General features: G+C 45.7%; 29 protein-coding genes (2 of these 29 cut by a window edge). 24 read left to right on the top strand and 5 right to left on the bottom strand.

All coding sequences use genetic code 11. The features are described from left to right. A protein-coding gene (gene pntB, locus ABLA76_RS00975; RefSeq protein ID WP_348986548.1) for a Re/Si-specific NAD(P)(+) transhydrogenase subunit beta crosses the window boundary here: on the top strand, positions 1 to 439 show its final stretch. 950 nt of this gene lie to the left of the window's left edge; only the last 439 of its 1,389 coding nucleotides appear in the window; its start codon lies beyond the left edge, outside the window; its stop codon occupies positions 437 to 439. Between the two features lie 520 nt (positions 440 to 959). Here pntB and ABLA76_RS00970 read toward each other — a convergent pair. Then, complete coding sequence (locus tag ABLA76_RS00970; protein ID WP_348986522.1) at positions 960 to 1,229, bottom strand: LCI fold-containing protein; 270 nt, start codon at positions 1,227 to 1,229, stop codon at positions 960 to 962. A gap of 306 nt (positions 1,230 to 1,535) precedes the next feature. Here ABLA76_RS00970 and ABLA76_RS00965 point away from each other — a divergent pair, with 306 nt between their 5' ends. The 4 genes from ABLA76_RS00965 to ABLA76_RS00950 are packed head-to-tail and all read left to right on the top strand — an operon-like array spanning position 1,536 to position 6,119. Beyond that, positions 1,536 to 2,276, top strand: a complete 741-nt coding sequence (locus tag ABLA76_RS00965) for an ABC transporter ATP-binding protein (RefSeq protein WP_348986521.1) — start codon at positions 1,536 to 1,538, stop codon at positions 2,274 to 2,276. Then, the gene (locus tag ABLA76_RS00960; protein ID WP_348986520.1) at positions 2,266 to 3,462 is read left to right on the top strand and encodes an ABC transporter permease; all 1,197 of its coding nucleotides are present in this window, start codon (positions 2,266 to 2,268) and stop codon (positions 3,460 to 3,462) included. The genes ABLA76_RS00965 and ABLA76_RS00960 overlap by 11 nt, the downstream gene beginning before the upstream one ends. Beyond that, entirely contained in the window at positions 3,455 to 4,891 is a 1,437-nt protein-coding gene (locus tag ABLA76_RS00955) for a TolC family protein (protein WP_348986519.1), read from the top strand. Before ABLA76_RS00960 ends, ABLA76_RS00955 begins: the two co-directional genes overlap by 8 nt. After that, positions 4,884 to 6,119, top strand: a complete 1,236-nt coding sequence (locus ABLA76_RS00950) for an HlyD family efflux transporter periplasmic adaptor subunit (protein ID WP_348986518.1) — start codon at positions 4,884 to 4,886, stop codon at positions 6,117 to 6,119. Before ABLA76_RS00955 ends, ABLA76_RS00950 begins: the two co-directional genes overlap by 8 nt. Positions 6,120 to 6,129: 10 nt before the next feature. Here ABLA76_RS00950 and ABLA76_RS00945 read toward each other — a convergent pair whose 3' ends face one another. Next, positions 6,130 to 7,794, bottom strand: coding sequence for a cyclic peptide export ABC transporter (locus tag ABLA76_RS00945; RefSeq protein ID WP_285810797.1), 1,665 nt, complete (start codon positions 7,792 to 7,794; stop codon positions 6,130 to 6,132). 557 nt (positions 7,795 to 8,351) lie between these two features. Here ABLA76_RS00945 and ABLA76_RS00940 point away from each other — a divergent pair. The 5 genes from ABLA76_RS00940 (at position 8,352) to ABLA76_RS00920 (ending at position 13,463) form a co-directional block, all read left to right on the top strand. Then, positions 8,352 to 9,269 carry a tyrosine-type recombinase/integrase gene (locus tag ABLA76_RS00940; protein ID WP_348986547.1) on the top strand — a complete coding sequence of 306 codons (918 nt, stop codon included), beginning with the start codon at positions 8,352 to 8,354 and terminating at the stop codon, positions 9,267 to 9,269. 92 nt (positions 9,270 to 9,361) lie between these two features. Then, the gene (locus tag ABLA76_RS00935) at positions 9,362 to 10,243 is read left to right on the top strand and encodes a DMT family transporter (RefSeq protein ID WP_047770101.1); all 882 of its coding nucleotides are present in this window, start codon (positions 9,362 to 9,364) and stop codon (positions 10,241 to 10,243) included. Positions 10,244 to 10,393: 150 nt separating this feature from the next. Then, positions 10,394 to 11,485: an amidinotransferase gene (locus tag ABLA76_RS00930; RefSeq protein WP_348986517.1), complete on the top strand. Its 1,092-nt coding sequence runs from the start codon at positions 10,394 to 10,396 to the stop codon at positions 11,483 to 11,485. A 112-nt stretch (positions 11,486 to 11,597) separates the two neighbouring features. Next, complete coding sequence (locus ABLA76_RS00925) at positions 11,598 to 12,557, top strand: fatty acid desaturase (protein WP_348986516.1); 960 nt, start codon at positions 11,598 to 11,600, stop codon at positions 12,555 to 12,557. A gap of 39 nt (positions 12,558 to 12,596) precedes the next feature. After that, entirely contained in the window at positions 12,597 to 13,463 is an 867-nt protein-coding gene (locus ABLA76_RS00920; RefSeq protein WP_047770107.1) for a hypothetical protein, read from the top strand. A gap of 79 nt (positions 13,464 to 13,542) precedes the next feature. Here ABLA76_RS00920 and uspE read toward each other — a convergent pair whose 3' ends face one another. Continuing rightward, positions 13,543 to 14,487: a universal stress protein UspE gene (gene uspE, locus ABLA76_RS00915; RefSeq protein ID WP_047770109.1), complete on the bottom strand. Its 945-nt coding sequence runs from the start codon at positions 14,485 to 14,487 to the stop codon at positions 13,543 to 13,545. A gap of 127 nt (positions 14,488 to 14,614) precedes the next feature. Then, positions 14,615 to 15,370 carry an FNR family transcription factor gene (locus tag ABLA76_RS00910; protein WP_348986515.1) on the bottom strand — a complete coding sequence of 252 codons (756 nt, stop codon included), beginning with the start codon at positions 15,368 to 15,370 and terminating at the stop codon, positions 14,615 to 14,617. Positions 15,371 to 15,634: 264 nt separating this feature from the next. On the opposite strand from ABLA76_RS00910, the gene ABLA76_RS00905 reads away from it, so the two are divergent. Together ABLA76_RS00905 and ABLA76_RS00900 are read left to right on the top strand one after the other, a co-directional pair. After that, entirely contained in the window at positions 15,635 to 16,522 is an 888-nt protein-coding gene (locus ABLA76_RS00905; protein WP_348986514.1) for a DmsC/YnfH family molybdoenzyme membrane anchor subunit, read from the top strand. Between the two features lie 468 nt (positions 16,523 to 16,990). Beyond that, on the top strand, positions 16,991 to 18,934 hold the full coding sequence (locus tag ABLA76_RS00900) for a pyridoxal-dependent decarboxylase (protein WP_348986513.1): 1,944 nt from the start codon (positions 16,991 to 16,993) through the stop codon (positions 18,932 to 18,934). Between the two features lie 156 nt (positions 18,935 to 19,090). Here ABLA76_RS00900 and ABLA76_RS00895 read toward each other — a convergent pair whose 3' ends face one another. After that, the gene (locus ABLA76_RS00895) at positions 19,091 to 19,870 is read right to left on the bottom strand and encodes a class I SAM-dependent methyltransferase (protein WP_348986512.1); all 780 of its coding nucleotides are present in this window, start codon (positions 19,868 to 19,870) and stop codon (positions 19,091 to 19,093) included. 302 nt (positions 19,871 to 20,172) lie between these two features. Between ABLA76_RS00895 and ABLA76_RS00890 the strand changes: the two genes are divergently transcribed. The 12 genes from ABLA76_RS00890 to ABLA76_RS00835 all read left to right on the top strand — a co-directional run. Next, on the top strand, positions 20,173 to 20,994 hold the full coding sequence (locus ABLA76_RS00890) for an intradiol ring-cleavage dioxygenase (RefSeq protein WP_348986511.1): 822 nt from the start codon (positions 20,173 to 20,175) through the stop codon (positions 20,992 to 20,994). A gap of 343 nt (positions 20,995 to 21,337) precedes the next feature. Then, positions 21,338 to 21,589 (top strand): phosphopantetheine-binding protein, encoded by a 252-nt coding sequence (locus ABLA76_RS00885; RefSeq protein WP_053014242.1) that lies wholly within the window; start codon positions 21,338 to 21,340, stop codon positions 21,587 to 21,589. Beyond that, positions 21,582 to 22,736, top strand: coding sequence for an acyl-CoA dehydrogenase family protein (locus ABLA76_RS00880; protein WP_285810782.1), 1,155 nt, complete (start codon positions 21,582 to 21,584; stop codon positions 22,734 to 22,736). Before ABLA76_RS00885 ends, ABLA76_RS00880 begins: the two co-directional genes overlap by 8 nt. A gap of 85 nt (positions 22,737 to 22,821) precedes the next feature. Then, on the top strand, positions 22,822 to 24,444 hold the full coding sequence (locus tag ABLA76_RS00875) for an amino acid adenylation domain-containing protein (RefSeq protein WP_348986510.1): 1,623 nt from the start codon (positions 22,822 to 22,824) through the stop codon (positions 24,442 to 24,444). Beyond that, positions 24,437 to 29,110: an AMP-binding protein gene (locus ABLA76_RS00870; RefSeq protein ID WP_348986509.1), complete on the top strand. Its 4,674-nt coding sequence runs from the start codon at positions 24,437 to 24,439 to the stop codon at positions 29,108 to 29,110. The genes ABLA76_RS00875 and ABLA76_RS00870 overlap by 8 nt, the downstream gene beginning before the upstream one ends. Next, positions 29,107 to 30,345 carry an ACP S-malonyltransferase gene (locus tag ABLA76_RS00865; protein WP_348986508.1) on the top strand — a complete coding sequence of 413 codons (1,239 nt, stop codon included), beginning with the start codon at positions 29,107 to 29,109 and terminating at the stop codon, positions 30,343 to 30,345. Before ABLA76_RS00870 ends, ABLA76_RS00865 begins: the two co-directional genes overlap by 4 nt. Positions 30,346 to 30,347: 2 nt before the next feature. Then, positions 30,348 to 33,719: an AMP-binding protein gene (locus ABLA76_RS00860; RefSeq protein WP_348986507.1), complete on the top strand. Its 3,372-nt coding sequence runs from the start codon at positions 30,348 to 30,350 to the stop codon at positions 33,717 to 33,719. Beyond that, entirely contained in the window at positions 33,716 to 40,306 is a 6,591-nt protein-coding gene (locus ABLA76_RS00855; RefSeq protein WP_348986506.1) for a type I polyketide synthase, read from the top strand. The genes ABLA76_RS00860 and ABLA76_RS00855 overlap by 4 nt, the downstream gene beginning before the upstream one ends. After that, on the top strand, positions 40,299 to 41,765 hold the full coding sequence (locus tag ABLA76_RS00850) for a serine hydrolase domain-containing protein (protein WP_348986505.1): 1,467 nt from the start codon (positions 40,299 to 40,301) through the stop codon (positions 41,763 to 41,765). Before ABLA76_RS00855 ends, ABLA76_RS00850 begins: the two co-directional genes overlap by 8 nt. Before the next feature lie 53 nt (positions 41,766 to 41,818). Then, on the top strand, positions 41,819 to 48,343 hold the full coding sequence (locus ABLA76_RS00845; RefSeq protein ID WP_348986504.1) for an amino acid adenylation domain-containing protein: 6,525 nt from the start codon (positions 41,819 to 41,821) through the stop codon (positions 48,341 to 48,343). Between the two features lie 11 nt (positions 48,344 to 48,354). Beyond that, positions 48,355 to 54,879 (top strand): AMP-binding protein, encoded by a 6,525-nt coding sequence (locus ABLA76_RS00840; RefSeq protein ID WP_348986503.1) that lies wholly within the window; start codon positions 48,355 to 48,357, stop codon positions 54,877 to 54,879. Positions 54,880 to 55,006: 127 nt separating this feature from the next. Next, positions 55,007 to 57,671, top strand: partial view of a beta-ketoacyl synthase N-terminal-like domain-containing protein gene (locus ABLA76_RS00835; RefSeq protein WP_348986502.1) — the 5' portion only. Its footprint extends 2,354 nt past the window's final position; 2,665 of the gene's 5,019 nt are visible here — the first part of the coding sequence; it begins with the start codon at positions 55,007 to 55,009; the stop codon falls past the right edge of the window.

Genomic DNA, 57,671 nt, shown 5'->3' with positions numbered 1-57,671 from the left:
GGCCGTGGCTCAAGCACAATATCCTGTGCATGACATTACAGCGAAATTACGTGAGAAGGGCATCAATGTTCGCTTTGGCATTCATCCGGTTGCGGGGCGGTTGCCAGGCCATATGAACGTACTACTTGCCGAAGCGAAAGTTCCTTACGATATTGTTTTGGAAATGGATGAAATTAATGACGATTTTTCTGAAACAGATACGGTTTTAGTTATAGGCGCCAATGACACCGTAAACCCTGCCGCCCAGGAAGATCCTTCAAGCCCTATTGCTGGCATGCCGGTGTTGGAAGTCTGGAAAGCACAAAATGTCATCGTATTTAAACGTTCGATGAATACGGGATATGCCGGAGTACAAAATCCATTATTCTTTAAAGACAATACACAAATGTTGTTTGGTGATGCCAAAGAGAGTGTAGGTGCCATCCTTCAGGCTTTATAACTGCAAGGTAATCAAGCGACTTCAAGATCCTAAGAGCTTCGAGTTATAACCGAAGCTCTTTTATGATTTGATGGTACTCACTATGCTATAGACTTATGTGCATAGATGAGGTATCAGATAAAAATTCACGCGTCAAAACATTAACGCCAGTGATTGAGATTAAAGGTCATCGGTATGTCGTTATTACAAAATCAGTGACAACGGTAGCGAAGAGCAAGTTAAAAGCTGCGGATATCGTTTGTATTATGCCTAGTATTCACTCCGATATCGTGGCAGCTTTAGATACTATCGTTTCGGGGGTTTAGTTGGGTAAGATCTCCTTGGGCTAATCGACTAAATCGAAAATTAGGATTACCAACACTGGTATTTGATTATCTGATTTCCAGTACAAAGAATGAGAGTTACCTTTTATTTTTTGATTATGGATTTAGTGCCGTTAATCAAAGTAGGTAACTCTCTTTTATATATAAAACCAATTAATGCATTTAAGAAATTTTTAATGAAATTTTATTTTTCTATGTTAATATCTTCTACCTTCATAGTGACCATAGAATAATCCATTACTACAACTTCCAGAAGATTTAAGATACCATGTAATTCCATTCTCAGTGAATGCATTAGAAAAACGATCCATAGAATGAACAATATATCTACTATATAGATTACCACCAAGATGCTCTATAGCCTGTGGTCGACAATCTTCAGACGGAGATGCCGATGCAGTACCAATTCCTCCAGTTAATGCAATACCTGCTGCTAACGCCCCAATTGTTAATAGTTTCTTAAACATAAACATTCTCCTGTAATAGTTTTAGAATTTAAAACTTAAATACACTACTTATAAATTTCTATTTGATAACGCACGCTAAATCTAAATCAACACCTGCCGATGTTGCAATTTTAAAATTTAGAAAATGACTGTATTTTTATATTCTGGATTAGAAATGCAACCTCTATTATCATAATTTATGAACAACAATGATTTGGCTATTATTCACAGAGGGAAAATAATATATTTATAATTACAACGCAATTCACCATAACAATATTGGTTTAAGATTGGTAGATATTAAAGAGAGAGGATATTATAAAAATAATGGATACTATAAATTCGATTCATCCCACAATACCAATATCACCTGTTATCAATATGCAACGGTTAACCCATATTTATCAACAGGGTGAAAAGAATCAAATAGCCGTTCTAAAAAACATTACTGCACAAATTTATGCCGGTCAGAGCTGTGCTATTGTCGGAACATCGGGTTCAGGTAAAAGTACATTATTAAATATCCTTGGCTTGCTGGATAAACCCACCTCCGGTGAGTATTTTCTTTGCGGCGTCGATATGTCAACCGCCGATGCTGACCTCCGAGCCAGAATGCGCAATAAAGAAATTGGCTTTGTTTTTCAAAATTTCCATTTGTTAGCCGGAATAACAGCCACAGAAAACGTTGCTTTGCCGCTACTTTACCGCGGTATTTCTGCTTCGCAGGCCCATAAAATTGCCAGAGAAAAACTGCATTTGGTTGGTCTCTCACATCGTGCTGCTCACTATCCGGCAGACTTATCCGGCGGGCAGCGACAACGGGTAGCGCTCGCCCGGGCATTGGCCGGAGAACCCTCGTTACTGCTGGCTGATGAACCTACCGGCAATTTGGATCGCCAAACCGCAGAAGAAATTTTATTGCTACTTTCTTCTCTTCATACAGACAAAGCGATGACGCTGGTCGTAATAACCCACGATGCTATGGTTGCGAACCATATGCAGCGTGAATTACGTATCGTTGACGGTCAGTTGCATGAAACCAGAGGGATGACAATACATGCAAGATAGCAACTATGGCATGTCGGTATTAATGATCTGGCGAGAAGCCTGGCGGAACTTAATGGCAACAGGGAGAAGCACTCTGTTGGCTTTATCGGGTATCGCTATTGGTTGCGCATCTGTTGTGGCATTTGTTAATACCGGACATAACGCTACACTGGCTGCGTTGAAGATGTTCAGCGGGCTTGATATCAACGTCATTACAGCAAGTCTGAATTCCTATAATCATGGGATTGATAGTCAGTCAATTACCATGGCCGATCTGACAACCGCTATTCCGGGTTTATCTTCCGCCGCCCCCTGGATCTATTATCCTTCGCCCGGGCGCTATAACGGGAAAACAGAAACCTTTACCATGATAGGCTCCTCTGCTGAACTAGAGGAAGTCATGCAATTGCGGCTTCGTTATGGCCGTTTTATCTCTGATTATGATCAACACTCGCCTTATGTGGTCATTGGCAATGAAGTTGCTGTTACCCTTGGTGAAGAGAAGCCATCCCGTCTACTTGGTAAGCAGATTCAGCTTGGTAACTATTTATACACCGTGATTGGTATTTTCGCTATAAAAGGGCAAAACCCTATCTTTCCTTTTTCGCTGGATTCGGTGGTGATTGTGCCTATCAATGCCATGCGAAAAATCTCACCCAATACCGATTTGAATGGCATCATCGCTCGCACCATAACAACCGCAACCACAGAAACCGATGCGAAGGAGTTATTGGCGTTGCTAAAGCGCAAGTTTCCGGCGGTTGATATTGACGTTCGGGTAGCCCAGCAACTACTGAAAGGGCAGACAGAACAAAGCAAAACCTTTTCGTTTATGTTGATCGGGTTGGCGGGCATTTCACTGCTTACCGGCGGTATTGCCATTTCAAATGTGATGCTGATGAACGTTTCCGCCCGCCGAAAAGAGATCGGGTTACGTATGGCGTTAGGTGCAAGAACGCAGGATATCCGGCGTCTTTTTTTGTATGAAGCGGCGGCACTGACTTTAGCCGGCGCCATTCTTGGTACACTGACAGGGGTTATCGTCTCCTTTCTTTTTGTCCGTTATTCTGGCTGGTCATTTTCTTTAGCCCCTTTATCTATTCCTTTAGGGATAGGTAGTTCTGTCATGGCGGGACTTATCTCCGGTTTTTATCCCGCACATAAAGCCTCTCAAATGGAACCCGTACAGGCATTACGTGATGATTAAAAAATATTTCCTTTATGGCTCTCTGAGCTTGTTTTTCCTTTTTCCCCAAACAGAGCTTTCTGCATCTGAACAGGATTACAATCTGCGTCGGGAAGCCTCAGAAGAGGCTATCGGCTTGTCATTGAGTGATGCGATATCGCTTGGTTTAAGGAATAACTACGCAATCCGTAGTGTTTATCTGGATCGTATTGCCCAGAAATTTGACTTACGGGTGGCAGAAGATCGATTTACACCAAAACTACAGCTAAGTGGGCGTTACATTGCGGGTAAAAATCAGGATGAAAACTTCAGGAAAACCAACCTTTCTCCGAATGCCACACTGCTCACTCCGTTGGGAACGCGTTTCACTCTTTCCTGGACGCGCGAGAACACGAGAGCCGGGGTAAACAATTTTCATAATGATGGCGCAAGTATTACTGTAGTACAGCCTCTCTTACGGGGAGCAGGAACCGATGTTAACAATGCCCCAATTTTACTGGCTAAACTCCAGGAACAAACCAATCGGTTGAATTTAAAAGCGACGATTTCCGATTCAATCACGCAAATAATTTTCGCATACCATGCATTACTCCGTGCGCAGGAGCAACAATCATTATCAGTTGCTTCCCTGAAGCGGATGCGGAAATTAGTCGGAATTAACAAAGAGTTGATTGATGCAGGCAGAATGGCCCAGACCGATATCATACAAACACAGGCTGATTTGGCGATGCAGGAGCTTTCGGCCAAAGAGGCGGAAAACAATGTGCATTCCACAAGGCTGGCATTACTTAAGTTACTTGCCCTAAACCATAAAACTCCCATCTATGCGACAGATACGCTAAAAGGAACACAGATCAGTCTGCATATTGAACAATCAATTGCCAGGGCACAAGCCCAGCAGCCTGATTACCTTATTCAATTACTTTCTGCAAAAACCGCCGATATTCAATTATTGCAGGCCCGAAATAACCGGCTCTGGGATTTATCACTGGTAGGCGGTGCATCTCAGGATCGTTCAACTTCTGAAACTCGGAACTGGGAAAATTTTGTAGGTATAAAATTGGATATTCCAATTGGTGATATGACTCAGAAACAAGCAGAAGTTCAGGCGAAAGTCAATGTCCAGAAGCAAGCCTTACGCCTGGAGGAGGAAAAAGCACATTTGGAACAAAAAGTCATTAATGCAATCCGTGATACAGAATCACGCTGGCAGGAATATCAACTGGCAATAAAAGCCAGTTCACTTTCTCAAAAGAAACTCAACATTGAACAGGAAAAGTTACAGGCTGGCCGATCCAGCAACTTTCAGGTTCTGAGTTTTGAAACCGACCTAAGAAATGCCGAAAATGCACGCCTGAATACGCTGATTCACTATCTCAATGCTCAGGCTGAACTGGATCAAATTCTTGGTACTACACTGGAAAGCTGGGAGATAACACTCAATGATTAAACGTTATCGATGGGTCATCGCTGGCATATTTATTGTGGTGGCTTGTTTTTTTACCTTTTTATCCTTAAAGCAATCGCCAGCTCAGGAGTCAGTACAATGGATTGAGGTAAAACAAACTGTTATAGAAAAACGGCTTGGCCTGGTCGGCCATCTACAATCTGCACGTCTTGAAACTATACCCGCGCCATTTGATGCCATTATCAAACACGTTTTGGCCAAAGAAGGACAGTGGGTGAAAGCAGGTCAGACATTAGTTATGCTTGATACCCGAAAGATTGATATTGATCTTCGGCAAGCGCAAGTTGAGATGATCAAAGCCTCATCAGTCGTTAACCAATTGCATGACTGGGAGAATAGTCAAGAAGTTATCCGAGCCAGAAGAAACGTCGAAAATGCAAACCATATGGTTATGGAACTGAAAAATAATCTCGCCAAAACCCAGGCTCTGTTTTCACGGGGTATCGTGCCAAAAATGGAAGTGGAAACTCTCCAGCAGCAACTTCGCCGACAACTCACGGAACTTGCTTCAGTACAGGACGATCTTGCATCCATTCGACAAAAAGGAAATATTGACAACGTCCGTGTTGCAGAAATGGAGCTGAAAAATGCAACAAGCCGCTATCAGGCGCTACAAGAACAATATCTACATAAAGAAATCAAATCTCCATTTTCGGGTGTTGTGCTTAGGGCAACACAGGGAGAAAGTAAGAAGCTCTTAACGATTCAGACAGGCGTTCGGATGACAGAAGGAATGCCTTTACTGGAAATTATGGACACAACCCAATATCAGGTACTGGCGCAGGTCGAAGAAACCGATCTCGCCAAACTCAAAGAAGGGCAGGCAGTAAAAATTAGTGGGGAGGGATTTTCTGAGCACCCTCTGGATGGCGAAATTGAAACCATTGCGATGCAAAGCGTGAGTACGGATAAATCAGGTTCAGCGATTTATTATGATGTTGTGATTAAAGTGACTTCATCCCTGAATCAGGGCTATCCCATCAGGCCCGGAATGAGTGCCAAAGTCAATATTGTTATTTATCGCAATGAACAGGGAATGGTGATACCAGAAGCAGCACTAATTCGAGCCAGTAATGAACAATTAACCGTAAACTGGCGTCCGGATTTAAACAGTCAGGCTATATCCCGCCAGGTCACTGTTGGTGAGGCTATGCCGGAAGGGATAGAAGTTCATGGGCTGGAAGAGGGATTTATCGCATTGCCACGCTGATTATCCAGCCTTACAGTACGGTCTCATCTTTGACAAGAAGTCGGCCATTTTCCAGCTTGATACAATGATCAGCCAAGTGGAAAAAACGATCGTCGTGTGTAATCGCCAGCACGGCTTTACCACGTGCGGCTAATTCGGGCAATAATTCCTGATAGAATACCGTCTTAAACAGTGGATCTTGATCAGCCGCCCATTCATCAAACAAGTAAAATGGCCGGTCTTCCAAATAAGCAACCACTAAGGCAAGACGTTTCCGTTGTCCCAGTGACAAATCACGGGTCGAGAAACAACCGTGCTCAATCTTTACCTTGTGATCTAAATGTAGTTTAGCGAGTAACGCGTTAGCACGCGCATCCAGCGTTGAATCTGAGTCACTCAGACCGACCAAAGTTTCGAAAAGGTGGAAATCAGAAAAAATCGCTGAGAATAATTGTCGGTAGTTTGCTCTGTTGCTGTCAGTAATGACATGTCCATCAACGGTAATGACGCCACTTTCAGGTGCATAGAGGCCGACTAAAAGCTTGGCGAGTGTCGTCTTACCACTGCCATTACCACCGATCAGAAAAGTAATTTCTCCTCTTTTAAGTTCCATATCAATGGGACCGAGTTGGAATACTTCATCCTCTCTCTCCCGATAATAGTTGTGGGTAAGGCCAGACAGGTGTAGTGAGTGAACTTCACCAAATTCGTTAGCAGAGATTTGCTGACCAAAGTGATCTTGCTCATTCAATTCAGCAAGTACATTTCCAATGCGGTGCAGCGACACACGAGCGACATTCAGTGTTGGAATACTGTTTAACAGCCCATCCAGGGGCATCAGCATAAACAGAAAAACAATCAAATAGCCAGCCAAAGTCGTTGTTCCAAGAGATGGCATCACAGTCGGGGCGAATATCACTACGCCTAAGAACACATAAAATAAGAAGAGGATCCAGCCAGAGCCAAAGGCATAAACACTAAAAGCACGAGTACGATGCTGGCGTACCGCATCAATTTCACTGCTAAGTGAGCGGGTAAAAAAAGACTGGGCGCGTGAGAAATGCAACTTCAACTCTTTTGCTCCAGAAAATAAGGCGTTGAAGTGATTGAAAAGACGATCTTGTGCCTTGCCTGCTGCTTTGAATGAAGAGATCGCTCTGGCGCCGCCAAGACTATAACCGAGTGAACCAATGATGACTACAGCCAATGCTAAAGAGAATACAGGCCAGGATAACCAGGCCAGATAACCGAGGCAGCCTAGTACGATCGCTCCCTGCATTATGATATTGGGTAAGGTGAAGAATAATATTGATACATTAGTTGTATCATCAGTAATAATGGACTGCCCCCGAGAAGTACCAAGTAGCTCAATCTGACGAAAGGGGGCACGAACAACGCGCTCTGAAATAAGTTGGCGCATCTTCGCTATTGTGTTCTGGCTTAATTTAGCGAAAATCACGCCACTCAAAATGCGGCAGGTAATAGCCAGCACAGCCAGGATACCGAAAGACCAAGCGAATGAAGAGTAATTTTCGCTGGGGATTGTCACTGCTCTATTAATTAATGTAATCAAAGAAACACTGGAAATGCCATTGGCGATACTGGCAAGGACAGCAATGGTAAGTGCCCAGCGTGAACGGAACAAAAGTGAGAATAAAATTTGATGGGCAGGTTGTTTTATTGTCGATATGTTCATTTATGGGTCCATAAATTATGTAGGTTACTAGCCAAAGTATTTATCCTTTCTGGCGAAGGCGCTTGTCCCATAAGGCTGGCTAGGATAACGGCATTGTATCACTCTGTTTCATGACGTATCCTCAACGCACCTTAAATACATTATAATTATTAACATAAACCAAATTTCCCTAAAACGTATCAGATAAAATAAGTGATAACGTCATAAAGCAAGACAGTCGAAACCCTTTCCAGGGTCATTACTAATCATTAAAAATAAATTTTCAATAAATTCAAAGCATTATGATACTGCATGTTTAGCGTATTTTTATCGCCATTCATCTACTTATTAAAATATACATTTGAAAAAGTAAGACTTATTGAATAAGATGACGTGGGTGATAAGCCATAATTTTTACAGAGCGTAACGACCAAGGCGCAGCTAAGCTGCACAAAAAACAAACCACCAGGAATAGGAATAGGGAAATGGAAATGTCAGTTCCGTTCGATCATGAAAATAACAGTGATAAACAATCATTGATTGTGCCGAACGATCATCAACAAGAACAGGGTATGCTGATGTCGCTATCAGCAACGGGAAGACAGATATATGACAATCCCGCCATTGCTTATCTTGTCAGTCTTGGATCAAAACGCAGTCGCCAAACCATGAAATCTTTTCTGGATATCGTGGCAAAAATGTTGGGATATCAAAATGTGCAGGATTGTACCTGGCATGCACTTCGTCGCCATCATGTTCAAGCCATTATGGAAATGCTTTCAGATTCGGGTAAAGCCCCTGCAACAATTAATACTTATCTCGCCGCCTTGAAAGGAGTTGCATTGGAAGCATGGACAATGAAACAACTCGACACAGACAATTTTCAACATATAAAACAGGTGCGATCTGTCAGAGGAAATCGACTACCGAAAGGCAGAGCACTTGAGCGTTATGAAATAAAAACTTTATTCTTTACCTGCGAAAATGATATCAGCACAAAAGGGTTACGTGACGCAGCTATCATTGGTGTGCTTGTGGGGTGCGGGCTTCGTCGTTCAGAAATTGTTTCACTCGATATGAAGCACATTATTCGTCGCGAGCAGGCATTAAGAGTGATGGGAAAAGGTAATAAAGAGCGGTTGTCCTATATGCCGGAAGGAACATGGGAACGTTTAAATCGTTGGGTGGATGAAGTGCGTGGAGATCACTCCGGCCCGCTTTTTACCCGAATTCGTCGTCATGATGATGTCACTGATAATCGTTTATCAGATCAAGCCATCTATCACATCCTTGAGACACGCAGAATAGAAAGCGGATTGGAAAAATTTGCCCCGCATGATCTGCGCAGAACTTTTGCGTCAGCCATGCTGGATAATGGTGAAGATATCGTGACTGTCAAAGATGCAATGGGGCATTCAAGCATCACTACAACCCAAAAGTATGATCGCCGTGGAGATGAACGTCTAAGAAACGCCGCCAGAAATCTGAATTTTTGACAGGAAAGGGCCGCTATCTTGCTCTATTTTTGCGATCAAATATTATTCGACATATTTTACCTTTCTTAAATAACAATGACAGGTGTATTTGTATGACCTCAAAAACAACACTTTGGAGTGCTTACGGTTCAACTTCCCTTTTCGTTTTATTATGGAGTAGTGGCGCAATCTTTTCTCGTTGGGGACTGGATCATAGTTCTTCTTTTGCTATTTTGACGGTGCGTTTTGCGATTGCATTTCTATTTTTGTTAGCACTCTGCATGTTCAAAAAACATTTCCTTCCAGCTTCTGGAAGCAGGAATAAAATTGCTGCGGTTGGGTTACTAATCATTGGAGGATATTCGATTTTTTATTTTCTGGCGTTAGAAAATGGAATAACCCCCGGCATCTTGGCTACGGTAATGGGAATTCAGCCGATTATTACACTTTGGGTGATGGAAAGAAATTTCACAGCTCGCCGTTTAATAGGATTATCTCTGTCGTTCATCGGATTAATGCTTGTTGTATTTCAAGGGTTGGTTTTGACAAAGTTTTCCTTTTCAGGAACTTTTTTTGCTTTAGCGGCTCTGGCTTGTATGAGCATCGGAGCCATCTTTCAGAAACAAATCCAGCAAGCTCCCTCTGAAGTATTACCATTACAATATGGTGTCAGTTTATTGCTTTGCCTGTTATTTATACCTTTCAAACCTTTCCATATTGAACCTGTCATCGGTTTTATTGTACCTGCATTATGGCTTGGCTTAGTGATTTCTGTAGTAGCTCAATTATTACTTTATAGACTTATAAGAGCTGGTAATTTAGTTAATGTCACTAGTTTGTTTTACCTTGTTCCGGGAGTAACAGCAATAATGGATTACTTATTTTTAGGTAATGCGTTATCTATTTTAAGTATCGTTGGTATGTTCGCGATAATAGCCGGTTTGGCTATGGTTTTTCGTGAAAAAAAGATAAATAAAATTAATAAATTCAAATAGCTAAAATACTTGTGATTTATATGGATTATTATTTTGTAGTCTGACAATAATAAAATAACTAAAGATCACCAGAGTTGCTAATTTTTAAAATCTGATTAATCTCAACAGGCGAGGATAATGAATAACATTAAATAACAAAATGGGGGCAACATGAAAAAATTATCTCATTTAGAATCACCTAAGTCACCCGTCAATGCATTTACCGAGTGGGATCCACTTGAAGAAGTGATTGTTGGTCTTGTTGATGGTGCCAGATTTCCTACATGGCATATGGCACTGGAACCTGTATTACCAGATGATCAGGTCATTAATTTCCAACGGAATGCGGGACGTTCTTTTCCTAAAGAACGTATTGAAGCAGCTTCTAGAGAGTTAGAGGAATTTGTTAATATTCTTACAAATGAAGGAGTCAAAGTTCGTCGTCCCGATACCCAAGATCAATCACAAGTATTCGGTGCACCAGGATGGGCAAGTACAGGATTATATTGTGCCATGCCTAGAGATATACTTTTTGTTATTGGTGATAATATTATCGAATGCCCGCTGGCATGGCGTTCTCGTTATTTTGAAACGTCAGCCTATAAATCTTTGATGAAAGAATATTTTAAGGCTGGAGCTAAATGGAGCGCTGCCCCTAAACCGCAATTGACTGATGAACAATATAATTTTAATTGGGAGAAAGAGAGTATAGAACAACAGAAAGTTGTTCTTGCAGTAACAGAGTTTGAACCCACTTTTGACGCGGCTGATTTTTATCGTTGTGGCAGAGATATAATTGCTCAGAAAAGTCATGTAACAAATGATTTTGGAATTGAATGGCTAAGAAGACATATTGGAGATGAATATCGTATACATGTTTTTGAATTTGATGATCCAAACCCAATGCATATTGACGCAACTTTTGTTCCTATTGCACCAGGGAAGTTACTGATTAATCCTGATAAGGTATCGGAAATTCCAGATTTATTTAAAGGCTGGGATGTATTGCATGCACCAAAACCGATTATTCCAGATTCCCATCCTTTATATATGACCAGTAAATGGATTAATATGAATATACTAATGTTGGATGAAAATCGAGTGATCGTAGAAAAGCAAGATGAACCCATGATAGCCGCAATGAAACGTTGGGGGTTCACACCTATTCCATGTAATTTCAGGAATTTCAACAGCTTCGGTGGGTCTTTCCATTGTGCAACATTAGATGTCAGACGCCGAGGAAGTTTGCAATCTTATTTTTAATAAAAAATCATTAATAGTGAATATCTGGCAAAGTTAATCATTATATTATTACATAATGAAAATATTAACTTTAAAGTATATTTACTATTGCAATTTTAAAAATGAGGTAAATATGAAAATATGGAAATATTCCACTAAAGATTCCATCATGTTTATTTTTAGCTTGTTAAATATTATTATAAGTATAGTGCTATCGTCATATTGGAGTGGTTTTTCAATTTCAAATTGGCTATTTAATATGGCTATTCTTTCATTTATAGCCACATACAATATTATAGTCATTTCACATTTCTTTAGTCATACTCCATGGTTTATATCGCCAACTATGAATGGTTTCGTTTCTATGCTCAACTCTATCAATATAGGGCAATCAATCCAAGCTTATCAATTTACACATGTCAGAAATCACCATAAATATCATAATGATAATGGTGATCCTATTAAGGATGGTTCGTCAACATTTTGGGGCGGTAAAGATGGGAAACATAATACATTATTGAATTATGCTATTTTAGGCGGACTAAATACCCTTTATAAAATCATCCCTCATACGTTATGGGCAATATTTTCATGGAGAAAACCTTTCAGTCAATATGATCATGGATTTGAAAAATTAATTTCAAAAATTGAGGCTAATAAGAAGAAAGAACTTATCCAACTGCGTTTGGATCGGCTTGCTATGTTTGTTGGACTGGTTTTTTTCTTTACCTTATCTTGGCAATGGACATTGCTTTGTTATTTGCCGTCATTATTAGTCTCTTTTATTTTGGTTAATATTCAAAACTATTATGAACATTATGGAGCAAATCCAGAAAATCAATTCTCCAATTCAGTCAGTTATTATGGTAAATTGTACAATTTATTAACTTTTAATGATGGTCACCATCAAGAACACCATATTTCAGGTAGCACACACTGGAGTTTTCTGCCTAAATTGCGGGAAAGATATGATTCTAAATTTAAAGAACAGGAGAGAATAGTAAGTCCCGTTCCTGCAATTGTAGGCTTTTTGCATAGGAAACGAAAAATGTTATATAAAACTCAAGATATAAAAGAAAGAATCCAAAAATAAATTAAACGAAATATGATTCAATATATTGAAGGAATAGTCATGACGCACAAAAATTTATCACTTACAGGAGTGAAGCTGGAAGAATCAGAATTTGTTATACATGAAACTGAAGGCCGCATAGAAAAAAGGGCTGTTGATGCTCTTCTGGATGGTCATCTTGCAGCATGTCGAATCCGTGATTTCTTATCGTGGGAACAACGACAAAAAATCATTGATAATTTTTGGTCATCTACAGCAAGAAAACCCCGATATGGTGACGGGATAGATGGTATAGAAGGGTATTTCCTTGGTGCTTCTCACATAGAAAAAACAACGCTTGCGTATTTCAAAGAGGTTGAATATTTTCGTCCAGCAATTACTCAACTTTTTCAGGGGACGCTTAATCCTCAAGCATATTTTATAGCGCAATTAAATGATTCGCAGTCAGAAAACTTATTACAGGTTCGTCCAGCCATGTATCAAGGAATGCCGGCTGGTGATGTCAAAGCAGTCTATTGGAATAATTCAGGGGAGTTTTTATTATTACCTCACGATGATTTAGCTCAACTTGGCGATCCTCGACAAAATGATTTTGAGATTCAGAGTATCAAGCGTGTCATGGCAGTCAATTTTTATGCGGAAGTTCCACAAGGGGGCGGGCAATTGAAAGTGTGGAATATTGACCCTGATATGGAATCACGTTCTGCTCTTGGACTCACCCACAGTGGTTTTCCTTATCCTACAGATCTACTCGAAGAACATGAGAGTATGGTCATTGATATAGCACCAGGGGATTTGATCCTACTCAATGGCAATTTGATACATGCAGTTTTAACTGGAAATGCCAATCAATTGCAGGAAAAGCGGCTACTCATTACATGCTTTATGGGACGTCACGAAGATGGTGATATTATTTGGTGGACATAAGTTCTGAAAAATATTGTTGATGATAAAACGTGAGATTGCCCGAAATGAAAGTCGGGCAATCTATCAACGACTAAGCACGTTACTCTACATCTATTTTGATTGGGCAAACAAAACCATCAGGTTTTATAGCTAGCAAATCACATCTTAGTCGATCGACGACATGTTCGGCAGTATTGCCAAGAAACGCGGCTGATAACCCCGTTCGACCAAGAATACCTAAAACAACCACACCCGCATTAAGTTCATCACATATTTCGGGGATGACTTTTTCCGGTATACCCTCATGAACGTGAGTTTGCTGCTCATCAATATAGAATTTTTGTCTTAGCTCTTTCATGGCGATTAAATGTTGGCCACGTAATGCCTGGTTATACACATTAGGATCAAAGTCAGGCAATTCAGTTGCAATATTTAAAGGTGCTACTGGATAAGCGCTAACCAGATGGATCAGAGGGTCTTTTACAATTCGATTGGCAAGTTCTTGTGTCTCACGCACCAATTTAAGATTCAATTCATTATGGTAAGGTTCTTCATTGGATAAATTGACAGCAACAACAGCAGAACCATTTTCTGGCCATACTTGATCTTTTACCATCCAGACTGGGCAAGGGCACTTACGTAATAGATGCCAGTCAAGTGGGGTAAAAATCATCGATTCCAGTCGGGAATGTTGATGTGCCATTTTCAATAATAAGTCGTGATTTCCAGTAATAACTTCTTGGATGATGGCTTCATAAGGACGATTATGCCAAACCACTTTGATCTCAATATCAATGCCTGATTCAAGGTAGTAATGGGCTTGCTGTTTTATCCAGGCGACTCGTTGGCCTATGACACCTTTTCGCATAGCATTTCTTTCTTCCGGAGAAAGTAAAGTGGTCATTTCATATGAAAAGTCATAAATAGGTAAAAACGCTTTAATCTGCCCACCACTGCGTTGCACGATATAGACTGCACGCCTTAATGCGGGCTGATCATCCTGATTAGGGTCAATTGCAACCAAGAGGTTTTGGTAGTTTGCCATATTGAGTTCCTCGCAGAGTCTGAATGCCTCTTTCGTACAGAAAATAAACCAATATAAACAACTATAACAGGATAAGAGTAAGCCAGATCAGAAAAATACAGTGATCTGGCCTAAATTTTAACTAACGTCAGGATGCATTAGCTGGGGACTTGCCAGCCAACACAGTCAATTTATTCATATCTTCAATCGCAATATACTTACCTTTGACCGCTAAAATTCCATTTTTCTGGAAGCGGCCAAGTAGGCGACTAATTGTCTCAACAGTCAGCCCTAAGTAATTACCAATGTCACCGCGTGTCATGGTAAGGCGGAATTCACGCGGTGAGAAGCCGCGTTGTGAAAAGCGGTGTGACAGGTTGTAAATAAAAGCAGCCAATCTCTCTTCTGCGTTCTTTTTGGAAAGCAGCAGGATCATTTCCTGGTCACCTTTGATTTCTCCACTCATCAAACGCATCATTTGCTGGCGGAGATTAGGCATTTTTCCAGAAAGGTCATCCAGCGTTTCAAATGGGATTTCACATACCATTGACGTTTCCAAAGCTTGGGCAAAGCTTGGATGTTCAGTATTAATGATGGCGTCAAATCCAACTAAATCACCAGCAAGGTGGAAACCTGTAATTTGTTCATCGCCTTCTTCGGTAATGGTATAGCTTTTGATGGTCCCAGAGCGGATGGCGTAGAGTGATTTTAATGCATCACCGGCCTTAAATAACGTTTGCCCTTTCTGGATAGGTTTCTTACGCTCAATAATGTTATCAAGCTGATCAAGTTCATGTTCATTTAAGGTGAAAGGAATACAAAGCTGGCTAATGCTACAATCCTGACAGTGGATTGCACAACCACCAGATTGAATCCGACGAATAATACGTTTTTCCGGGATCATAGGAAATGCTCATTAGAAGTGATTGATATGTGTAAATTTAACACATTTAGGTTGCTCTGATAAGGGCAAGATACTGCCATTAATCGTAGTATTTATCATCACTAGTGGAAAAATAAATTTTTTTTGTATTAACGTTTAACTTGTGTAAAATTTTAGCCACTCAAGATAATATCTTGATAAAACTGAAATTTAATTAATTATATATGGATATAATACGCGTTGATGATGTTATTTGGTTACAGATAGATAGAATAGGGTTGTGGCATGAGTGAATGGTCATTAATTGCATTTACAATGATAGTACAGAGTTCAGTGGGGCTTGTATTGATGAGCGGGCTTTATACTTACTGGATTAGGCATGAGTTAAACACATGGCAACATTCAGTGACTATTTTAGTGCAAAAAATATTACTAAGAACATTACTAGTCAGTAGCGCATTGGCTGGGATAGGGTTAGTTGCTTCTTTGAACATTATAGAATACCCATTTAGTGTTTATCACACATTGCAAAACATAATACATGAATGGGTAAACATAGAAATATTTTTTGCTGTCATCTATTTTGGTTTGCTGGTCTTATATACACTTTTTTTTGTGATTACAAAACGCGCATATGTTTATATTATGCTGGCAATTGGGGTTATTGGTTTAATTGACCTTTATTATATGGCAATTATTTATGCTAATAGCGCCATGATTACTTGGGCAAACATTAACACCTATTTTTTATTCTATAGTGCAGTATTTACATTAGGGCCTGCATTGGCGCTGTTATTTATTTACTATCCATTAGGAAAATATCTTCGAGGAATATTGCCGATCAAATTAGTGATGGCCGCTTTGCTGGTTGTTTTCATTAGCGTTACCATACGACTGATTGAGCAACCCGCCTATATGGAGTGGCTATCGGAAATCACAATCGTTAATGATAATGTTATTTTTCCACATCAAGCTGAATTCAATATCAAAAGCGCCTTCGGATTAAGAATGCTTTCATGGTGTTTGTATATTATTGCGATGGTAATCTGGACTTACTCCCTATGGAAAGCAAAGGATAACCTATTGATTAATAATAACTATTACATTATCATTGGAGCAGCCATCATGTTTATTGCTGAAGTAATCAATCAATATACATTTTTTATTATGTGAAACGTATGATAGATAATTCATACTATTTCAATTTATTATCCTAACTCTTTTCACTCTCCTTTCGACAAAATGCAAACTGTGACAACGTCACGGTTTGCATTTTGCATTAAAGTGACTTAATTTATAATTTCAATAGAAATATTTTCGGTGAAATACTAAATGGGATTATTTTCATTTCTTTGTGGTAGCGCACAAATTTAAAGTCAATTATTAACTTATAATTAATATTATAAGGATTATGTTTTATATCCATATAAAATAGATTTATTCGATATAATATTGCAGAATGCTTTTTATGCAATTGTGGTGATCGAAAATCAAGCAATTATTTTCAGTTAGTTATTGTGGGGGTTTTATAACCTCCGCAAGACATTTGTCATTAAAATAGAAAATAAAAAATCCATTAATAATTTTATGAATATTTGATTTAAGACAAGACAAAAAAATCAATTAAAAGGTTACATGATCATGACTAAACCATTTCATCCTAATTTAAATGTAGATGCATTGTTTTTGGGACCAAAATCAGAAAACGCTGTTTTTTTTAGAGAGATGATGGATTATGCAGTGAGTGAACATTTACATTGGCGTTCAGGTTTTCATCCCGAAGATTCAACGTCAGTCACATCCGTTGCTCGCTATGAGCATAACTATAGAGAAACGCTTTACCGTACAGAAGGGATCTTAAATCAGCTGTCAGCAAAACTGAAAAACACATCTATTCCTTTCTTTTCCCCTCGTTACCTTGGTCATATCAGTAGTGATACCTTAATGGTTTCTAATCTTGCCTACGTTATGGCCATGATGTATAACCCGAATAACTGTAGTTATGAAGCATCCCCGACAACAACAGAATTAGAGCTTGACTCAGGATTAGATCTCTGTCGCATGTTTGGTTATGACCCGCAGAAATCCTGGGGGCATATTACTTCTGGTGGCACAGTAGCTAATTATGAAGGTCTATGGGTAGCCAGGAATTTAAAAACATTGTCTTATGCGATATCTCAACATCCTAAAGCAAAAGATCTCATCGAACATAAAACGTCCCGGCAATTGAAAAATATACCCACCGCTGAACTTTTGGATCTTATTACCGAACTGCAAAAACGTGGACTGTTTGAAGAAATTCGCGATATGACATGTCGTGGTACAGGAGTTAAGGCGGAAATTCTAGGCAAATTACTGGTCCCACAATCCAAGCACTATTCTTGGATGAAAGCTGCAGATATTTTTGGTATTGGTCAAGAAAACATTATTCCATTACCTGTAAATGAGAACTATCAAACTGACATTGCCCAAATGCGGAAAATCACCTTTGAATTAATTGAACAAGGTGAACCAATCCTGGCAATGATTGCGGTGGTGGGAACAACTGAAGTGGGGGCCATTGATCGGATTGATGAAATCATTACGTTGAGGAAAGAGTGTGAGGAACGTTATGGTGAGTCATTCTATATTCACGTTGATGCTGCTTACGCAGGATATGCGTGTTCCATGCTCCTGAATGAGCGGGGAGAATTTGTAGAATATGATGAACTGGCCAGTTACCACCGTTCGGTGGGGATCATGCCAGAAAATATCAGTTGGCCAAAACCGGAAGTTTACCAAAGTTTCAAGGCATTGAAAGAAGTAGACTCAATTACTGTGGATCCGCATAAAGTTGGCTTCATTCAATATGCAGCGGGCGCTGTCTGCATGAAAGACAAGCGTATTCTCGAATTGATCTCTTCACATGCAGCATATGTGTTTGAAGACCATGATGATAAAACAAATACCATCAATCGGGGAATTCTTGGTTCATCCATCATGGAAGGTTCAAAATCAGGAGCAACAGCCGCGGCACTTTGGGCTGCTCATCGTCTGTTACCTTTGAATATTAATGGATATGGAAAAATAATTGCTGCTGGTATCGTCACAGCACAAAGGTTGTTGAATAAACTGGCAAACTTACCGCCAATAGAAATTGGTAAACATCGATTTGAAGTACATATCTTTCCATCCCCTGATTTCCATATGATCAACTTTACGTTCAAAGAAATTGGTAGCGAAAGTCTGAGCAATCACAATGCGCTTAACAAGCGTCTATACGAGCTTTGTTCATACTCCACAGGGCGTGCTTATGCCAATGATTTTCTCACATCATCAACCATATTAGATTATAAAGAATATGGTGATACACCGTGGCACTATGCAGAGAAATGTGGTTTTAGCCGTAGTGAATGGGAGAAAGTTCGCAATATCTATGTACTACGAGCTGCGGTAATGACTTATTGCTTACGCAATGAAGAACACTTTGAAGAGTTTTGGCAGCAACTTCAAGCTATCTTTGTTAAGAAATTGAACCAGATTCTTGATGAAGAAGAGAAAAAATCTCGGTTAAGATTAGAACCAAGTGTACCATTTATTGGTTAATAAACCTGGATGTTCATCGGAATTATTTAACTAATTGAAAAAAGAGCTTATATTTACCTAAGCTCTTTTTTATTTCAAAATTCATATTTCTCCGCTATTCGTAATTTATAAATTCATATTTTTCAAAATGTTAATGATTTTATCTCCGCTTATCCTTTATTTTACTCCTATCCATACAGTCCAAAAATCTTCCTCAACGATATCCGTATCATTACCCAGCGATTTTTCAATATGCTTGATTAGATAAGCTATCTCTTCATCACTTAATTCATGCAATATAGAGCGTCCTTTACGCGCCAGAAGCTCTGAGGCTAATTGTGAAAAATTCTTATAGACAGTATATTTTTCCAAAAGAGAAAATGCTTTAACTTGTTTAAAACCAACTGATTGTAAGCCATCAATCACTTCAACCTTGTCTGGTCTGCGTTGATTTTCAAAATTTCGCAGGTGAGGATAAACGTCGAAGAGATAGCCACGAATATGTTCGGGTGATCCAGGAAGTTGGATATCTTGCATAGTTCTGTCCTGCAAGATATATACTCCGCCAGAACGCAATAAGCGATAAGCTTCGGCAAAACAAGTGTTTCTATTTTCTTGATTAATATGGTGAATAAGTGCTCTTTCAAAGATAACATCTTGACTACTATCAGGTAAACCAGTGCAAAGAGCATCACCCTGTTTGATAACGATATTTGGCAAACCTTGGGTATTTTCCGCTGCATCAGACAGCATCTGCGGGGAAAAATCAACGCAAGTAACTTTTTTAGCTCCCATTTTTTGCCATGCCAGAGAATAAATACCTCCACCACAACCAATATCCGCGATTTCCTTATCGCATGGATCCACCAGCTTCTGCATTAAATCGAACCATTCTTGTTGAGCTTCACGACCAAGATAACTATGTCTATTTTCTGGAGAATTAAAGTTGATTGGCATAATAGTTAACCTCTATGATTGTGTTTTTGTAACTTATCAATTGATAATAGGGCTTACACCTAAAGAAACACCTAATCCCATTAAAATGATACCAATGATACATTTGGGTTACTGACATTGACAATTGATAGACTTCAACAAACTTTACAATTAACACAATTGGTTGTTTTATGTGAACCCATTATCATTTAATATCAATGTGATACATAATTTAGTTCTGTTTAAAAAAGAGGAATTTATATATATTCAGACATCGTCTTGCTATATAGACAATAATTAAATGGCCTATAAGGAGCCACTTTATGAAAAATGAAAGAAGACTTTTTCTGAAACAGGCAAGTATTACTGGTGCAGCATTCTCATTATTGCCTCTGGTTCCAGCAGGAGTTTTTGCCTCTTCACATAATCAATCAAAGAAAGAGGATAGTATTGATATCGGCGTTTGCGAAATGACTCCAGAGGAAATGTCAGGGCCATATTTTATAAATAACAAATTACTGAGAAGGAATATAACAGAGGATGAACCAGGAATACCTCTTTTATTGACAATGAAAATCATTGATTCTGTAACCTGTAAACCTCTACATGATATCCTTATTGATATATGGCATTGTAATGCAATGGGAAAGTATTCAGGTTGGAAATACATCAATCCAGACCTTGAGGCTCCATCTAGTGATATAGGAACAATTTCGAGAACTGATGAAAGCACATTTCTTCGTGGGTCACAAAGGACAGACAAAGAAGGCATAGTCAGATTCACCACAATTTTCCCCGGTTTTTATGCTGGAAGAGCTATACATATTCATTTATCAGCAAGGAATGCGAATGTACAAAAAAGACAGGAAGATAAATTCTATTTTGTAGGCCAACTATATTTCCCCGAGGATATATCTAAAGAAGTCATGAGTGATGATATGTATTCTCCAAGGGATGTTAATAGGCTTAAAAATGAAGATGATTCCATATTTTCTGGCGTTAAACATAGGGCTGCAATTTTGACAATAAAAAAAATAGGTGATAATCCTTTGGATGGATTACATGGAAAGGTAGTTTTATCTATTAATAAAGACAATGTGTCTAAAAAAATAACCCCTAAAGACTTGGCTAAATACACGGTGTAGGTGAATCTAATTTAGGAAAAAGCTTCCTTAACCAGAATACGTTTGGGGCCACGTCTAAACGTGTTATCGCACACGTTTTGATTTTTATTGTGTCGTTATCTTTTTTATTATATAAAAAAGATGTTAATGTAAGTTAAATTTATGTCTGATTGAATGTGTAATTTTGTTATTTTTATTTGGGTGATTACACGCCTTTGCGGTAGCTATGTTTATTGGTTATAAAATCCCAATAAATAAATATGGGGACAAACAAGATTAATAGGGAAATTATTACGTTTATATTTAATTTAATTAATAAAAATTATCTTGATAAGGTAAATGAAAATTGATAAGGGAAGTCGTTATGAATATATCTGAACGTAAAAATCAGGTATCTGAATATTTCTGCAAACTTTCGGGTAAGCAGGATTTAGGTGATACTGTTAATATTTTCGATACCGGTCTAGTTAACTCTCTTGCTGTTATCCAGTTAATTGCTTTTCTGGAAAAAAACTTCAGGATTAAAGTAGAAATTGATGATCTTGATAATGCCAATTTTTCCAGTATTGAAGCAGTTTGTCATTTTCTGGATAAAAAGGTGGCAGCAAATGTTTAACCGTTTTCTATCATCTGCACAGCAAGAATGGTTACAGATATTTGAGCAGTTTTCAGCATCAAATATTGCCCCTTATGCCGATGAATGGGATCTTTCTGAAACCATGCCTGACAGTGTAATAGAGCAATTGGCACATAACGGTTGGTTAGGCGGATTAGCGAAAACAGAACATGGCGGTCTGGGATTTGATGCGACGACCTTCGGGTTGCTGAATATGGCGATTGGTGCCGGAAGCGGCTCACTTACCGGCCTGCTCAATGTCCATTCGATGATGTTAAAAACCATTGAGGATTGGGGCACTCAGGAGCAGCAACAACGCTTTTTAACGCCGTTGGTCAAAGGTGAAATTATCGGTGCTTTTGCCCAGACGGAGGTTTCCGCTGGCGGGGATTCAAAAAACCTGACCACCCAGTTTGAAGATTGCAGCGATGAGCTAAGTATTCACGGGCAGAAAAGCTGGATTACGTTTGCTCAATCCGCAGATCTGTTTCTGGTCTTCGGCAAATATCAGGGATTAGATACGGCGGTTTTGCTTCCCGCAAATACACCGGGGTTAACCGTCACAGCTAAGAAAAACATGCTGGGGTTCAGGAGTGCTCATCTGGCAATGTTAGATTTCAATGACTGCCGGGTTCCGAAAACTAATATCATCGGGAAACCCGGTTTCGGACAAAATCTCATTTCTAACAGTGCGCTGGATTACGGACGCATCAGTGTGGCCTGGGCTGCGGTAGGTATACAGCAGGCGGCCCTATCTGCGTCAGTACATAGAGCCAGTTCCCGCTCTACTTTTGGTTCATTCCTTGCAGATCAGGGCATTATCCGAGGCTATTTAGCGGAAATGTCCGGTAGTCTGCTTGCCTCCCAACTTATCTGCCTGTCAGCGACAAAAACCAAAGAAGCCAAAGATGAAGATGCGCTTGAGCAGATCCTTCAAGCCAAACTTTTTGCATCCCATGAAGCGGGTGTGAGTGCGGCAAAAGCGGTTCAAATCCACGGTGGTCACGGTTGCGATGAAATCAACGGTATCAGCCGCCTTTATCGGGATGCCAAGATCCTGCAAATCGTCGAAGGCAGCAATGAATTGCAAAAGATGCTGATCGGCAAACAGCTCTGTACCCGATACAGCCACCACGCTCATTCATAAGCCGCTCTCCAATAACGTCTATTCCACATCACAGAATATTTTATCTGATATCCGCCCGTGGCATTGATCAGAGGATTCCTGCGTCATGAAAACAGGTCGATTTATAACTGATTATTTCGCAAGTACAGCGAGAGATAACCCAAACTCTGCGATACGCTGGGGAAAAGGCAACACCTTATCCTGGGAGGCTCTATATCTGAGAGCAAAACGGCTGGCGCATCATCTCATATATGAGTGGGAGCTTCGTCGGGGAGAATGTGTCGCCATTGGCCTTGAACGCAGCCCGGAATTTTTGGTTGCGGCCTATGCGGTGTTATTAGCCGGCGGAGTTTATTTTCCGGTCGATGCGAAAACTCCAGTGGCTCGTCTGTCATCTATGTTTGCAACGGCTCGCTGCCGTCTTGCTTTCTGTGCGACCGATAAGGTCAGTTTATTCAGTCATATAGACGATAAACTGGTATTGATTCAGCGTGATCAGTTGGAAGAGATAACCACACAACTGAGTTCAGATTCCCCGCTGAATTTGCCTCAGTTACAGGCGACTGATCCGGCGTATTTAATTTTTACTTCTGGTACGACGGGTACGCCTAAAGGAGTATTAGTCAATCATGGTGCGTTTATCAATCGGCTAGAATGGCATCAGCGACACAGTGAACTAGTGGATACCGATATCATCCTGCAAAGAACGGCACTGATGTTTGATGTATCGCTGTGGGAACTTTTTTTGCCTGCCCTGAGTGGGGCAAGCCACTATTTACTCCAGCCGGGGCTGGAATCTTACCCCATAGCCATTGTAGCGGCGTTGGCTGGCGAAAATATTACGGTGGTTCACTTTGTTCCCAGTCTGCTCAAGCCGGTTTTGCAGGAACTTAAGAACAGTGATATGCCGGATGGTCTGGAATCTGACCCGCCATTAGCCGATTTGCGCCAAGTCTATGTGAGTGGGGAATCTCTGCCCGCCAGTCTGGTAACACAGTTTTATGAGATGTTCAGTTCCCGCTGTCGTCTGACCAATTTATATGGCCCGACGGAAGCCGCCATTGACGTCAGTTTTTATGACTGTGAAGCAATTCCGTCAAATATTATCCCGATTGGCCAACCGCTTACCGGATGTCAACTTTACATCGTAGACCCGGATACGCGGGAACTAAAGGCAGAATCAGAAACCGGTGAAATTGCCATTGGCGGTGAGTGTCTGGCTGAAGGTTACTGCAACCGTCAGGATTTGACCGATAAGGTTTTTGTTTTTCATCCTGAACTTCAGCAGAGAATTTATCTGACCGGCGATCTTGGATGGTATGAACAGGAACGCGGGTTTTTCTGTCAAGGCCGGAAAGATACACAGGTAAAACTGCGTGGATTGCGGATTGAACTGGGCGAGATAGAACATCACTTACTCAATTATCCCGCCATTACTGAAGCCGTTGCCTGTGTCGTTGAAGATAATGGACAAGAGCTGTGGCTGGTGGCTGCTATTGTCGCGGGGCAGAAAGAACTGGAACCACAGGCGATCAGGCAATTTCTTGCCGCACAGATGCCTGCCTATATGTTACCCGCCCGCTATTGGCAAACCGGGCAGTTACCACGCTCCAGTTCCGGCAAGCTGGATAGGAAAGTGATCGCGCAGACTATACGGGAACGTTTTTTCACGCCGTCGGGTTGTACACAAAAAGAGGGTACACAAAATGGCGGCGCTCACCATGAATAATCAGTCCATTTTTGAATTAACCCGCTCACAGCAGGCCATTTTCCAGATGGGGCTGTTCAACCTTGCCGGAAGCCAGTTTTATTTTGGGGGTATCGCCCGTTTTAAAGGGGATATTGCGCTGGAACAGCTTGTCCGTGTTGCCGACATTATCCGTAATACATTGGATGTGTTTCGTATTGGTTTTATGAATAAACCGCAGGTGGAAACCGGAATTGTCGGCGTTGAGTGGTGCGGTATCCGGCATGACGGCCCGCAATCAGAAGTGGGGAGAGTGGATTTCAGCCACTTTCCCGACCCCAAAAAAGCATTTGAACATTGGGCACAACGTCAGTTACGGATGGAAGAAGATTTATCCCTCACACCAATCCGGATCTTTGCGGTGCGCTTTCAGACTGATCAGTCAGGGTGGTTTGTTAAAATTCATCATGCGGCGCTGGATGGCATGGGTTCGGCGTTATTGCAGCATCAACTGATCAAAGTGCTGGAGCAGGAGAGTGCAAGTTCAGCAACGGAACAACATGACTCTTTTTTATTTACGATTCTTGCTGAAGAAGAACAGAATTACGAGCGTTCCCGGCGGATTAATAAGGATAAAGCCTATTGGCAACATCTTTTTGCTGAAAATTCATCAGCAGATGCACGAAAAATATTCAGCCGTTATCCGATCGGTGATTATCGTGGATTAGAAATGAGTTCAATGCGGATAAAAGCCACAATAACGCCCTATAAGAATGAAATATTGTGCCGGTTTAAAGACCGTGGTGAGTCCATTTTCAGGCTGTTTTTCACCGCAGTGGCCTGGATTCAGATGGTGGTCGAAGACGGTAACTGTGCATTATTGCAGGCACCTGTTGTCAATCGCTGGAGCGAAGAGGCAAAAAAAGCAGTCTCAATGGCTGTCGCACCGGTTCTGCTACCGGTGTTTCGTCAGACCGGGCAGACTGCGGTCGATTGTTATCAACAGCTGAAAAAACATCTGCAAAAAGCCATTACCCATTCACGTTATGCGCCGGCAACTCGCTGGGGAGAACTGGCCTCAGCAGACTGGAAACGGGTGATTCCGGCATTCGGGGTTTCCTATCAGACAGGAGAATTCCAACAAGAGGCGATGGGTGCTGAGGTATTGCTTGAGCACATGCAGGCGGTTGAATCGCTGTTCGCCTCGATTCACATTCATGATCGTTTTGAAAAGGGTTACTACAGGCTTGAAGCGGATTTTCGCAGAATATGGTCGCCTGAGCAGTGCCACGCATTCCTGCAAACCGTACTTGACTGTGCAACCGATATTGCACTTGAAATCACGGAGCAGCAGAGCCTGACAGATGAGAATGATGAGCAACGTATCCATCAATCTGTTACCACGCCAATAGGTGTCCACTTACTTAACGCATTTGAATGGCACGCAGACAGCACTTTATTTAAGAGTGAAACCACATTTAAAACCGAAACAGCATCCCAAGCGTTCACCTATCGTCATGGGTTACAGTGGATTCACCGGTTTAGTGAGCAGTTACATGCTATGCAGCCTGAACATCAACCAGTGTTAATTCTGGGCAGGCGTACCCCGGAAATCGTTCTGTCTTACCTGACCTGCCTGATTAAAAATATCACTGTCGTTCCTGTCTGCCCCACAACAACCCCGTCGGAAAGGTTATCAACGATTATCCGCAATTCGGGGGCTTCCCTGTGTATTTATACCGAGGCTGATCGGGAGCTGGCTGAAACGCTGAATTTGCCTTCGTTACGGGTTTCTCTGCAACAACAGAACGCTGTGCAGGCACAAACAGAAACGGCATGGCGTGCTGAGGTTCAGTCACAACCGCCATCCGGTCACCCGGCGTATATTCTGTATACCTCCGGCTCGACAGGAGAGCCGAAAGGCGTTGCTATTTCTGCCATTGCGTTGGCTAATTATGCACTGGCTGCGAAAACTGCATATGCAGATGAAACATCGTTTAATGCACCGTTGTTTACCTCTTTTGGCTTTGATCTGACGCAAACTGCCATCTTAGTGCCGGTTCTGTCCGGTGGATTTATCCAGACGCACGAACAGGATATCCGCGATAATCCTGAACTGTTGCTCACGCTTCTCGCTGACAAATCCCTGACAGGGGTGAAATGTACGCCATCCCATCTTGCTTTGCTGATTGAGCAGGGCATTGAAACTGACGGGCGATCTCCGCTGACGTTTATTGTCGGCGGGGAGAATCTACCTGTTTCGCTGGTGAACAATGCTCTGAACTGCCTGCCATCAGGCAGCCGGATTATCAATGAATATGGGCCAACGGAAGCAACAGTCGGCTGCTGTACTTATGCGTTAAGTGATAACGCAGGCGATCTTGAAAACAGCCAAAACACAGCGGTGGCTGTTATGCCGATTGGTACAGCGCTGGGTAAAGCGGAACTGTCGCTCAGGGACAGTTGGGGGCAAAAGATACCCCGTGGTTTTCAGGGGGAAATCTGGATCAGCGGGCCGATACTGGCAGAAGGTTATCTGAATGATCCATCTCAGACAGCTGAGAAATTTGTCTCTGGTGCAGATGAACAGCAGCGCTGGTATCGCACGGGAGATCTGGGCGTACAGGACGCACGGGGCATATTTCACTGCATTGGCCGTATTGATGATGAATTTAAGGTGCGCGGTCATCGGATTCATCCATTGGAAATCGAGAAAGCGGTCACAGACGTGTTGATTCAGTCCGGTCAGTCAGAGGATCACAACTGGCAGCTCAAGGTGCTGAAACTGGTGATCAACACGTCGCAGGGTCTGGCTGAAACGGCAAGTACCGTTAAAACGGAAAGTATCGTCTTATGCAGCAATTATCCGCTTCCTTATGATTCGCCTGAATTTCAGCATAAATTAAAAGAAAAAATAGCCGAATCCTGGTTGCCGAACCTGTATTGCACGGTGCAACCCTGGCCGATGAATGCTAACGGTAAGGTGGATATCGGGCGATTAACCCGCGCCGCTGAAATCAGCTATCAGTCATTGACTGAGTTACCCAATAAAGATTCAGTCGATAAAAAAGCGCATCAGGAAACAGAGAATTATCCTCTTCCTGATTGGCTGGATGAGGAATTTCTCAGACCTATCTGGCCTCAGTCTGTGGATTTGACCGCTTCATTTTTTGAGCTGGGGGGTGATTCAATCAAAGCCATTCGTCTGGTCGCATTATTGGCGAAAAAAGGGGTTAAGCTCGGTATGAACTCCTTGCTGACTTCAACAGCATTGGGTCTGGTGCTGGCAAATGCCTGCGCTGAATCATCCGTACAGACAGAAATATTACAACAAGAAGACGCGCCGGAGCAACCGGATGCCAACTGGCTGCGTTATTTACCCGCTGTGCGCTGGTATCAGCAGCAATGCTTTAAATATGGTGAGCAGCTACAGCAGGGCGTTGTGCTTGAAATCACCTCTGTCTTATCTGCCGAACAGATCAATGCCGCAATGATGGCGGTGAAATCCAGACATAAGATTTTCTCTCTCAGGGCTAATCAGGATCTTAGTGAACTCTATTTTTCACCTTCGGTGCAGACCGCAGGGAATATCGGAAACTACTGCAGGGTATTGGCATCAGATGAGTCTCTTGAAGATCGGCGCAAACAATTGCAGGGTGAAATTTGTCTGGCGAGCCGACCCAGCGTGCATGAGGTCGTATATGACCCACGAGTTAACAAGCACTTTCTGATTTTGCTTTGTCACCACCTGATTTGCGATGTGCATTCGTGGATTTTCTTATTGGATGAGTTAGATCAGGCACTCAACCCTCCAATGGCGGAAACGGACACTTTTGCAGAAATAGAGTCGGAACAGGGGGCATTTCTGTGGGGTAAGTGGCTGGCAGATAAGCTGTCTGTAGAAAACATCACGGATATGTCCGGCTTATCTCAGGGCAATTCTGCCGTTCAGCCCGCTATCACATCGATTACGCTGCCTTTATCCATTTCTGGGGCTGACTTCCGGTTACTGGAACAGCGCAAAAAAGCTGAACGTTCGCAGCTGATTGCCGCAATATTACTGGAAATACTCGCAGAAGGCGGCCTGTTACCTTATAAAGTCAACGTGTTATTTGAAAATCACGGGCGTTTATTTACCGAAGCCGGAATGCCCGCAGGCTGGAATCTGGCAATGGCAAATGCGGTGGGCTGGTTTACCGGTTTCCAGTTGCTGCGTTTTAATGTGAATTCAAATCAGTCACTGAGCTTTTTACAGCGGCTGAAATCCCAACAATATAAAGATAAAGCGGACTGGAAGAAACAACTGGGGCTGAGTAGCACGGCAGAAAGGGCGCTGATCAGTATTAATGATATTGGTTCTGGCCTGAGTGATAATGACAGCAAAGAATGGCAGCACATTAATTTAATTCAATCCCTTTCCGGTGGTTTTCTTCATCCTGACGAAAAGAGCGTGGCGGATTTTGACATCCTGATCCATGACCGACCGGCAACCGGTTCTGTTCTGCTCGAACTGCGGCTGGGCATTCCTGAGGCCAATACCGAGGATGCCCGCAATTACCTGACACAAATTAATGATCGATTATCAGAATGGTGCCGTTCTGAAGAGGCATGTGCTGGTCAGGTTCGTTCACTTATCCCTGCAGATTTTCCTTTCAGCCAGCTCTCACAATCGGAACTCGATTTCATTATTCATGGAGCCTCAGAATGAGAATATCCCTCGATTCTGCCAAAACCGTATTTCTGTTTCCCGGAGTGGGCGCGCAGCAACCGGATATGTTTGCAGAATTCAATACCTATCCCGAATACCGTGCATGTCTGGAAGAAGTTTCAGAACTGTCGCAGGTTGATCTGTTTGATGTGATTCATGGCAATCGTCGTGACACACTGAAACAGGTGCGGGTGGCGCAGTTAGCACTGACAGCAACCACTGTGGCGATTGCCGGTATTCTGCGCAGGCATTGCGGGCTGGTGCCTGAATTTATGATGGGGCACAGTCTGGGGCAATATCCGGCACTGTGTGCGGCAGGTTATCTAGATTTAGCAACATTAACAAAACTGGTGAATTTTCGTTCCGAAGTGGTGGCAGCCTGCGCGCGTCATTATCAGCAGGGCGATATGTGTTGGGTTTTGCATATTCCTGCCGAGGTTGTTGTACAAGAGGTGAATAAAGCGCGCTTGGATGAGGGTATTGCTATCTACGTATCTGCCACTGATGCGTTTGATCAAGTTACTCTCTCCGGCGAGATGGCAGATATCCGGCGTTTCGCCCCACGGATGGAGACATTGGGCGGGTTACTGTTTCCACTGAAAATCGGCGGGCCTTTTCATTCTCCATTAATGGCTGAAGCGAAGGAAAAACTGGATATGTTGCTTGATTTTCTGCCATCATCAAACCAGCAACACAGGTTATTTTCCCGTGTCGTCTGTAATGTCAGCGGTGTGGAATTAGCCACAGAGGATCTGAAAACGTCCATTCTGCAACACCTTATTTCGCCGGTGCAGTGGCTGCCGGGGCTGCAATATGTTGCACAAAACGGAGTGACCCGTTATCTGGAAATTTCCCCTAAAAATGTGCTGGGTTACCTTACCGAACGTTCGGCATTACCCATGCGTCCGCTATGGACGTCTGATGAGATGTTCACCGCTGTTCAGGCATTGAATTGCAAAGAGAGCAGGCTGGAACAGTTTGTCAGATACTGCTGTTTCCACCTTTACAGCACGAAGCTGCCTGCCATAACCGCTCCAGCGGTGATAGAACAGCTATCCCGTATCCGGCTGGAGGCCAGACAAACAATTAAAAATGCCAACATAAATATGGAAGAATGCCATTCCCTCTGTCAGTCCACACAGCAATGGCTGGAACTTATAGAGGCAAGCAGTAACCGTTCCGCTGATACGGAAAAAACAAAGTTGCAGGCGCTCTTTGATGCGGTCAGGAGTTGACTATGACCAAATCGTGTTCAGTTCCGGAAAAGTTGGTTGAAGAGTTACTGCAAGTGACACCACAGGCAAATGGGCTGCTGTTTCATGCGCTGAAAGACGGCAACAGCGCTTACCATATTGGTGTGATATTCAGACTACAGGCGGATGTTGAAAAAGAAGATATTTTCGCGACATGGCAGCAAATCCAGCAATCACAACCTGCTTTACGCTCGGTATTTCTCTGGCAGCAACTACGGGTTCCACACCAAGTTATCTACGCGTTGCCACGTATTCCACTGGAATATGTCCGTATTGATCATTCATCGTCCGTCAGACAGCTCTGCCTTGACTGGCTGGCGAAATCGAAAGCAACCCCTTTCACGCTGAATACAGAAGTGTTCCGCATCGCGGTTTTTCACGATACAGAGTCTGCGGCAGTAAATATTGCCTTCTCCTTTCATCATATTTTGATGGATGGCTGGAGCAGTTCGCTGCTGATCTCTCTATGGTTACAGGGATTGCGGCGGCAAAAAATTATTCCTTTACCCGCGCGCCTGTATGCCCAGCAGCTTTGGCGGGGATTAAGTGCGGAAGAGCAGATAGCCTGCCGTCAATACTGGCAAAGCGTATTGCAGCAATTACCGGATGGTGAGGCATCAGCAACAACTCAATTATTAGCAGAACCTCTGTTCCGCAGGGCGGATGATCAGACCGCCAAACATGACACCAAGATAAAAATTGCGGCAAACAGTGTATGGAGCGCCGAGTGTAAGGCAACAGTAGAAGCGTTGTGCCGCCGTATCGGGGTCACACCAGCCAGTTTTATCTACCTGTGCTGGGCGCTGACATTATCTAAAATGACCTTCCAGAAAACCGTTGCCTTTGGCTGTACATTCTCTGGCCGGGGCGCAGCATTGACGCAGGACGGTGAATATCCGTCGCTGGGGTTATTTACCAATACTGTGCCGCTCATTTTACCGCTGGAGGGGCAATGGAGTCTGGAAGTGGCGTTACGTGCGGTTTTTCAGACATTACAGCAGGTTCAGCAATATGAAAAAACTCCGCCGTTAATCATCCGGGAAGCGGCGGGAATACGGGATGATCTTTATGATTCTATTGTTGTTTTCGATAACTATCCCATTGATACCAGTTTACAGGACAGCCGTACCGATATCTTTCTGACCGAGCTACACAGCGAAGAAACAACCCATTTTGGTCTGACATTAACGGTTTCAGGGATCGAACACTGGCAAGTTGAGCTAAGTGCCGGAGAAAATTATCAGGGCGATCCCGCTGCGGTTACAATGGTGTTTAACGCGTTTGAATCGCTGGCAGCAGATTTACTCAGGCATCCGGTAAACAGTCCGATTGAAGAGCGGTTTTTCACGCTGAGTTCACACGATTTAGAAGAAAATTCAGATAACACTTTATTCGTTACAGGCGAATTAAAAGAGCAGATTCCTAATATTAATGAATGTCTGTCCGGCATTTATCGACGGCTCAGTGCGTTTCCGCAGGATATCAGCCTAATTGATAATCAGAACCGCATCAGTAACCATCAGCTGTTGCAGGGAGTGGGATATATACAGAAACATATGCATGAAGCGGGCTTTGTGCCAGGGGATCGCGTGGCGGTTCATCTGGAAAAAGGGCTGTTATCCACGCAGGCAATACTCGCCATTCTGTTCAGTGGCGGAAGTTACTTTTATCTCAACCCGAAAGATCCGCCACAACGTAAAAAGACCCTGTTGGCGCTGGCGGATTGCCACCTCATTTTATCTAGTTCGATGCTGAACAGGGAATTTAACCATGATAACGGGTGCTATCTGCTGCTGGATATTGAACCGTCAAATGCCATTTTGCCCGAAACGTCAGCAGCGTCTGAGCTGTATCGTCATCGGCAGTCGGAAGATGAGTTTTACTTTATTTTCACCTCCGGAACGACCGGTACACCAAAAGGGATCGCGATCCGCAATGAATCCGTCGCGAACCTGCTGGACTGGTTTATACAGGAAACCTCACTGACCTCTGCCGATCGGGTGCTTGGCTTAACTGACCTGAATTTTGACCCCAGCGTGGAAGATTTGTTCGCCAGTCTGCTGGTGGGCGCGACGCTGGTTTATCCGGCGCCTCACGTTTTACTGGAGAGGCGGGCGTTTGTCGAATTGGTGCAGCATGAATCCATCACGTTAATCGACTTTATTCCCGGCGCGATTGCGCAGCTTATTCAGGATGCTCCTTTCTTTCCATCCATGCGGTTATGGATATTTGGCGGTGAAGAGCTACCGAAACGCCTCAAAGATCACCTGTTGCAGCAGGGCTACGATGTCAGAAATCATTATGGTCCCAGTGAAACAACGGTGGATTGCCTGACAGCCAGACAATCCCTGACGGCGGATATCTCCATTGGCTGGCCAATCCAGAATGTGATTGCCTATTGTGCGGATGTTTTCGGCAAGCCGCTGCCCGCAGGCATTCGCGGCGAACTCTGGGTGGGCGGGCGAGCGGTTGCACATGGCTACGCCACAAATCCGGCTGAATCTGCCAGATATTTTATTCATGCCAGCGGTATGACGGAATCTCTGAACCTGACCGGATACACCGATCTGACACCGTATTTCTACCGAACAGGAGATGCGGTTATTTTTTCCCGTCAGTCCGGTTTTCAGTATCTGGGGCGAATCGATGATCAGGTCAAAATAAATGGCATCCGGATTGAACCACGGGAACTGGAACGGACTGTCGAAAAATTGGAGCAGGTCATCAGCTGTTATCTGTTACCGGCGATGCAGACCGGCAAACGCCAGTGGCATTTGTTTGTTGATAGTGCTGAACCACCGGCAACGCTGATTCCCCGTATCAGAGAGCATATCCGCCACGACTTACCTGAGTCGTGGAATCCGGCTCTGATTGTGGTGGTGAATGGTTTTGAGCGCATTATAACCGGCAAAGTTGATCGTAAACGGCTTCAGTCGCTGGCGGTGGAATGGCAACAAAAACAGGTCGCTGAACATCATGCACCGTTAACCGACCCGATTGAAACTCAGGTGCAGGCAGTCTGGAATGAAGTGCTGGAAAGCCAAATTGTGGCTACTGATGTGAATTTTTTTGATGCAGGCGGCGATTCCCTCAAGATCATCGCGTTGCAATCCCGTATGCAGCAGGTTTTCGGGCTGGAAATTGGCATCGCTATCTTATTTGAGTATCCCACCATCGCCTCGTTTGCCGGTTGGATAAAACAGCGCCAGTTACCCGCCGGATATACAGAAAATGCCGCAATAAGTGGGGCTGAACCTGCCAAACCGTTATCCCAAGAATCCATTTTGTCGTCGGCTCGTTCCGGTAAAAACAGGCTGGCAGATCGGCGGCGTAAAGCAAAAGGAAGTTCAGAATGATAAAGCGTGGCTATACCGGTGACACATACACCGGTAACGAAATTGCAATTATCGGCATTTCCTGCCGGTTTCCCCACAGCCCGGACTGGCAGAGTTTCTGGCAGAATTTATTAGACGGGCGTGAGCTGGTGTCATTTTTTTCACAGGAAGAGTTACTGGCTGCCGGCATTCCGCCCCAGATGATTGCACAGCCTAATTACGTACCGGCTAAAGCCGCTCTTGAAGATACTGAATGCTTTGATTACCCATTTTTCGGTTATTCACAGCGGGAAGCGCGAAAAATGGACCCGCAGCTTCGGTTGCTGCATGAAGTCAGTTTTAATGCCTTTCTTGATGCCGGAATTACGCCGGGCAATACCCTGTTAAATGCCGGAGTGTTTATCGGTTCCACGCTGAATTTGGCGCGTCTGGAGCAATTCACCACCGCCAGTCACGATATCTCGGAAATGTTCGATGTCAGCAATTATAACGATCCGGCTTCTTTTGCCACGCAGCTCGCTTATCGCATGAAACTGAATGGCCCGGCGGTAAATGTCCAGACCGCCTGTTCCACCTCACTTTCTGCCGTTCATCTGGCCTGTAAAGCGCTATTGGCGGGGGAATGTACGCTGGCGCTGGCGGGAGGAGCCTGTATTACTGATCCGGTTGCTGGCGGCTATCTGCATCAGGACGGCATGATTTTATCGCCTGACGGACATTGCAAAACCTTTGCGGATGATGCGCAGGGAACAGTAAACGGTAACGGTGTGGCGGTTGTGCTGCTGAAACTGCTGGAAGACGCTATCGCAGACGGTGACCCGATCCACGCGGTGATTGTTGAATCAGGCATGAACAATGATGGTGACAGAAAAGTCAGCTTTGAAGCTCCCAGCGTGCAGGGGCAGGCCGAAGTGATTTCACAGGTTTACCGGCTGGCGGATATTCCGTTTTCAAGTATGGGCATGATTGAAGCCCACGGTACGGCAACGGTACTGGGTGATCCGATTGAAATTCAGGCGCTGAATAAAGTCGCTCATGAACTGTTATCTCCGGACGAAATCCAGCAATTCCGCTGTGCGGTGGGAAGTGTCAAATCCAATATGGGGCATCTGGATTCCGCAGCAGGGATCGCCGGGCTGATTAAAGCGGCGTTAAGTGTCCGTTTTGGCACCATTCCGCCTTCTTTGCATTTCAGCCAGCCCAACCCGCATCTGGAGCTGGAACGCACGCCTTTCTGGGTTCCTACTCAGGCTACCGACTGGCCGGAACAGCAGGTAATCCGGCGAGCGGGTGTCAGTTCGTTCGGTATCGGCGGAACGAATGTGCATGTACTGCTTGAACAGCCGCCGGAACTGGCAGGCGAAGACGAGAACGAAAACAGCCTCTCCATGCAGATATTGCCTTTGTCGGCGGACTCTCCTTTGTCTCTGGCAAAATTAATCGCCACCTATTCAACACACCTCAGAACGGTTCCGACAAAATCGGCAGATTTACCGATGATTGCCCACCAATTGCAGGAAGATCGCGCAGCTTATTCCAGCAGAGCCGCTTTTGTGGCGACTGGCTGTAATGACTGGTTACAGCAGCTTGAGCATTGGTCATTTATGGACGGTGCTTCTGTCGTGATGAAAGAGCAGGTCTGGCTATTTCCGGGGCAGGGTTCGCAGTCGCCGGAAATGGGATTACACCTTGCGGCGGCTTATCCGGAATTCGCCAAGATCTACCTGGGATTACTGGATAACGCCGCTGAATTGTTATCCGCCGGAAAAAAGAATCCGATTCACAGAGAAACCCTTATTGATTGGATCAGGCAGCCTGAAAAGTTGTCAACTTACCATCTACAGCCCATTTTATATGCCTCCCAGACAGCATTAGGCATCTGGTTACAGCAGTTGGGTTGCCAACCGGCTGCATTATGCGGGTTCAGTCTGGGTGAATTTTCTGTCGCAGCCATTGCGGGAGTGTTCACACCTGAAGTGGGTATAGAACTAGTGATCGCGCGAGCTGAACTGATGGATGCGATGCCAAAAGGCGCGGTGTTTGCGGTTAACCAAAGAGCGGACAAAAGTGAGTCTGAAATACCGTTTTCAGAAAAGCTCCCGGAAACATTGTGGTGCATATCGGAACTAAATCCGCAAACATGGACATTAGCCACAGCAGAAGCGTCAGTCGCAGAAGTGGAAATGTGGTTAACACAGCAGGGAATGACTTTTAAACGCGTTACGGTGTCACACGCATTTCACACCCCAATGGTAGAACCTGCCGCAAACGCGTTTGGTGAATTGTTGAAAAAACACTCTTTGCAACCCGCGCAATATGACATCTATTCAACGGCATTGGGGCGGAAAATCGCGGCACATGAGATGAGCGATCCCCAGTATTGGGTCAGGCAAATGTTATCTCCTGTCCAGTTCGGGCCTGCGCTGAAACAGATGGCACAAGAACATGCATCATCACTGTTTGTGCAAATCGGTACAGGTATGGATTTGTTGCAACATACGCGCAAATGGCTGCAACTGAATATGGACAGAATGGTGCCGACACTCGGAACGCAGGGTGCAGACCACGAAGTCAAATCCGTATTGCAGTTTATTGCCAAAATCTGGGTAAATGGCGGTGATATTGTCTGGTCGAAGGTGCGTCAACAGACCGATGGAGATGCTCGTCATTCAGCGCCAATAGCAAGAAAAATCCATTTACCCGGTCATGCCTTTGAGCGAAAAGTCTGTTTACCACATAGCGCGGCAACACCATCAGATCCGGCAAACAACAGTGGGATACCAACACTTTCAAGCCTGTTTTTCGGTGATCGTTATTATGGGTTCGACTGGGAAAAAGCCAGTATTGCGCCGTCCGGCAGTGAATATGAACTGTCAGTTGCACCGATAACATGGATGATTTGCCCGCAAATCACTGCCAGAGAACGCCGTCTGGTGAAGGCATTAGCACTGCGCAATGAGCAACTGATATTCAGTGAAATCACACCTGCCGAAATCGATTTTTCAGATAGCTATGCGTTATTGTCAGACTGGCTGGCGCGACAGGCGCTAAACTCCCCGGCAGCGCTGGATGTGATCATCACCGGGTTATTGGATGATCTGGATGCGCAACAGGCGCAGTTCTGGGCATTCTGGCTGCCTACCGCGCTAGCGAGATGGAGTGCGACTCAAAACCCTGTTCCCAGAATACGGCTGTTTTTTCCTGCCACTCAAATGGCGCTTCGGGATGGCACAGAGACACTGAACGCTGAAAAAAATCAGCTTATGGGACCGTTGCTGATCCTGCCGGAAGAGTATCCCCATATTTCCACTGTCTGTATCGATTTTAGGGATGACGATGCAGAAACCGTGGCCCGTGGATTACGGCAGTGGAAAGAATATGCGGAACAAACATGGCAGGGCGGACAATTCTATTGTTTCAGAGAAACAGATTTCTGGCAGCAACGGATAACCTCACGAATACAAAAATGCTCTTTGAGCCAAACTCTGTCGGCAATCAGCCGTAACAGCTGGGTGCTGATAACCGGAGCCAATGGTGGCATGGGCGCAGCTATTGCTGAATATTTGGCCCGTGTCTATCACTGCAACCTGTTATTGCAGGTGCGCCAGCCGTTGCCGAAAAAACGGGACTGGCAGACGGAAATTAATAAAAACGGGGCACATGCTGAATTGTTACGTTGGGCCTTAATGCTGGAGCAAAAAGGCAGTCGGGTTGAGTTTATCACCGCTGATTTTGGCGATGAGCAGGCACTGGAAAAGGCATTTATGCCGGTATTTCAGTTAGCTAACCGTGGCGTGAACGTGAATTATATCTTCCATACCGCCGGACGGGGTGAAGGCGCAATGCTGCAAATGCGTTCCGAATCCGAATCGATTGCGACACTGGCTCCCAAAGTGACCGGCACCCGTTTCCTGTGCGAGAACCTGCATCGGCTGGGCAATCCGGCACTGTTACTGTTCTCCAGTCTGGGGAATTTATTACCGAAGGAAAAAATCGGCCAGATTGCTTATGTTGCGGCTAATGCCTGTCTGGAAGCCTACGCAGAACAGGTGCGCCGTCAAGGTGGTAAAGCACTGGCGATTGCGTGGGATGACTGGGCAGAATCCGGCATGGCAACCCGCTCGGCTCAACAGTTGGATCAGGCGATACAGGAAAGTACCGTCCGCAGCGCGGTTATCCGCGATGACGCACTATGGCGTTTTCCGTTAGATACCCGCACGAACTGGTGGCTTGATGAGCATCGGCTTGATGTGTCAACCACTGTGATGCCAGCGATGGGAATGGTTGTGCTGGCTCATCGCGCTGTCAGCGAATTACGGCCTGACATGCAGCAGGGTTTCTCATTAAAAGAGTTCACCATTGAAAGGCCGTTGATTGTCGCAGACCGGGATAATCGTGATGTTGCCGTCATTTTTGCCAATTTCTCAGATTCTTTCGATATTTTCTCCGGTAATGGTGAATTTTCTGATGAAACATGGATAAAACATGCCAGCGGAAAAGTAATTTCCCGCGCTGGTCAACCTCTGCCAACCCACAAATCGCTGCCTGCCGGTGCTGCCCGGAATCTTTTCAGCGCCAGAAGTGGCATTGGTGTCAGTCCTAAAGCCGCCCTGATTTTCGGGTCACGGTGGCAGAATATTATTGCTGTCGATCAGATAGCACCTGATGAAGTTATGAACCAGTTAGAGCTTCCTGCCGTTTATCAGAAAGAAGCTGAAACATCGGGCTTGCATGTTGCGTTACTGGATACCGCAACGCTGATAACATCACCGGAAGAGGAAGATATACAGTTTGTGCCGGTTTCCATCGGCAGCTTTACCCAATTCGCGCCGATGGCGTGGCGGGTAAAAAGCCATGTCCGGGTGCAGGAAGTCGGTTCCGGCAGATTGTTACAGGTAGATATTTACTCAGAAACGGGAAATTTGCTGGTGGAGATCTGTGACCTGTTACTGATTGATGCCGCTGGCGCACTGGCGGCTCAGGCTACGCCAGCCGGAATCGCTGAAAAAAGCCATAACGAGTTACATCAGGTCATACGTTTGCATAACAGTGACTCTGATGGTGCGGATCTTAACTTTATTTTCCAGCCTGAACCACGTCGCCACTTAGGCCCGCAGGAGGTTGAGATTCAAGTCAGGGCAGCGGGCCTGAATTTCAAGGATGTGCTTATCGCATTGGGCGTGTTGCCCGCTCCGGTCGATCCTACAATGACCTTTGGTCAGGAAGCCGCAGGAATTGTTACCCGTATCGGCACAGAAGTCACGGGTATTCGTGTCGGTGAGCGGGTGATGTGCGCCGGGCATAGCTGTCTGGCGGAATATGTGGTGATGCCGCAGCAGGTTGTGGCTGCGATTCCTCCAGTATTGGGCTTCCGGCAGGCGGCAGGCATTCCCGTCGCGTTTACTACGGCGTGGATCGCCCTGAAACATGCAGCTAATTTGCAGAAAGGACAACGGATTCTGATTCACTCTGCAGCTGGAGGTGTCGGCATGGCTGCTATGCAGGTTGCTCAGTATCTGGGCGCCGAGGTTTGGGTCACGGCGGGCAGTGAAGAGAAACGCCGGTTACTGCTCAGTATGGGAGCCAAAGGCGCGGCGAATTCCAGAACCCGGGAATTCGGGGACGTTTTCCGCCAGACATTGGGAGAGCGGCCTTTTGATGTGATCCTTAACGCACTGGCGGGAGAATTGCTGGAAGAGAGCATTTCCCTGTTAGCCCCACAGGGTCGTTTTCTGGAGCTGGGGTTACGGGATATTTTGCAGAACTGGCAGCTGGGGCTGGCAATTTTTGCCGAAGGGGGCAGTTTCCATGCAGTACAGGCAGGCGCTGAACATCCCGCTTATCAGGAAGCGTGGCGTGAAGTGACGACATTGTTCGCGCAGGAAATTCTCAGCCCTTTACCGACGAAAACCTATCCCGCCAGTGAAGTTTCGGAAGCATTTCAGTATATGGCGAAAGGAAGACACATCGGCAAGATTGTTATTGCAATGGAAGGACACGACCAGACGCAGGGTTTTGTGGAAAAGTTGCGGGCAGAAGGGCTTTCCGATAAGGAAGGAACGCAAATCGCAATGGCAATGGCGGCGCTGGTTCAGCAGACTTCTTTATCCTATATTGCAGTCTCTAAACTGCCTGTCGGTTCCGTTCTGGAAAAGCAACAGGATACTCAGCAGATGCTGTTCAGTATCCGTTCGGGAATAACTCCGTCAGATAACCATGAAGAAACGGCGGTATCACTGAAAAATGCCGGTGAGGAAGATTTACTACAGGCAATGCGTCAGATGCTGGAGGGTTTTCTAGGCGTTGAAGGGCTGGATATCGATGCCAGTTTCTTCGCGCTGGGCGCTACTTCGCTGGATCTGATCCAGTTTGCTAAACGACTGGAGCAGCGTCTGGAACGGGATATTCCTGTGGCACTACTGTTTAAAGCGGCGTCTTTGCGCGAACTGAGTAAAGAACTGGCTCCCGCGTCATCGGATGCCAAACCAATCGCTAAAGAAGCTGTACAAGAACCCTCAGCTAGCGTCGAGGATAAACGGCGTTCATTGCAGGCTCGGCGTAAACTGCGGGGCATTGCATCAGAGCGGGAGGGCAGCGCTCATGATTAACGCCTCCCATGCTTATAAGCGACTTTTTCTGATCGCTGTCTGGCTGATTGCATGGTCAACGGGAATCTCTGCCAATGCCGCAGCGATGATGAAACCGGAACAGATTGCCGATGAATTAGCTCGTCGCTGGAATGTTAATCAGGTTCCGACAGCGGGCTTAAGCATTGTGGCCGATGGTCAGGTTGTTGCTCTGCGTCTGGGAAACGCGGAAAAGGGAGTATTTGAACTGGCTTCAACCTCCAAGGCGTTTACCGGTTTATTAATTGCCCTGCTTGAACGGGAAGGTGTGCTCAACCGACAAGATTTGCTGATCCGCTGGCTGCCTGAACTGGCGGAGTATCCCAAAATGGGTTACTCCGCTGTCAGAATCCAGGATCTGCTGTTCCATACCAGTGGTATCGGGGAAGCAACGCTCTCTCTTCTACAGCCTGATACCTCGCCTAATGCCTTATCACATCTGCCGTTATTACTGAAAAACATTCCGCTGGCCTATCCGACAGGAACGGAGGAGGAGTACGCGACATTAAATTACAGCCTGCTGGGGTTAGTGGCAGAACGGGCAACCGGAAAACCTTTCGCGGCCTTAATGTGGGAGAGAATTTTTCTGCCTTTAGGCATGAATAACACCAGCGTGGAAAGCAGTATTGCGATGAAAAATATTGCGCCGGTTCCGCAATATAAAATCAGTTTCACAATTGCTCGCCCCTATGATGCTCCGCGTTATTTGCAGAATACGCCTGCCGGATATGTTCTAAGCACACCACAGGATATGGCTATCTGGTTGCAGTTTTTATTGCGCCAGTTACCGTCACAAAACGATAACCCTGCAATCTCTGCCCTGTATACCGCACTAGTACAGGCGCAGCGCCCTTATGGGGAAGACAGTAACCACGGATATGCCTATGGCTGGGATGTTGAAACCGACCAGACAACGTACTGGAGCCATCCGGGGCAGAATCCCAACTCCACAGCTTACATTGCATTTGATCCACAAAACGGTGTCGGCATAGCTCTGCTGGGAAACAGTAACAGCCAGCAGATTATTGAATTAGGGCAGTCCGTATTTAAATACCTGCGCGGTCACGCTGCACATATTCTGCCAAAACCGCTTTCCGTTGATATGAATGACCAGATAGCGACAGTTGCGGCATTCGTCTTCTGGGCAGGGGGACTCATATGTGTATTGGTCATGCCCTATAAAAGAAAGAAAAGAATTGAACAAGAAATAAGAAAAAACCGTAAAAAAGCGTTCGGCAACCAGTTTGTGATGGTTTCTGTGGCCTTAAACGCTCTGCTGACTGTCATGATTATGGTTATCCCTTCGTTATTCATGGGATGGAGTTGGTCAACCCTGCTGGTATGGGGGCCGTTAAGTCTGCCGGTCGCAGCCGCCGGGTTGGTTTTCTTTGCCAACGCCATCAACCTGCTGTTTTTCTTCCCCGTGCGATTCAGTCACTAATTTTTATTAACCACAGCATCCCGTGGCAAATATTGAGTTAAAGGAAGCGAGTTATGTCTAATAAGTCGTTGTTATCGACGTGCCATAAATATCTTGTTCATCAACTGGTTGAGCGGCAGGTGTTACAGACGCCGGAGACCATCGCTGTGCGGTTCGGAGAGCTGACGTTAACTTATGCGGAGCTTAATCAGCGGGCAAATAGGCTGGCGCATTATCTCCGCAGCCACTATTTTTCAGAGCCGCATTCCGGTGATGAAATTGCAGCGGTCGGGATTTATCTGGATCGCAGCATCGAAATGATTGTGGCTGTTCTTGGGGTGTTAAAAGCAGGAGCGGCCTATGTGCCGATTGATCTCAGTTATCCTGCTGAACGTCAGGCCTATATTCTGCGTGATTCCGGTGTCTCTGCTGTTATCACCCGCGATGAGTCTATCCATTCTTTGCCCGCTGCGGTTGAATATATCAATCTGGATCAGCCCGATTTTTCTGTTTCCGACCATGAGGAAAACTACGATAAGAATTTAGTGCCAACCAGTACGGCTGACAGCCTCGCTTACCTTATCTATACCTCCGGCTCAACCGGAAAACCTAAAGGCGTCTGTATGCCGCACAGGGCGCTGGTGAATTTACTGATATGGCAGAACAAAACCCGACAAGAGGCTCTCCTTGATAAAGAAGCCGTCAGAAATCAGAGCGGGCAAAAGACGCTACAATTTTCGCCGTTAAGTTTTGATGTCTCTTTTCAGGAAATATTTTCCACACTATGCAGTGGCGGCGAGCTGGTATTGATCGCCAATCAATTACGGCGAGACCCGCTGGCGCTGTTGTCATTTCTATCTGAACAGCGCATTGAGCGGCTATTTCTGCCTTATGTAGCATTAAACAGTCTGGCTTCCTCCGCAGTAGCGGCAGACCGTTATCCGGAAAGTCTCAGCAATGTGATAACTGCAGGGGAGCAGCTGGTGATAACCGCTGCCATCCGGCAATTTTTCAAAACCTTATCCCATTGCCGTCTGTACAACCAATATGGGCCGTCAGAAACCCATGTTGTCACCGCCCATACTCTGAACGGAAATGCCGATCAGTGGCCCGTGTTGCCGAATATCGGGCTGCCTATTGATAACGCAGAAATCTATTTGCTGGATGAAGAAAACCGCCTTGTTGCCGACGGTTCAGCGGGGGAACTGTGTGTGGCAGGTCTGCCGTTAGCCAACGGTTATCACCGACGACCGGAAGAAACGGAAGCCCGGTTTATCGATATGGTGATCGATAACCAGAACAGGCGCCTATACCGGACAGGTGATCTGGCGCAATGGCGGGCTGATGGTCAGCTGGAACTCCTTGGGCGGATTGATTTTCAGGTCAAGATACGCGGGTATCGGGTGGAGCTGGGAGAAATTGAGGCACAACTGATGACACACGCCCTCGTCAAAGATGCCGCAGTGATTGTTCAGGGAGAAGGCACAGAAGAAAAGCGGCTGATCGGTTTTATCATTGTTTCTGAATGGGCTTTACAGCGTCTGTCTCAGGAACGTGTAAAAGAGAGCATTTTGCAGTTTACCCGCGAGACACTGCCGGATTATATGTGCCCGACAGCTATCGTTATTGTGGCGGATTTCCCGCTATCCGCCAGTGGCAAAATTGATCGCAGAGCATTTCCGGTAATTGCTGCCGATGAACTCTTCCGGCAGGACATCGCGCCAGCGGCTAATCCGCTGGAACAGACACTGGCAGAGGTATGGAGCGATTTACTGGGTATCAAAAAAATCGGGCGACATTCACACTTCCTGCAACTGGGTGGGCATTCTCTGCTGGTGACGAAAATGATGCTGGCGTTGCGTCACCGTGGTTTGATGGTTGATGCGCACACCTTATATCAGTATCCGGTTCTGTCAGAACTGGCGGAACAATTGCAGAGGCGTGTCGAACAGGTGCAGGAAACCGCCGGAACAGAAATATCAGTTCCGTGGACTCTGATGAGTGAGGAGGAAATTGAGCGGTTATCTGCGATGATTCCCGGCGGGGCTGATAATATCAAAGATATTTACCCGCTTGGCCCATTGCAGCAGGGAATGCTCTATTTCTCGCTGGCGAATCCGGCGGCTGATCCTTATATTCTGTGGCAGGTGACCTGCTTCCGTGATGCAGGTTTACTGTATTCCTACCTTGATGAGCTGCGCCACATCATTGCCCGTCATGATGCGCTCCGTGTCAGTATTCATTACGAAGGGCTTTCTCAGCCGGTGCAGGTGGTCTGGCGGCACGCTGAATTATCGGTTGAAAATGTTGGTGAGAAGCTGAAAGCGATGGCAGAGGGTGAAGACCTGCAAACGGCTCTGAAACGCTACTGTAACTCTGCTATCGAACATTTTGATATGACCAACGCGCCTTTGCAGCGCTGCCTTTATTTTTATGATAACCAGCAGAACGAATGGGTATTGCTGCATCTGCTTCATCACATGACGGTAGACCATACCACTATCGAAAAAATGCAGCAGGAAATAGAAACGCAGTTATCTGCATCTCTGTTAATTCCTCCGTCACCGGATGAGAGTGCCCCGCAATCATTCAAACAGACCATGGTCGAGCTCTTCCATGCAGCGCATACCGAAGGGCAAAAACCTTTCTTCGATACCTTATTACAGGGTTATGAGCCAGCGCCGGCGCCCTTTGGGATCAACCGCTATTTAGGGGGCTATGCTGTTATTGCCGAATTCTGGCACTCTTTGCCTGCGAAACTGGGGGAGCAGGTACGCCAGCAGGCCAGAATGCACGGAGTCAGCGTTGCGGCGATTTTTCATCTGGCGTGGGCTAAGGTGATTGCCTGCCTGACCGGACAGAATGACGTGGTGTTTGGTACGGTGTTACTGGGGCGCCTGTTTGCGGGAGAACTGGCGGCTAATGCGATGGGGCAGTTTATCAATACGCTACCACTGCGCGTTAATCTGTGTAACCAGCCTGTACTGGAATGTCTGTGGGAAACCCAAGATCTACTGACGCAACTGGTCAGGTATGAACAGGCTTCACTGGCTGAGGCGCAAAAATCAGTGCAAACGATGGGAACAACGCCGCTGTTCACTTCACTGTTCAACTATCGTCACAGCGAAATGCGTAATATCCCATCAGCAGAACCCTTTCAGGCACTGAACCCTTCCGCCGTGGAGGGGATTCGTTACTCCGGCATTATGGAGCGGACAAATTACCCCATTTCAATCAATGTTGATGATTTTGGTCAGGACTTTGTTATCAATGCGCAGGTTGAGCAGGAAATCGATCCTGAACTGATTTGCGCTTATTTGCAGACCGCGCTGGAGGAAATGACTTCGGCGCTGGCAAATACTCCTGAACAAAAAATCGGTCGTCTGAATATCCTGCCAGCACAGGAACGAAAAAAAATAGTAGGCGAATGGAACAGAACACAAGCCGATTTTCCCCGCCATATCTGTCTTCACACCTTGATTGAGGCACAAGTTCAGCGCACGCCGGAGGCTATTGCGCTGGAATTTTCCGATCAGGTATTGAGTTATAACCAGCTTAATCAAAGAGCCAACCAACTGGCGCACTATCTGGGGAATGAGTTGAAAATCGGGCCGGATACGCTGGTGGGGATCTGCATGGAACGCAGTATGGAAATGGTGGTGGCTTTATTGGCGATCCTGAAAGCAGGGGGCGCTTATGTGCCGCTCGATCCTGATTATCCAAGGGAACGGCTCGATTATATGCTGCATGACGCGGCTCCCCGCGCTGTGTTATCCCATACCGGAATTTCACCGGCAATAAATACCTTGCTGGCGGACTATGCCGCAAATACAGCCGCCCGTGTGATTAACTTAAATCAAGATGTCGCTGAGTGGTCTGCATTAAGCCGGGATAATTTACCGCCAGCCGCGATTGGCCTGACATCATCCCATCTGGCCTATGTGATCTACACATCAGGTTCAACCGGCAGACCGAAAGGGGTTATGAATGAACACCGGGGCGTTGTGAACCGCTTGGTATGGATGCAGAAAGCTTATTCATTGAGTGCCGATGATACGGTGCTGCAAAAAACGCCATTCAGTTTTGATGTCTCTGTCTGGGAGTTTTTCTGGCCGCTGATGTATGGTGCCCGTCTGGTGATTGCTGAACCGGAAGGCCATAAAGATCCCCTCTATTTAAGTGCCCTGATTTGCCAGCGCAATATCACAACCCTGCACTTTGTTCCGTCAATGCTGGCGGTATTTCTGCAACATGCCCGGCCAGACGTCGCTGCCTCTCTCAGACAGGTATTTTGCAGCGGTGAGGCGCTACCGGCTCATAGTGTGTTGCGTTTCCACAAACAGTTTCCCGCTGTGGCATTACATAATCTGTACGGGCCGACGGAAGCCGCCATTGATGTGACGGCATGGGATTGCAGTTTGCGGGAAGGCAGTACGGAGAATTTCACTGAGAAAAGTGTGATCCCTATCGGTAAACCGATTGACAATATCCGACTCTATATTCTGGATGATTATTTGCAGCCAACAGCTGTGGGTGTTGCGGGTGAATTGCATATTGCCGGTATTGGTGTGGCGCGTGGCTATTTGAATCAGGTGGAACTGACCACAGAAAAATTTATCCGTGATCCTTTCAGCCCGGAAGCGGGACAAATTATGTATCGTACCGGCGATGTGGCGCGTTATTTACCGGACGGTGATATCGAATATCTGGGGCGTAATGATTTTCAGATTAAATTACGTGGCCTGCGCATTGAGACAGGAGAAATCGAAATGGCGCTACTGTCCCATGAGAGTGTCAAAGCGTGCGTTGTGATGATGCGGGAAGATATTTCCGGCGGTGCCCGTCTGGTGGCTTATGTCACAGCCGCTGCCCCAGATTGCATCGATACCTCTGCAACGGCGCTGAAACAGCATCTCCAGACCTGTTTACCGGCATTTATGATCCCCTCTCATATTGTGTGGTTGGCGGAACTTCCGCTCAGTGCCAACGGTAAACTGGATCGCCGGGCGTTGCCTGCTCCTGCCGATATTTCCGTCATGCCGCAGGAGGATATCGAACCTCCCCGCACTGAAACGGAAATCAGGCTGGTGCAGTTATGGCGCGAATTATTAACCGTGAATACATTAACCGTGAATACATTGGGCCGCCAGTCCCATTTTTTCGAAGCGGGAGGCCATTCATTACTGGCTGTTACGCTTATGATGCGGATAAAACAGGAATTTGGCGTTGGATTGCTGCTGAGTTCGATAGTCAGCCATCTGGATCTCGCTTCGCAGGCAGAACTGATTGATGCCACACTGAACGAAGCTGACACGGCTGATTTAGCGGAAATCTCCTTGCCTGAACCGGCTGCTGCCGGATTAATCCGTGCCTTACCGCCGCAAAAATCGATCTATAAAGCGCTGAAACTTAATCCGCAGGATTTGAGTAATAACAGTTTTATTGCCCTGTCGTTTGAAGTTGAACCTGATCTGAAACTATTGCGTAACTTACTGCAATCGGTACTTTCCCGCCATTTGGGATTAAGTGCGCAATTTATGCTGGTGGATAACGAACTGTATCTACAGCCTGCCAAGCGGTTTATGTTCCGGCTGGAAAAACGTCAGAGTCTTGGATCGCTGGAAGACGATTTACGTGATTTTATCCGCCCGTTTTCACTGGAAGACGGGATGAATGTCCGTGGTCGGTGGCTGGTGGCGGAACCAAACCCGATGTTACTGCTGGATTTCTCCCACGCCTGTATCGATGGTTCCGGTCTGATGCGTATTCTTGATGAACTGGCTACCGCAGATAACGCCGATCCAGACGTTAGTCTGGCAGCCTATTCCGCCTTGTTCTACGGTAGCGAATTTGCCACGTTGCGCCAGCAACATGCTGAGTTCTGGTATACAAAATTACAGGGCTGGCAACTGGCTTCCTGTCCTGATGACAGCAAAGAGATGGTTACGGGTTCCTGTCTGGTCACGGTGGGCGCTGAACAAAAAGCGCAGATTGAAGCGTTCACTTCGCATTTCAGGATCAGTGTGCCTGAATTCTTTATGACGGTGTTTTTACGCCTGAAATCTTATCTGGAACATTCTGCAGCATCTTTTATCCCATCCGCCTCAGAACAGCTTATTTCCACTATTTTTCATGGTCGTGATCGGCTGGAACAACAGGCTGTGATTGCGCCTTTGATGGCAGTGCTTCCCGTGCGGGTGACTCTATATGGTGAGGCAGATGATGAGAAAAATGCTCAGAAAGATTTTACCACCGTAAGCCAAGAGGTGCGTGAAGCCTGTCGCCATTATCTGTTTGATGCTGAAGAGCTACAGAGCCGCTATCCAGTGCTGCATGGTCAGGCATTAATGCCGACGACGTTTTTCGGTTACTTCCAGAAAGCAGGATTTGACGGTTGTATCTGCGGTATTTCCTGCTACCAGCTCGAAACCTCCCATGTTTCAGACGGGCAATCACACTGGGATCTGACCTGTGAGATTGCAGAGCATCCGGCGGGTTTTGATGTGCATCTGGAAGCATTTTCATTCAGGGCAGCCCAGAAAGTGGAAAACTGGGGAGTCTTGTTTAGTTCAATTTTACAGAATGCCCTGAATAAGTGAGGCACGAAGAAATGTTCATTAATGATCCTATTGCACTGAACGTCAGAAAACAGGTAATAAAAGAGTATATTAGCCAACAGGTAGACACCGAATATCAGGGGTGTCCTTTTTTTGTGCTGGCGCAATCGATGCCGGAAATCAATACCGAGTTTGCCATCACCTCATTGCCCCTGCCGGAAACACTGAATAACCGGCTTTTCATTATGGCAGCAGCTTCACCATTACATCGTCTATCCCTGTTTTCCGCTGCGGTTAACTACCTTGCCTTTCTGCATTGCCATGAACCGGAAGGTTGTCTGACATGGGCGGTTGGCGAAAGTGATATAACGGGAAATACCCGGTCAATAATGGGCGGATATCGGGTTCCGATGAAATGGCACCTGACGGAAACAGCGTTGGAACAACCGGTAAAACGTCTGTTTGGCGAAGAGCTGAACCGCTGGAAACAAGTTGCAGCACTGGTTTCTGATCTGCCACCGCAAACGGTATCTTCCATGATGCCGACATTGCCAGAAATTTTAGTAGGTTATTCGGAAACACTGCCTCCATTTATGGATTCAGAGTCTGAAGTACTGGCGATCTGGTTACAGGCCGATGCGGAAAAATCCGTACTGCATGTCCGCTTTGATCTGCAAAAAATAGCACCGGAACTGATTGCGTTATTTATGGAGCGGTTGGTCTGTTTGTTGAGCAGTATGGTCTTTGAACCAGTGGCATTACTGGCATCAATGAACTGGATACCTCAGCCGGAGCAGGAGAGGCTACGTGCTTTGTCCGCGCCGGTTTCACAGCGGCAGACATTGCAATATCTGAATGTCGCTCAGGCGATAACGGCGTCAATTCGTGACAGAGCAGATACTGTATTTATAGAGGTTGATGGAAGGACGGTTAACTTTACCCAGCTCGCGCACTACACGGAAAATTTACTGACCTTACCCCTGTTTCCTCACTGGGATTCATTGGGGGATTGCATCCTGATTATTGGTGCCAAAGGCGTGGAAACCACACTGGCGGCAATGGCCTGTATGCGCATTGGTAAGTCTTTCTGCCTGCAATCAGACAGTATGCCGGAGCAGCAGTTACTGGATGTGATTGCACTGCATTGCACCCGAACGGTGCTGTTACAAAACACGGAGCAGACACATTCAGGCCAGTGGGCGAATTTATTCCGCCAGCATGGTTGTCAGGTGGTTATTCTGCCTGATTACCTTGCTGTTGCTCCGGAACAGTCAGCGTTTTCAACATTATCGGTAACGGAGAAACCGTTACTGGCAGAACTGTTGCTTAAGGGGGAATCTGTCAGCCTCGATGATCCTCTGTTTATTGTGATGACGTCGGGTAGTGAAGGAAAACCCAAAGGCTGTATCAATACTCATCAAGCATTACTCAGCCTCAGCACCGAAATGTATCTTCTGAGCGGTTCCGCTAATTTTCATCCAACTCCCCGACGCCTTGCCTCTGTATCCAATCATATTTTTGATTATTTTGTGCTGGAGTGTGTGCAGGTTTTAACACGAGATCAGGTGCTGGTTATGGTGCCGGAAGAAGCCCGTTTGGATGCGAAAAAGTGTGTCGCGTTTTTGCGGGAAAACCGGATTGATGCGCTGTTCACGACCACGGTATTTGCTGAAGACATCATGGAGCAGGGGGATATTCCCACACTCCACCAGCTTTATTTCGGTGGTGAAAGTTTGCGAACGTTTAAGAAGAACAATTACCAGCTCTTTAATGTTTACGGTCCCAGTGAAACCGGCGTTTTAACGACTTATTCCGCGATTGAACACAATGAGCAGAAAGTCACTATCGGTAAACCTTTCGGCGGATGCCAGTGTGCCGTGGTATTCCCCGATACGTTGCTGCCTTGTCCCATCGGTGTGGCGGGGGAGTTACTGATCGGCGGGATCGGGGTGGGTTCGGGGTATTTCAACCGACCGGATCTCACGGAAAAAACGTTTATCAGCCTGAATAACGCATGGCTGTCAGGGCGATATTATCGCAGTGGCGATTTATGCTGCTGGAATGCGCAGGGAGAACTGGAAATTCTGGGCAGGCGTGACCGCCAGCTCAAAGTGAATGGTTTCCGCATTGAACTGGACGCGATTGAAAGACAGGTATTGGATTTACCTATGGTTTACGAAGCGGCTGTCATTGGCGTTGAAGATAAACGGGGACATGCTCATCTGGCGGCGTTTATCGTTCCGATGGATGGCGGTCAGAGTACAGAGCAGGATATCAGGGAAGCCTTGTTGAGCCGGATACCGGTTTATATGGTGCCGGGCCAGATAACGCTGGTTTCCGTATTACCGTTGACCCGCACCGGCAAACTGGATCGGCAGGCATTGAAGCAGCTGCTGAAAAAAGAGGCTACCGATGCCCGACCTGCCGGAGAAACGCAGAAATGGCTGGCGACATGCTGGGAACGGCATTTAGAGCGGGATACTGAAGAGCTAGCGGTAAATAAAAGTTTCTTCTCGCTGGGCGGACATTCGCTGCGGGCGGTAAAAATGCTGGCAGACGTTCAGCAAAAGTTCGGTAGCCAGAGTGTTTCTTTGCAGGCGTTTTTTCAGCATGACACCATTGAAAAACTGGCGGCACTGATTGATGCACAGAGTTCTTCTGATAAGAAAGCAGCTCCGGAAGATTTTCTCAGCTTGCTGGATGCGGCGCCTCCGCTTTCACCGGATGGTCGCGGGCCATTATCGACGCAGGAAGCCCGGCTTTATGCGCAATACCGCCTGTATCCTGATTTGCTCATTAATATTGTTCCGCTGAAAATCCCGCTGCCGCCCGGAATATTTACCACGTCTGACGCTGAAACAGGCAAAAGTAAGCGTGAAGCGGTCAAAAAAGCCTTGCAGATGTTGGTGGATCGTCACGATATTTTGCGTACCCGATACCGCATCGATAGTGAAGGGATCCCCTATGCCGAAACATTACCCTCGCTGTCCGTTGACCTGATTCTGACAGATGACCAGAGCCAGTGGCTAAATAGGCAGATGCAGGTGTTCGATTTGCATGAAGGCCCTCTGCTGAGGGGCTTTGTACAGGACGCAGAGACAGAACAGGCTTGTTTGCAGTTACAAATCCACCACATCCTGACGGATAAACCTTCGCTGGAAATTCTCCAGCACGAATTTGCACAGTTACTGGCTGATGCGCCGCTGGCGCCGGTTAAACTGAATTACCGGCGTTATGCGATGGCGCAGGTCAATGCCCGCCAACATCCTGTCTGGGTTCAGGCCGAAACGTTCTGGAAGAATTACATGGAAGGACTGGATTTTGATCCATTCTCCGCTCTGTCCGGACGGAGCGCCATCGAGATGGGCGGGCAGATAAAGTACACAGACTGGGCATTGCCGAGTAAGAGTGAGAAAAAAATAAAACAGCTGTGTCAGTCATTTAACATCACGCCAGCCATACTATTTCTGTCTGTATGGGGGCTAACGGTGGCGCGTGAAGGGCGCAGTAACCGGTTTTCTATTTCCGTTGCAAATGCGCTACGCCCTGAACTCATGCTGAGTACGGTAGGAATGTTTGTCTCCCTATCGCCCTGTGCATTCCGGCTGGATCAATCCGGTGAACATTTTGACCAGTTTGTCAGGAAGCTGGCGGATGAGCAGTGGCAGACTACGGAACATCTATTTTTCCCCATTGAAGAAACCTTTGCGTTGCTGAACCGTGACCCAAGAATGTTCGGCAGTAATCCTCTCCAGAATATTTCCTATAACTACATTGATATTGCCGAAGATTTTTCCAAAGAGTTCGATGAAATATCGGACGAGGATAATGTACTGGAACCAGCCGGAGAAGCGATCACGCTTTCTGTCGTCCGTACTGCACAGGGTTATCGACTGGTTCTGGAATTCCATTCTGATGTTTTCACGGAAACACAAATTGCGGCTCTTATCGCCGGTTATCAGGCTATTTTTCAACGGATTATGCATCATAACCCCACTGTGTTGCAGGTGAATGACTTGATTGAACCTGAGAACGGGACACGAAAAGCGCTCCGGCCTGTACAGCGCAGTACACCTGCGGTGCCTATTGATACCCTGCTGCTGACCGCATTCCAGACATTAGGGGGACGCCCTGCGGTGATTGAGGGTGACAGTACCATCAGCTGGAAAGAATTTGCAGAATTAACTGCGGCTTATACGCAAATACTGAACCACAGCGCTATCCGGCGGGCGCTGATTATCGGGCATACGGGCAGCCAGATGCAGGCATTTCTGGCTGCCTGTTTTCTGACGCGTACAACCTATCTGGCGCTGGAAACAGGAACACCGCAAGAGCGTCTTAATGAAGTTATCCGCCACGCAGAACCTGATTGGGTACTGAATTTAGACCTAAATCATTCAGACCTAAATAGCGAAATCAATGCTACAACATTGGACTGGCATCATTTTCACAGCGTGAAATCCCGTGATGACAACCCGATTGGCTGGATATTGTATAGCTCTGGCACATCAGGGCGACCGAAAGGTATCTGCGTCAGCGCGGACATTGCCGCGCAGTATATTGATTCGCTGATTAACCGGCTGGCATTAAAACCCGTAACCGAACCATCATCAACACAACAAAGCCTGCGGGTTGTTCAACAGTTTTCCCCCAGCTTCGACGGTTATCTTGAAGAGATCCTGCTGGTCTGGGCATTACACGGTACCAGTGTTATTGCGGATCGCTATAGTTTACTGAATGAAAGGAAAGCGAAAGCGTTTCTGATCCGTTACCAACCGGATATTATCTCTGCTGCTCCGGCTCTGTTCTCCGTCTGGAACCGGATGACGGATTTATCGCCTTTACCCAGAGTCTGCATTAGTGGCGGAGATTTTCTGACCCGTGGCGATATTGATCAGTTAATTGACCGAACCCAGATCTGGAACAGTTATGGCCCGACAGAAACCTGTATCGCTGTTTCCATGGTGAATTGCGCAGAACTGCCATCCGATACCGCGTTGTCTATTGGTGAACCCTTGCCGCATGTCGCTTTCAGTGTGGTGGATCAATATGGCGCACCACTCAGAGCCGGGCAGTGGGGCGAGATGGTGATCTATGGCGAGTTTGCACAGCACGGCTATCTGAATGACCCTGAGCTGACAGCCGAAAAATTTGGACAGGATGAACAGGGGGCTTTCTTCCGTACCGGCGATCTGGCAATGGTGGATAAAAATGGCCGGTTTTATCTCAAAGGGCGCATGGATAACAGCTGCAAAGTGCGCGGTAATTTTATTGGTCTGGGGGAACTGGAAAACCGAGCCAGACAGTATCCGGGGATCCTTGCAGCGGGTGCTGCCGTAGCGTTTGCCGGTACTCCGGAGGCCTGTCTGGTGCTAGCGGTTGAAGGAAAAGCGCATATCCAGTCAGGATTGCAGCAATATCTGGCTCGCCATTACCCGCGTTCTCATCTGCCCTCGGCTATCTTTCCGGTAGAAAGTCTGCCCCGTACAGAGATAGGCAAGATGGACAGGCAACAGATTGTGCAGCTGTTCCAGCAGTGGTTTGGACATGAACAACAAGAGCCGGATCTTATCACCGATGAGACATTACAGAATCTAATGGGGTGCTGGAGAAAATGTCTGGGTTATAAAGGCACACTGACCCTCAATTCCGATTTCTTCCTGATATCGGGTTCATCGTTAAGTGCCGTACATCTGGCGGGTCAACTGGAAAAGGTGTTTGAGGTGATATTCAGCCCGGTTGATGTGTTCCGCAATGCCACGATAGGCGAGCAGTGGGCGTTGATTAAAGCGCGGCTGAACGGTAATTATGAGGCGATATTCCGCGAAAAATACCTGAATGAGAACAATCCGGCTCTACCGAAATTGTTGCTGTTACCACCAGCGCTGGGCAGTCTGGTGGAACTACAGACGCTGGCAAATAATTTAGCGGGTCGGGTAACTGTTTCTGTTCTGACCCTACAGCCTGCGGCTGTTGAAAACCTGTCTGCGTCAGCGTTTAAATCGGCACTGCTTAACGCCCTGAAATTACAGGCAGACAATTTATCACCATCACGCCCCTTGTGGCTGGGGGGATATTCCCTCGGTGCAGAAATGCTGGCGGCGTTATTACAGCATGAGATATTTTTATCCGAATTAATGCCGCACACACATATAGAAAAATTAATTTTCTTCGATCCCAATCTCAAAACCAGCCTGTTTGATGGTCAAGCACTGTATGCGGAATTTATGGATTTCTGCCTTGAAATTCACCACGCAGCTGAAAAGGGGATCGACATGAATACTGACACAGATGCTGAAACATTACGGCAAATATCACCGGCGCTCTATCAGGAGTGGCGTCAGTATTGGTTACAACACCAGATCCTCGAAAACAAGACATTCCATACACGGATGCTGGCGCAGCCATTCCCCTCAGTCTCCATTGCAATGTTCTTTTCTGACGATGCAAACAACGCAGACATTGATGAACTGAAGCAGCAATTGCGAGGACAGGTTTCTATCCATCACCGGAATGGCAGTCATTCTGAATTTATTCAGCGGTTATCTGCTGATGATTTTAACGGCGTGGAACAGTAACAATTTATACAAACCCAACTTCAAGATGCGTGTTGTCTATCCCCGCAAAACGGGGATAGACAACGCCTTATATCGTTTTGAAGTTTTAAGGCTTATAGAGTTTGAAAGATAGGGAACAGGGCAGATCATGAATACAGTAATAAGAGAAGATTTGGATATCGCGGTTATTGGTTTGTCAGGCAGGTTTCCAGGGGCAGAAAACTACACTGCGTTCTGGCGCAATTTGTTGACGGGCGTGGATAGTATCTCCCGTTTTACCGAAGAAGAGCTGCTACAGGCCGGGCACGATAGCAGAAAGATATGCAATAAAGATTTTGTTCCGGTAAATGGTGTGCTGGAGGGAGCTGGTTATTTTGATGCTGAATTTTTTGAGTACAGTCAGGCCGAAGCCGCGCTGTTAGATCCGCAAACCCGCCTGATGATGCAGTGTGTCTGGCATGCACTGGAAAATGCCGGTGTTGACCCGGATAAACGCGGGCACAATATCGGGTTATTTCTAGGGGCACGCAGTACGGTATCGTGGACAATGCAGGCAATGCTGTCCGAGCAGACAGAAAATGTGGGCGGTTTCCTTGCCTCTCAGTTAGCCAACAAAGATGCGATGAGTACGCTGATTTCATGGAAACTGGGTCTGCAAGGCCCCAGTTTTACCCTCCAGACCGCCTGTTCCACCAGCTTGGTTAGTGTGCATCAGGCGGTACAGAGCCTGTTAAGTGGTGAATGTGATTTTGCGGTTGCCGGTGGAGTCAGCCTATTGTTGCCACAACAAAACGGGCATATCTATCAGGACGGTATGCTGTTCTCAAAAGATGGCAAAACCAGAGCTTTTGATGCCGATGCAACCGGCAGTGTATTCGGCAGTGGTCTGGGGGCGGTGGTATTACGGCGTGCCGGAAATGCGATTGCGGATAACGACCCTATTTGGGCGATCCTGAAAGGTTCCGCGATTAACAATGATGGAATCCGGAAAGTCGGCTATACCGCACCCAGCGTCAAAGGGCAGACGGATGTAATCCGTACCGCTTTTCAGATGGCTGAGATGGATGCGGCAGATCTGGGCTTTATTGAATGTCACGGCACAGCGACTTCCTTAGGGGACAGTATTGAATTTATGGCATTGCAGGAGATTTTTAATGAAAATCGCTCTGCTGCTGAATCTGCTTCCCAATCGATACCGATAAATCAGTGCGCGCTGGGTTCGGTCAAAACGAATATTGGGCATCTGGATTCTGCCGCAGGTATTGCCGGATTTATCAAGACAGTTATGGCCGTCAGGTATGGCGTGATCCCGCCGACATTGTATTTCCACTCGCCTAACCCGTTGCTGGGATTTGAACAGTCACCGTTTTATATCAATACACGGGCTGAACCGTGGTTATCTGAACAAGGGAAACCAAGAACTGGCGGTGTCAGCAGCTTTGGTATTGGCGGTACGAACGCGCATATCGTGCTGCAGCAGTATATTCCTGCTTCTGCGGCTTCCGCTCCTGATATTACGCAGCCCTGTTTTTTCCCTTTTTCTGCGAAAAACAAGGCGGCACTGGTACAACAACTGGAATCAGTCTCTCACTGGTTAGTACAGCTGTCTGATCTGGATCTCGCCGCATTATCCCATACACTGAGTAAACGGCGTAGTTTCCCGTGCCGAATGATGTTTGTGGCAGAGTCAAAATTTGCCTTAATGCAGCAGATTAAAACGTATCTGGCGCAGGAGGAACATGATGAACTGGCGCTGATCCTACAGTTTCTACAACAAAGCACTGTACCGCCGGATAAACACTCTGAGATAGTAGCGGATATCAGTCGCTGGATTTCCCGTCAGGTAAAAGAACCGGCAGAATGCTTTTTTCCTTCTTCCCAAGGTCAGCCGCTGACAGATGTTCCCGGATATGCGTTTATTCGGGAAGAGCATGGTGCCGGATATATTACGGATAAAAATTGGGCACAGATTGCCAGTGTGATTACCACAACAGAAAGCAATAATCTGTCCAAAAATATGCCGGGGTTGTTGTTGCCATTCTGGAAAGCGATCCGTCTGCCAAAAGAACAGGAAGGAACGCCTTATTCACGATTACTGATTGATCAGCATCTGGCGTTACCGGAAAATATTCCGGCGGATAACAGCCAGATTGAGGCGCTCCATCTGAATTTGGCCTGTTCCCGTGAAATCCGCAATGTGCTCGCCGGGCTATCTGATAATTTACAAATCAATGAGTTACCAGAAAGCACATCTTTAGTGTTATCGCTGATGTTTACGGCAGATAGCTTCTCTTTCTCAGTAGATTCACTGCAAGCACTATCAGAATTAGGAAAAACGCTGGCAGAGAATGATTTCTCTGCATTCAGTTCTGTCCATATTTACCTGATAGCCCCCGTCGGTGACAGATATTCCGCTGAATCGGTTTTAACTGAGTCGGCACTTAAGGCTCTGGCTCTGGTGCTGCCACAGGAAATACCGGGTATCACATGTACGTTTTTAAGTTTGCAGGATCTGAATGTGAACAGGGTATCTGTGACGTTGTCACGATTACTGCAAACAACCGTATATGGCCCGCTGAAACTGAATCGTGATGGTCTGTTTGTTGAGGATTTCCGTTGCCCTGATCCGGAAGAAAATGAAGTCGCAGATAATGCTCATTTTATAGGTAAAACTTATGTGATCACCGGTGCCAGCGGAAGAATGGCCAGAGCGATGGCAATGGTTATTGCTCGGCGCTTTCAGGGGAAACTGGCATTGATCAGCCGCCAGTCTGCAGAGACAGCTGCGATGCAGGACTTACGAAATGAGTTGT

The organism is Xenorhabdus sp. SGI240, assembly GCF_040081915.1.
Lineage (GTDB): Bacteria > Pseudomonadota > Gammaproteobacteria > Enterobacterales > Enterobacteriaceae > Xenorhabdus > Xenorhabdus bakwenae.
The sequence above is the reverse complement of the archived record's forward strand: the minus strand, read 5'-3'. Positions and strand labels throughout refer to the sequence as shown.

What these genes read in the sequence shown, in the direction of transcription:
- ABLA76_RS00940 (WP_348986547.1), top strand. Translation starts at nt 8,352, where the DNA reads ATGTCGCTATCAGCAACGGGAAGACAGATATATGACAATCCCGCCATT.
- ABLA76_RS00865 (WP_348986508.1), top strand. Translation starts at nt 29,107, where the DNA reads ATGAGAATATCCCTCGATTCTGCCAAAACCGTATTTCTGTTTCCCGGA.
- ABLA76_RS00910 (WP_348986515.1), bottom strand. Translation starts at nt 15,370, where the DNA reads ATGATCCCGGAAAAACGTATTATTCGTCGGATTCAATCTGGTGGTTGT.
- ABLA76_RS00965 (WP_348986521.1), top strand. Translation starts at nt 1,536, where the DNA reads ATGGATACTATAAATTCGATTCATCCCACAATACCAATATCACCTGTT.
- ABLA76_RS00935 (WP_047770101.1), top strand. Translation starts at nt 9,362, where the DNA reads ATGACCTCAAAAACAACACTTTGGAGTGCTTACGGTTCAACTTCCCTT.
- ABLA76_RS00875 (WP_348986510.1), top strand. Translation starts at nt 22,822, where the DNA reads ATGAAAACAGGTCGATTTATAACTGATTATTTCGCAAGTACAGCGAGA.
- ABLA76_RS00895 (WP_348986512.1), bottom strand. Translation starts at nt 19,870, where the DNA reads ATGCCAATCAACTTTAATTCTCCAGAAAATAGACATAGTTATCTTGGT.
- ABLA76_RS00955 (WP_348986519.1), top strand. Translation starts at nt 3,455, where the DNA reads ATGATTAAAAAATATTTCCTTTATGGCTCTCTGAGCTTGTTTTTCCTT.
- ABLA76_RS00885 (WP_053014242.1), top strand. Translation starts at nt 21,338, where the DNA reads ATGAATATATCTGAACGTAAAAATCAGGTATCTGAATATTTCTGCAAA.
- ABLA76_RS00890 (WP_348986511.1), top strand. Translation starts at nt 20,173, where the DNA reads ATGAAAAATGAAAGAAGACTTTTTCTGAAACAGGCAAGTATTACTGGT.
- ABLA76_RS00900 (WP_348986513.1), top strand. Translation starts at nt 16,991, where the DNA reads ATGACTAAACCATTTCATCCTAATTTAAATGTAGATGCATTGTTTTTG.
- ABLA76_RS00850 (WP_348986505.1), top strand. Translation starts at nt 40,299, where the DNA reads ATGATTAACGCCTCCCATGCTTATAAGCGACTTTTTCTGATCGCTGTC.
- ABLA76_RS00870 (WP_348986509.1), top strand. Translation starts at nt 24,437, where the DNA reads ATGAATAATCAGTCCATTTTTGAATTAACCCGCTCACAGCAGGCCATT.
- ABLA76_RS00930 (WP_348986517.1), top strand. Translation starts at nt 10,394, where the DNA reads ATGAAAAAATTATCTCATTTAGAATCACCTAAGTCACCCGTCAATGCA.
- ABLA76_RS00905 (WP_348986514.1), top strand. Translation starts at nt 15,635, where the DNA reads ATGAGTGAATGGTCATTAATTGCATTTACAATGATAGTACAGAGTTCA.
- ABLA76_RS00880 (WP_285810782.1), top strand. Translation starts at nt 21,582, where the DNA reads ATGTTTAACCGTTTTCTATCATCTGCACAGCAAGAATGGTTACAGATA.
- ABLA76_RS00970 (WP_348986522.1), bottom strand. Translation starts at nt 1,229, where the DNA reads ATGTTTAAGAAACTATTAACAATTGGGGCGTTAGCAGCAGGTATTGCA.
- ABLA76_RS00950 (WP_348986518.1), top strand. Translation starts at nt 4,884, where the DNA reads ATGATTAAACGTTATCGATGGGTCATCGCTGGCATATTTATTGTGGTG.
- uspE (WP_047770109.1), bottom strand. Translation starts at nt 14,487, where the DNA reads ATGGCAAACTACCAAAACCTCTTGGTTGCAATTGACCCTAATCAGGAT.
- ABLA76_RS00855 (WP_348986506.1), top strand. Translation starts at nt 33,716, where the DNA reads ATGATAAAGCGTGGCTATACCGGTGACACATACACCGGTAACGAAATT.
- ABLA76_RS00845 (WP_348986504.1), top strand. Translation starts at nt 41,819, where the DNA reads ATGTCTAATAAGTCGTTGTTATCGACGTGCCATAAATATCTTGTTCAT.
- ABLA76_RS00840 (WP_348986503.1), top strand. Translation starts at nt 48,355, where the DNA reads ATGTTCATTAATGATCCTATTGCACTGAACGTCAGAAAACAGGTAATA.
- ABLA76_RS00925 (WP_348986516.1), top strand. Translation starts at nt 11,598, where the DNA reads ATGAAAATATGGAAATATTCCACTAAAGATTCCATCATGTTTATTTTT.
- ABLA76_RS00860 (WP_348986507.1), top strand. Translation starts at nt 30,348, where the DNA reads ATGACCAAATCGTGTTCAGTTCCGGAAAAGTTGGTTGAAGAGTTACTG.
- ABLA76_RS00920 (WP_047770107.1), top strand. Translation starts at nt 12,597, where the DNA reads ATGACGCACAAAAATTTATCACTTACAGGAGTGAAGCTGGAAGAATCA.
- ABLA76_RS00960 (WP_348986520.1), top strand. Translation starts at nt 2,266, where the DNA reads ATGCAAGATAGCAACTATGGCATGTCGGTATTAATGATCTGGCGAGAA.
- ABLA76_RS00945 (WP_285810797.1), bottom strand. Translation starts at nt 7,794, where the DNA reads ATGAACATATCGACAATAAAACAACCTGCCCATCAAATTTTATTCTCA.